This is a genomic window from Peribacillus sp. FSL P2-0133 (assembly GCF_037975445.1).
Lineage (GTDB): Bacteria > Bacillota > Bacilli > Bacillales > DSM-1321 > Peribacillus > Peribacillus simplex_E.
The window spans coordinates 5586607-5644277 of sequence record NZ_CP150254.1 but is presented as its reverse complement, the minus strand read 5'-3'; the positions used below and the strand labels follow the sequence as shown (position 1 = coordinate 5644277).

Annotated in this window: 57 protein-coding genes (2 of these 57 only partly in view); 56 read left to right on the top strand and 1 reads right to left on the bottom strand. The window is 42.6% G+C overall.

The window, feature by feature from the left end; genetic code table 11:
• From MKY17_RS27295 to MKY17_RS27250, 10 genes are all read left to right on the top strand, one after another.
• On the top strand, nucleotides 1-1869 hold the 3' portion of the coding sequence (locus MKY17_RS27295; RefSeq protein ID WP_144549593.1) for a (Fe-S)-binding protein. 261 nt of this gene lie to the left of the window's left edge; only the last 1869 of its 2130 coding nucleotides appear in the window; its start codon lies off the left edge, out of view; its stop codon occupies nucleotides 1867-1869.
• Between the two features lie 201 nt (nucleotides 1870-2070).
• Entirely contained in the window at nucleotides 2071-3261 is a 1191-nt protein-coding gene (locus MKY17_RS27290) for an acetyl-CoA C-acetyltransferase (protein ID WP_339201154.1), read from the top strand.
• A gap of 31 nt (nucleotides 3262-3292) precedes the next feature.
• Nucleotides 3293-4144: a 3-hydroxybutyryl-CoA dehydrogenase gene (locus tag MKY17_RS27285; RefSeq protein WP_144549273.1), complete on the top strand. Its 852-nt coding sequence runs from the start codon at nucleotides 3293-3295 to the stop codon at nucleotides 4142-4144.
• A gap of 35 nt (nucleotides 4145-4179) precedes the next feature.
• A complete protein-coding gene (locus MKY17_RS27280) occupies nucleotides 4180-5316 on the top strand; it encodes an acyl-CoA dehydrogenase (protein WP_098370210.1) in 1137 nt (378 codons plus the stop codon).
• Nucleotides 5317-5342: 26 nt separating this feature from the next.
• Nucleotides 5343-6482, top strand: coding sequence for an acyl-CoA dehydrogenase (locus MKY17_RS27275; protein WP_098370209.1), 1140 nt, complete (start codon nucleotides 5343-5345; stop codon nucleotides 6480-6482).
• Nucleotides 6483-6593: 111 nt separating this feature from the next.
• Nucleotides 6594-7226: a TetR/AcrR family transcriptional regulator gene (locus MKY17_RS27270; protein ID WP_098370208.1), complete on the top strand. Its 633-nt coding sequence runs from the start codon at nucleotides 6594-6596 to the stop codon at nucleotides 7224-7226.
• Nucleotides 7227-7256: 30 nt separating this feature from the next.
• On the top strand, nucleotides 7257-10523 hold the full coding sequence (icmF, locus tag MKY17_RS27265) for a fused isobutyryl-CoA mutase/GTPase IcmF (RefSeq protein ID WP_141992318.1): 3267 nt from the start codon (nucleotides 7257-7259) through the stop codon (nucleotides 10521-10523).
• Between the two features lie 137 nt (nucleotides 10524-10660).
• A complete protein-coding gene (locus tag MKY17_RS27260) occupies nucleotides 10661-10822 on the top strand; it encodes a hypothetical protein (RefSeq protein WP_155726484.1) in 162 nt (53 codons plus the stop codon).
• Between the two features lie 212 nt (nucleotides 10823-11034).
• Nucleotides 11035-11616, top strand: a complete 582-nt coding sequence (gene rpoE, locus MKY17_RS27255; RefSeq protein WP_098370206.1) for a DNA-directed RNA polymerase subunit delta — start codon at nucleotides 11035-11037, stop codon at nucleotides 11614-11616.
• Nucleotides 11617-12027: 411 nt separating this feature from the next.
• Nucleotides 12028-13635 carry a CTP synthase gene (locus tag MKY17_RS27250; RefSeq protein WP_098370205.1) on the top strand — a complete coding sequence of 536 codons (1608 nt, stop codon included), beginning with the start codon at nucleotides 12028-12030 and terminating at the stop codon, nucleotides 13633-13635.
• A gap of 48 nt (nucleotides 13636-13683) precedes the next feature.
• Here MKY17_RS27250 and MKY17_RS27245 read toward each other — a convergent pair whose 3' ends face one another.
• Entirely contained in the window at nucleotides 13684-14214 is a 531-nt protein-coding gene (locus tag MKY17_RS27245; protein WP_098370204.1) for a DUF2529 domain-containing protein, read from the bottom strand.
• Between the two features lie 314 nt (nucleotides 14215-14528).
• Between MKY17_RS27245 and MKY17_RS27240 the strand changes: the two genes are divergently transcribed.
• From MKY17_RS27240 to spoIID, 46 genes are all read left to right on the top strand, one after another.
• Nucleotides 14529-14900, top strand: a complete 372-nt coding sequence (locus MKY17_RS27240; protein WP_034315860.1) for a response regulator — start codon at nucleotides 14529-14531, stop codon at nucleotides 14898-14900.
• Between the two features lie 248 nt (nucleotides 14901-15148).
• Nucleotides 15149-16006: a class II fructose-bisphosphate aldolase gene (locus MKY17_RS27235; RefSeq protein WP_098370203.1), complete on the top strand. Its 858-nt coding sequence runs from the start codon at nucleotides 15149-15151 to the stop codon at nucleotides 16004-16006.
• Between the two features lie 188 nt (nucleotides 16007-16194).
• Nucleotides 16195-16845, top strand: coding sequence for a fructose-6-phosphate aldolase (fsa, locus tag MKY17_RS27230; protein WP_098370202.1), 651 nt, complete (start codon nucleotides 16195-16197; stop codon nucleotides 16843-16845).
• Nucleotides 16846-17053: 208 nt separating this feature from the next.
• The gene (locus MKY17_RS27225; RefSeq protein WP_098370201.1) at nucleotides 17054-18337 is read left to right on the top strand and encodes a UDP-N-acetylglucosamine 1-carboxyvinyltransferase; all 1284 of its coding nucleotides are present in this window, start codon (nucleotides 17054-17056) and stop codon (nucleotides 18335-18337) included.
• Nucleotides 18338-18436: 99 nt separating this feature from the next.
• Nucleotides 18437-19399 carry a class II fructose-bisphosphatase gene (gene glpX / locus MKY17_RS27220; RefSeq protein ID WP_098370200.1) on the top strand — a complete coding sequence of 321 codons (963 nt, stop codon included), beginning with the start codon at nucleotides 18437-18439 and terminating at the stop codon, nucleotides 19397-19399.
• Between the two features lie 318 nt (nucleotides 19400-19717).
• On the top strand, nucleotides 19718-21007 hold the full coding sequence (gene rho, locus MKY17_RS27215; RefSeq protein ID WP_034315849.1) for a transcription termination factor Rho: 1290 nt from the start codon (nucleotides 19718-19720) through the stop codon (nucleotides 21005-21007).
• 149 nt (nucleotides 21008-21156) lie between these two features.
• Entirely contained in the window at nucleotides 21157-21357 is a 201-nt protein-coding gene (gene rpmE, locus MKY17_RS27210; RefSeq protein ID WP_034315847.1) for a 50S ribosomal protein L31, read from the top strand.
• A gap of 138 nt (nucleotides 21358-21495) precedes the next feature.
• Nucleotides 21496-22101 carry a thymidine kinase gene (locus MKY17_RS27205; protein ID WP_034315845.1) on the top strand — a complete coding sequence of 202 codons (606 nt, stop codon included), beginning with the start codon at nucleotides 21496-21498 and terminating at the stop codon, nucleotides 22099-22101.
• Between the two features lie 200 nt (nucleotides 22102-22301).
• Nucleotides 22302-22757 (top strand): hypothetical protein, encoded by a 456-nt coding sequence (locus MKY17_RS27200; protein WP_098370199.1) that lies wholly within the window; start codon nucleotides 22302-22304, stop codon nucleotides 22755-22757.
• A 161-nt stretch (nucleotides 22758-22918) separates the two neighbouring features.
• Nucleotides 22919-23989: a peptide chain release factor 1 gene (prfA, locus tag MKY17_RS27195; protein ID WP_141992316.1), complete on the top strand. Its 1071-nt coding sequence runs from the start codon at nucleotides 22919-22921 to the stop codon at nucleotides 23987-23989.
• The gene (gene prmC, locus MKY17_RS27190; RefSeq protein WP_286176915.1) at nucleotides 23982-24851 is read left to right on the top strand and encodes a peptide chain release factor N(5)-glutamine methyltransferase; all 870 of its coding nucleotides are present in this window, start codon (nucleotides 23982-23984) and stop codon (nucleotides 24849-24851) included. The genes prfA and prmC overlap by 8 nt, the downstream gene beginning before the upstream one ends.
• Nucleotides 24852-25003: 152 nt before the next feature.
• On the top strand, nucleotides 25004-25954 hold the full coding sequence (gene spoIIR / locus MKY17_RS27185) for a stage II sporulation protein R (RefSeq protein WP_339201148.1): 951 nt from the start codon (nucleotides 25004-25006) through the stop codon (nucleotides 25952-25954).
• A 289-nt stretch (nucleotides 25955-26243) separates the two neighbouring features.
• On the top strand, nucleotides 26244-27293 hold the full coding sequence (locus MKY17_RS27180; RefSeq protein ID WP_098370196.1) for an L-threonylcarbamoyladenylate synthase: 1050 nt from the start codon (nucleotides 26244-26246) through the stop codon (nucleotides 27291-27293).
• A gap of 74 nt (nucleotides 27294-27367) precedes the next feature.
• Nucleotides 27368-27934 (top strand): manganese efflux pump MntP family protein, encoded by a 567-nt coding sequence (locus MKY17_RS27175; RefSeq protein WP_098370195.1) that lies wholly within the window; start codon nucleotides 27368-27370, stop codon nucleotides 27932-27934.
• 144 nt (nucleotides 27935-28078) lie between these two features.
• Entirely contained in the window at nucleotides 28079-28522 is a 444-nt protein-coding gene (locus MKY17_RS27170) for a low molecular weight protein arginine phosphatase (RefSeq protein WP_098370194.1), read from the top strand.
• Nucleotides 28523-28536: 14 nt separating this feature from the next.
• The gene (locus MKY17_RS27165) at nucleotides 28537-28659 is read left to right on the top strand and encodes a hypothetical protein (protein ID WP_260397941.1); all 123 of its coding nucleotides are present in this window, start codon (nucleotides 28537-28539) and stop codon (nucleotides 28657-28659) included.
• A 240-nt stretch (nucleotides 28660-28899) separates the two neighbouring features.
• A complete protein-coding gene (gene rpiB, locus MKY17_RS27160; RefSeq protein ID WP_034315832.1) occupies nucleotides 28900-29346 on the top strand; it encodes a ribose 5-phosphate isomerase B in 447 nt (148 codons plus the stop codon).
• Between the two features lie 71 nt (nucleotides 29347-29417).
• Complete coding sequence (locus MKY17_RS27155) at nucleotides 29418-30011, top strand: TIGR01440 family protein (RefSeq protein ID WP_098370193.1); 594 nt, start codon at nucleotides 29418-29420, stop codon at nucleotides 30009-30011.
• A 361-nt stretch (nucleotides 30012-30372) separates the two neighbouring features.
• Nucleotides 30373-31614 carry a serine hydroxymethyltransferase gene (gene glyA / locus MKY17_RS27150; protein ID WP_098370192.1) on the top strand — a complete coding sequence of 414 codons (1242 nt, stop codon included), beginning with the start codon at nucleotides 30373-30375 and terminating at the stop codon, nucleotides 31612-31614.
• Between the two features lie 234 nt (nucleotides 31615-31848).
• Complete coding sequence (gene upp, locus MKY17_RS27145; RefSeq protein ID WP_034315825.1) at nucleotides 31849-32478, top strand: uracil phosphoribosyltransferase; 630 nt, start codon at nucleotides 31849-31851, stop codon at nucleotides 32476-32478.
• A gap of 23 nt (nucleotides 32479-32501) precedes the next feature.
• A complete protein-coding gene (gene wecB, locus MKY17_RS27140; protein WP_339201144.1) occupies nucleotides 32502-33644 on the top strand; it encodes a UDP-N-acetylglucosamine 2-epimerase (non-hydrolyzing) in 1143 nt (380 codons plus the stop codon).
• Nucleotides 33645-33727: 83 nt separating this feature from the next.
• Entirely contained in the window at nucleotides 33728-35956 is a 2229-nt protein-coding gene (locus MKY17_RS27135; RefSeq protein WP_339201143.1) for a S8 family serine peptidase, read from the top strand.
• A gap of 285 nt (nucleotides 35957-36241) precedes the next feature.
• The gene (locus MKY17_RS27130) at nucleotides 36242-36610 is read left to right on the top strand and encodes an ATP synthase subunit I (RefSeq protein WP_063234155.1); all 369 of its coding nucleotides are present in this window, start codon (nucleotides 36242-36244) and stop codon (nucleotides 36608-36610) included.
• A 22-nt stretch (nucleotides 36611-36632) separates the two neighbouring features.
• Entirely contained in the window at nucleotides 36633-37349 is a 717-nt protein-coding gene (atpB, locus tag MKY17_RS27125; RefSeq protein WP_076368353.1) for a F0F1 ATP synthase subunit A, read from the top strand.
• Nucleotides 37350-37421: 72 nt separating this feature from the next.
• Nucleotides 37422-37646, top strand: coding sequence for a F0F1 ATP synthase subunit C (gene atpE / locus MKY17_RS27120; RefSeq protein ID WP_034315818.1), 225 nt, complete (start codon nucleotides 37422-37424; stop codon nucleotides 37644-37646).
• Between the two features lie 150 nt (nucleotides 37647-37796).
• On the top strand, nucleotides 37797-38315 hold the full coding sequence (gene atpF / locus MKY17_RS27115) for a F0F1 ATP synthase subunit B (RefSeq protein WP_098370190.1): 519 nt from the start codon (nucleotides 37797-37799) through the stop codon (nucleotides 38313-38315).
• Nucleotides 38312-38848, top strand: a complete 537-nt coding sequence (locus MKY17_RS27110) for a F0F1 ATP synthase subunit delta (protein WP_098370189.1) — start codon at nucleotides 38312-38314, stop codon at nucleotides 38846-38848. Before atpF ends, MKY17_RS27110 begins: the two co-directional genes overlap by 4 nt.
• Nucleotides 38849-38872: 24 nt before the next feature.
• Nucleotides 38873-40381 (top strand): F0F1 ATP synthase subunit alpha, encoded by a 1509-nt coding sequence (gene atpA, locus MKY17_RS27105; RefSeq protein WP_034315812.1) that lies wholly within the window; start codon nucleotides 38873-38875, stop codon nucleotides 40379-40381.
• Nucleotides 40382-40418: 37 nt separating this feature from the next.
• Nucleotides 40419-41279: a F0F1 ATP synthase subunit gamma gene (locus tag MKY17_RS27100; protein ID WP_098370188.1), complete on the top strand. Its 861-nt coding sequence runs from the start codon at nucleotides 40419-40421 to the stop codon at nucleotides 41277-41279.
• 88 nt (nucleotides 41280-41367) lie between these two features.
• Nucleotides 41368-42765, top strand: a complete 1398-nt coding sequence (gene atpD / locus MKY17_RS27095) for a F0F1 ATP synthase subunit beta (protein WP_034315806.1) — start codon at nucleotides 41368-41370, stop codon at nucleotides 42763-42765.
• 25 nt (nucleotides 42766-42790) lie between these two features.
• A complete protein-coding gene (locus MKY17_RS27090) occupies nucleotides 42791-43192 on the top strand; it encodes a F0F1 ATP synthase subunit epsilon (RefSeq protein ID WP_034315803.1) in 402 nt (133 codons plus the stop codon).
• A 341-nt stretch (nucleotides 43193-43533) separates the two neighbouring features.
• Nucleotides 43534-43908 carry an NADH-quinone oxidoreductase subunit A gene (locus tag MKY17_RS27085; protein WP_076368347.1) on the top strand — a complete coding sequence of 125 codons (375 nt, stop codon included), beginning with the start codon at nucleotides 43534-43536 and terminating at the stop codon, nucleotides 43906-43908.
• Between the two features lie 26 nt (nucleotides 43909-43934).
• Nucleotides 43935-44411, top strand: a complete 477-nt coding sequence (locus MKY17_RS27080; protein WP_170946902.1) for an NADH-quinone oxidoreductase subunit B — start codon at nucleotides 43935-43937, stop codon at nucleotides 44409-44411.
• Nucleotides 44412-45671 (top strand): NADH-quinone oxidoreductase subunit C, encoded by a 1260-nt coding sequence (locus tag MKY17_RS27075; protein ID WP_339201139.1) that lies wholly within the window; start codon nucleotides 44412-44414, stop codon nucleotides 45669-45671.
• Nucleotides 45672-45676: 5 nt separating this feature from the next.
• The gene (locus tag MKY17_RS27070) at nucleotides 45677-46774 is read left to right on the top strand and encodes an NADH-quinone oxidoreductase subunit D (RefSeq protein ID WP_098371645.1); all 1098 of its coding nucleotides are present in this window, start codon (nucleotides 45677-45679) and stop codon (nucleotides 46772-46774) included.
• Nucleotides 46775-47782 (top strand): NADH-quinone oxidoreductase subunit NuoH, encoded by a 1008-nt coding sequence (gene nuoH / locus MKY17_RS27065; RefSeq protein WP_098371644.1) that lies wholly within the window; start codon nucleotides 46775-46777, stop codon nucleotides 47780-47782.
• Nucleotides 47783-47815: 33 nt separating this feature from the next.
• Complete coding sequence (gene nuoI / locus MKY17_RS27060; protein WP_048685828.1) at nucleotides 47816-48235, top strand: NADH-quinone oxidoreductase subunit NuoI; 420 nt, start codon at nucleotides 47816-47818, stop codon at nucleotides 48233-48235.
• Nucleotides 48232-48750 (top strand): NADH-quinone oxidoreductase subunit J, encoded by a 519-nt coding sequence (locus tag MKY17_RS27055; RefSeq protein WP_076368342.1) that lies wholly within the window; start codon nucleotides 48232-48234, stop codon nucleotides 48748-48750. The genes nuoI and MKY17_RS27055 overlap by 4 nt, the downstream gene beginning before the upstream one ends.
• Nucleotides 48747-49061 (top strand): NADH-quinone oxidoreductase subunit NuoK, encoded by a 315-nt coding sequence (gene nuoK / locus MKY17_RS27050; RefSeq protein ID WP_098371643.1) that lies wholly within the window; start codon nucleotides 48747-48749, stop codon nucleotides 49059-49061. The genes MKY17_RS27055 and nuoK overlap by 4 nt, the downstream gene beginning before the upstream one ends.
• Nucleotides 49062-49095: 34 nt before the next feature.
• Entirely contained in the window at nucleotides 49096-50967 is a 1872-nt protein-coding gene (gene nuoL, locus MKY17_RS27045) for an NADH-quinone oxidoreductase subunit L (protein WP_339201136.1), read from the top strand.
• Nucleotides 50964-52487 carry an NADH-quinone oxidoreductase subunit M gene (locus MKY17_RS27040; RefSeq protein ID WP_098371641.1) on the top strand — a complete coding sequence of 508 codons (1524 nt, stop codon included), beginning with the start codon at nucleotides 50964-50966 and terminating at the stop codon, nucleotides 52485-52487. The genes nuoL and MKY17_RS27040 overlap by 4 nt, the downstream gene beginning before the upstream one ends.
• A gap of 3 nt (nucleotides 52488-52490) precedes the next feature.
• Nucleotides 52491-54017 (top strand): NADH-quinone oxidoreductase subunit NuoN, encoded by a 1527-nt coding sequence (gene nuoN, locus MKY17_RS27035; RefSeq protein ID WP_098371640.1) that lies wholly within the window; start codon nucleotides 52491-52493, stop codon nucleotides 54015-54017.
• Between the two features lie 149 nt (nucleotides 54018-54166).
• Nucleotides 54167-54409: a DUF1146 family protein gene (locus MKY17_RS27030; RefSeq protein ID WP_034315776.1), complete on the top strand. Its 243-nt coding sequence runs from the start codon at nucleotides 54167-54169 to the stop codon at nucleotides 54407-54409.
• Nucleotides 54410-54569: 160 nt separating this feature from the next.
• Nucleotides 54570-55319, top strand: coding sequence for a YwmB family TATA-box binding protein (locus MKY17_RS27025; protein WP_098371639.1), 750 nt, complete (start codon nucleotides 54570-54572; stop codon nucleotides 55317-55319).
• 32 nt (nucleotides 55320-55351) lie between these two features.
• Complete coding sequence (gene murA / locus MKY17_RS27020) at nucleotides 55352-56653, top strand: UDP-N-acetylglucosamine 1-carboxyvinyltransferase (RefSeq protein ID WP_098371638.1); 1302 nt, start codon at nucleotides 55352-55354, stop codon at nucleotides 56651-56653.
• A 204-nt stretch (nucleotides 56654-56857) separates the two neighbouring features.
• On the top strand, nucleotides 56858-57671 hold the 5' portion of the coding sequence (spoIID, locus tag MKY17_RS27015; RefSeq protein WP_260397942.1) for a stage II sporulation protein D. The gene runs 224 nt beyond the window's last position; 814 of the gene's 1038 nt are visible here — the first part of the coding sequence; its start codon is at nucleotides 56858-56860; its stop codon lies beyond the right edge, outside the window.

Below are 57671 nucleotides of genomic sequence, written 5' to 3'. Positions count from 1 at the left end.
CTTGACTTTTTCGTTAAAGGCTTAAGACCGGGGTGGCACTTACCGTTTGGCCCTGTTTATCCGGCCTTTACTTTCTTCCAGGAGATTGTGACGCTTACCGTTCTTGTTGCAATTCTATGGGCGGCATACCGCCGTTATGTCGAAAAGCTCGTTCGCTTGAAAAGGGATTTCAAAGCAGGTTTGGTTGTCATCTTCATCACCGGTATCATGATCACCGTATTACTGGGGAATGGAATGGGGATGATCTGGCATGGACACGATGCGACTTGGTCAGAGCCTGTCGCATCAAGCATCGCTTTCCTATTCGGCTGGATGGGGACAACAGCGGCGACAGTCGTTTTTTATGTAGCTTGGTGGCTGCATTTACTGATCATATTATCTTTCCTTGTTTATATCCCGCAATCTAAGCATGCTCACTTGATTGCCGGTCCGATAAATGTATTCCTGAATCGACTGGACAATCCGGGGAAATTGAAACCGGTTGATTTGGAAGAAGAGGTTTTCGACAAAGAAGGCAATCAATATTACGGTGCCAAATATATCGAAGATTTGACGCAGTACCAAATGGTGGACCTCTATGCCTGTGTGGAGTGCGGGCGCTGTACGAATATGTGCCCGGCTACAGGTACCGGTAAAATGCTGTCACCGATGGATATCATAATCAAGATGCGTGACCATTTAACAAATACAGGCGCTGCCGTTACAACGAAGCAGCCATGGGTGCCATCTTTTGTTTTTGGAAATACGAAGGGAAATAAGATAGCTTTGGCTGGTGCCGCGCAGGGGGCGCAGGAATCTGCTGCAGCAACCGAGGCTTACAGTCCGAGCCTGATTGGCGAAGTCATTACGGAAGAAGAACTTTGGGCTTGTACCACATGCCGGAATTGTGAAGATCAATGCCCGGTAATGAATGAACATGTCGACAAAATCATCGATATGCGCCGTTATCTAGTGTTGACAGAGGGCAGACTTGATCCTGATGCGCAACGTGCCATGACGAATATTGAGCGTCAAGGAAACCCGTGGGGACTGAACCGTAAAGAGAGGGAAGATTGGCGAAGCCTTCGGGAAGATGTCAGTGTCCCTACCGTAAAGGAATTAAAAAAGGCAGACGAAGAATTCGAGTATTTATTCTGGGTAGGTTCAATGGGATCGTACGATAACCGTAGCCAGAAGATTGCCCTTTCCTTTGCTAAATTATTGAATGAAGCGGGCATCAAATTTGCAATTCTCGGAAATAAGGAGAAAAACTCAGGGGATACTCCCCGTCGATTGGGTAATGAGTTTGTCTTTCAGGAGCTTGCAATGAAAAATATAGAAGAGTTCCAGAAGAATGAAATTAAGAAAATCGTGACGATCGATCCGCATGCATACAATATCTTTAAGAATGAATATCCGGATTTTGGCTTGGAAGCGGAAGTGTATCACCATACTGAACTGTTAGCCAAACTTGTCAGTGAAGGCAGGTTGGTGCCTCAGTACCCGGTGAATGAGACGATTACATTTCACGATTCCTGTTACTTGGGAAGGTACAATGAAGTTTACAGCCCGCCGCGTGAAATCTTGCAATCCATTGATGGTGTGAAACTTATTGAGATGGAGCGTAACCGAGAGAAGGGTATGTGCTGTGGAGCTGGAGGCGGCTTGATGTGGATGGAAGAGGAAACAGGAAACCGCATTAATGTGGCCCGTACCGAACAAGCGCTAGCCGTCAGTCCAACAGTGATCAGTTCAGGGTGTCCTTATTGCCTGACCATGCTATCTGATGGGACGAAAGCAAAAGAAGTTGAGGAAAATGTTAAAACGTATGATGTAGCTGAACTACTAGAAAAAGCGGTCATTGGTGAAAATAAATCGATTGCCTCTTAATTTATAATGGAATTGCCTGCTTCTTCCAAATGGGTTGGATCAAATGGAAGCAGGCAATATTTTCAAATATTTATAAACTAAATATTTTCATTTTTGAGAAAAATGTGTAATATAATATATTATTAAGCGCTTACAACACTATTTTTTTAACTCCAAATTGAGCGAGCGTTCAATCAATGTTACTTATAGGGGGAAATAATGATGGCGAAAACAGTGATTATTAGCGGTGTGAGAACACCTTTTGGTAAATTTGGCGGTGGCCTTAGCAGTTTGACGGCATCACAACTTGGTGGATTAGCAATCAAAGAGGCACTTGTTCGGGCAGGGATTGTAGGCAGCCAAGTAGACGAGGTCATCATGGGGAATGTGCTTCAAGCAGGACAAGGCCAAATACCGTCCCGCCAGGCAGCCCGTCATGCTGGATTGCCTTGGGAAGTGAAAACGGAAACCATTAATAAAGTATGCGCATCAGGACTTCGCAGTGTCACATTGGCTGATCAGATCATTCGCTTAGGTGAAGAGGAAATCATTGTTGCCGGCGGAATGGAATCGATGAGCAATGCGCCTTATATCCTTCAGAAAGCAAGGTGGGGCCTAAGGATGGGTGATGGGGAACTGAAGGATACTATGATTTCGGATGGACTTAGCTGCAGTTTTACGGGCGTCCATATGGGGACTTACGGAAACAGTACTGCCGATGATCTTGAAATCACCCGTGAGGAACAAGATAGCTGGGCTTACGAGAGTCATCAAAAGGCGATAAAGGCAATCGATGGCGGTATTCTTGCAGAAGAAATCATTTCCGTACAGGTGCCGGTACGAAAAGGCGAACCAATTACCATCGAACATGATGAAGCGCCAAGAAAAGATACATCTGCCGGTAAGTTAGCTAAATTAGGTCCAGCTTTCAATAATGAGGGGACCATTACGGCAGGTAATGCACCAGGTGTCAATGATGGGGCAGGTGCACTCGTACTGATGAGTGAGGAACGTGCGGAAAAAGAAGGGAAAACGCCTTTTGCCTATATTTTAGCTCATGCAGAAGTGGCAGTGGAAGCAAAGGACTTCCCTAAAACGCCAGGTTTGGTCATAAATGAACTCCTGAAGAAGACAGGTAAATCGATAGAGGAAATTGATTTGTTTGAAGTGAACGAAGCATTTGCAGCGGTTGCACTGGCCAGTGGGAAAATTGCCAACATCGCGCCGGGAAAAGTGAATGTAAACGGAGGGGCTGTAGCATTAGGTCACCCAATCGGGGCAAGTGGTGCCCGCATCATCATTACGCTGATGCATGAACTGAAACGCCGCGGAGGGGGATTGGGCATCGCAGCGATCTGCAGTGGCGGCGGTCAGGGAGATGCCATTTTAATTGAAGTGCCTAAGCAAGGATAATAGTTTCATAGATAAATGAGGGGGGATTTTCATGGGCATTCAAAAGGTGATGGTCATTGGTGCGGGACAGATGGGATCTGGCATTGCCCAGGTCTGTGCAATGAGCGGTTATGAAGTTCTTTTACACGATTTAAAAGATGAATATGTAGAAAAGGGGTTAGGGACAATTACCAAGAACCTTTCCCGGCAGGTTGAAAAAGGGAAAATGGAATCCGGGGAGAAAGATGCAATCCTTTCCCGGTTGACTCCATCGACTAATTTGAAAAATGCGGCTGCGGTAGATTTAGTGATTGAAGCTGCGGTGGAAAACATGGAAATAAAAACAAAAATATTCGCCGAGTTGGATGAAATCACACCGCAACACGTCATTCTTGCATCCAATACTTCTTCGCTTCCGATTACCGAGATAGCCGCTGCCACGAAAAGGCCGGAAAAGGTAATTGGCATGCACTTTATGAACCCCGTTCCGGTCATGAAGCTGGTTGAGATCATTCGAGGCCTTGCTACATCGGATGAAGTTTATAAAGAAGTTGAAAAGATGGCTGAATCCTTGAACAAGGTACCGGTGGAAGTCAATGATTTTCCAGGTTTTGTAGCTAATCGGATTTTAATGCCGATGATCAATGAGGCCATCTATACACTATATGAGGGCGTCGCTACTAAAGAGGCGATCGACGACGTAATGAAAATGGGAATGAACCACCCGATGGGCCCGCTTACGCTAGCTGACTTCATTGGGCTAGACACATGCTTGTATATAATGGAAACCCTTCACCAAGGGCTGGGAGACGATAAATACCGACCGTGTCCGCTGTTAAGGAAATATGTAAAAGCTGGGTGGCTAGGCAAGAAATCAGAACGTGGCTTTTACGAATATAACTAATCATGGAAAGATGTGCAGCTATGGAGGGATGAAGGATGGATTTCAAGTTTACAGAAGAACAGGAAATGATGCGGAAAATGGTAAGCGCTTTTGCGGAGAATGAGATCACTCCTCATATCGAGGCAATGGAAACAGGCGTGTTTCCAAAAGCGATTCTGAAAAAAATGGGTGAGCTTGGTTTGATGGGAATTCCGATTTCAGAAGAATACGGTGGCGCGGGTATGGATTTCATGTCTTATATCATTGCCATCAATGAGATTTCCAAAGTAAGTCCCACTCTCGGTGTCATACTGTCCGTTCATACTTCTGTTGGAACAAATCCAATCGTTTATTTTGGAACGGAAGAGCAGAAGCGAAAGTATGTGCCTAAGTTAGCCGCTGGTAAATATTTAGGCGCCTTTTGCTTGACTGAGCAAAGCTCAGGTTCCGATGCTGCGAGTTTGAAATCGAAGGCAGTGGCAGTCAAGGAAGGCGGAGAATATCGAATAAATGGGTCCAAGGTTTTTATCACCAATGGCGGGGAAGCGGATGTGTTTATTGTTTTTGCTTCAACCGACCCTCAGAAGGGAAGCAAGGGAATCTCCGCTTTTGTCGTAGAAAAAGGGACGCCAGGCTTAATCATCGGTAAAGATGAACGTAAAATGGGCCTTCATGGCTCAAGCACCGTGCAGGTAACGTTCGAGGATATGAAAGTCCCTACAGCCAATCTCCTTGGCAAAGAAGGTGAAGGCTTTAAGATCGCAATGGCCAACTTGGACGCTGGAAGGATCGGGATTGCCGCTCAAGCGCTGGGAATTGCTGAGGGTGCCATGGAACATGCTGTCCAATATGCAAAAGGCAGGGTGCAATTCGGCAAACCTATTGCGCAACAACAAGGAATTGGTTTCAAACTGGCCGAAATGGCAACGGGCATAGAAGCTTCAAGGCTACTGGTCTATCGGGCGGCTTATTTACGCTCGCAGGGATTGAATTGCGGTAAAGAGGCGGCAATGGCTAAGCTATTCGCTTCGAGGACGGCTGTCGATGTGGCGATTGAAGCAGTCCAAGTGTTCGGAGGCTATGGATATACAACGGAATATCCGGTCGAACGCTATTTCAGGGATGCAAAGGTAACTGAAATTTATGAGGGTACCAGCGAAATACAGAGAATGGTCATCAGTAAGAATCTATAATTACGAAAAATTTGGAGGGCATATTCATGCAATTTAAACTAACGGAAGAACATGAAATGATCAGGAAAATGGTGCGCGACTTTGCCCAGAATGAGGTGGCTCCGACTGCTGCCGAGAGGGATGAAGAAGAACGATTTGACCGTGAGATCTTCGATAAAATGGCTGAGCTTGGATTGACTGGGATTCCGTGGCCTGAGGAATACGGCGGAATTGGCAGTGATTACTTAGCATATTGCATAGCGATTGAGGAACTTTCCCGCGTTTGCGCATCCACTGGGGTGACTTTATCAGCCCATACTTCGCTCGCAGGATGGCCAATATATAAATTTGGGTCTGAAGAACAAAAGCAAAAATACCTTCGCCCGATGGCACAGGGTGAAAAAATCGGTGCATACGGACTGACTGAACCTAGCTCAGGCTCAGACGCAGGCGGGATGAGAACGACTGCAAAGCTTGTAGGTGATGAATATGTTATCAGCGGTTCAAAAATCTTCATTACGAACGGCGGGATTGCGGATACATATGTCGTCTTTGCATTGACGGACCCTGAATCGAAACAAAAAGGAACGAGTGCTTTTATCATTGAAAAGGACTTCCCAGGCTTCAGTGTTGGTAAAAAAGAGAAGAAGCTTGGAATCCGTTCATCACCGACCACGGAAATCATCTTTGATGAGTGTCGGGTGCCTAAAGAAAATCTCCTTGGTAAAGAAGGGGAAGGCTTTAAAATTGCGATGATGACGCTTGATGGCGGCCGTAATGGAATTGCAGCCCAGGCTGTAGGCATAGCCCAAGGTGCGTTGGATGCCGCGGTTGGTTATGCAAAAGAGCGCGTCCAATTCGGCAAGCCAATTTCTGCACAGCAAGGAATCGGTTTTAAATTGGCGGATATGGCAACGGGTGTTGAGGCTTCAAGGCTATTAACCTATCAGGCTGCGTGGTTGGAATCAGTGGGCCTACCTTATGGAAAAGAGTCGGCGATGTCCAAACTTTTTGCTGGGGATACAGCAATGAAAGTGACGACGGAGGCCGTGCAAGTTTTCGGGGGTTATGGATATACAAAGGATTATCCAGTGGAGCGGTATATGCGCGATGCGAAAATAACCCAGATTTACGAAGGTACACAGGAAATTCAAAAACTGGTCATCTCACGAATGGTTACTAAATAAGGTTGAAACTGAGGTTTTCCGATGAGGCACTGCCTTTACCGGAATTCCCTTTTCAATTTCTTCAGAATGTCTTTGATAATTGAATAATGGGCTTTCAAAAGGGGTTTGGAAATGGAAAAAAGAGAGGTTCTTGCATCTGTAAAGGATGAGCGGCTGGTTGAAAAAAGGCGTACACAAATGATTAAAGGAGCGGTTACCCTTTTTAAGGAAAAGGGATTTCACCGTACGACTACCAGGGAAATTGCCAAAGCTGCAGGCTTTAGTATTGGCACGTTATACGAGTATATCCGAACCAAGGAAGATATATTATATCTCGTTTGTGACTTTATCTATGATGAAGTCCAGGAAAAGCTTCAGAAAGAAATAGAACAGAGTGATGGGACACTTGAAAGTTTGAAGCTGACGATCGCCTATTTTTATAAAGTGATGGATGATATGCAGGACGAAGTGTTGGTCATGTATCAGGAAGTGAAGGCCCTGACGAAAGATGCTTTACCATATGTTCTGAACAAAGAAATTCGGATGGTTGGCATGTTCGAAAAAGTGATAACGAAATGTGTCGAGAATGGGGAGCTCTCGTTAACGGAAAAACAAATAAGCCTTGTTTCACATAACATTTTCGTTCAGGGACAGATGTGGAGTTTTAGAAGATGGGCTTTGCATAAACAGTATACGCTTCAAGAGTATGTTGAACTGCAGACGCAATTATTGATTCAAAATGTATCGGGTTCCAAAAAGCACTGATATAAATAAGTTTCAATAAGGAGGAGCTATATGAGTACAGTTGAGGTGTATAAACCGAAGAACCATATTAGATTCGTCACAGCTTCGAGTTTATTTGATGGACATGACGCATCCATCAATATAATGAGGAGAATCCTTCAGTCCAGCGGGGCAGAAGTTATTCACCTAGGTCATAATCGTTCGGTAGAAGAGATCGTGAATGCGGCCATCCAGGAAGATGTTCAAGGCATAGCCATGTCATCTTACCAAGGCGGACATGTGGAATATTTTAAATATATGTATGACCTGCTGAAGGAAAAGGGAGCCGAGCACATTCGGATTTTTGCCGGCGGCGGCGGGGTCATCATCCCAAGGGAAATTAAAGAACTGCATGATTATGGGATTGCCCGTATCTTTTCGCCTGATGAAGGGCGGGAATATGGGCTTCAAGGAATGATAAACGTATTGATGGAGGAGTGTGATTTCTCGACAGTCAAACCATCTTTACAGGAACGTTTTAATGAATTGATTGCCGGGGGAACAAATGCCATTGCCCAATTTATTACCTTTGCCGAAAATAGACTCGATGTTTCACAGGAATCAGCGGCAGCGGTGGAGAGTCTTTTTGAGCAGATCAAGACTTCCGAAAAGAAGGTTCCCGTTCTAGGAATTACAGGGACTGGCGGCGCTGGAAAAAGTTCATTGACTGATGAATTGATACGAAGGTTCATTAACGAAATTCCAGACGAGAGAGTCGCCATTCTATCTGTAGACCCGACCAAACAGAAAACGGGCGGTGCCCTGCTTGGTGACAGGATCAGAATGAACTCGATCTTTTCAGAGCGTGTTTATATGAGGAGCCTAGCCACGCGCCATTCAAAAAGTGAGTTGTCTTTGGCGATAAAAGATGCCATTTCAGTCGTGAAGGCAGCTGGCTTTGATTTAATCATCGTTGAAACGAGCGGAATTGGTCAGGGAGATGCAGAAATTGCCGAAATATGCGATGTATCCATGTATGTAATGACGAGTGAATTCGGTGCTCCTTCGCAACTTGAAAAAATCGATATGATTGATTATGCAGACTTGATTGTCATTAACAAATACGAGCGCAAAGGCTCCGAGGATGCAAAAAACCAAGTTCAAAAGCAATACCAAAGAAGCCGTACACTTTTTGATCAAGATCCATCAGAAATGCCAGTATACGGTACGATCGCTTCCCAATTTAATGACCCAGGCACCAATGCATTATTCGCTGCACTGATTGAAAAGCTTAATGAAAAATCAGGGACGGTTTGGAGTACGGCCTTTTCGAAAGAAGCGGATGTTTACAAGCAAAATGTCATCATTCCTACTGACCGTCGGTATTATTTACGTGAAATCAGTGATACGGTCAGATCGTATCATAAGCGTGCGGCTGAACAAGTACGTATTGCCCGGAGGCTTTTCCAGCTTGAAGGAGCAATTGATGCAATTAAGGAAAATGATAACAACGACGATATGGTGGCTTCTTTAGAAAAACTGAAAAAGGAAACCGCTTTGAATTTATCACCTGAATCTAAAAAAATCCTTTCTGGATGGATGGATTTAAAAGAAAAGTATGCAGGGGAGCAGTTTGTAACGAAAGTCAGGGATAAAGAAATCGTCACAAAGCTGAAAACCAAAAGTTTATCAGGTTTAATGATTCCGAGAGTATCACTGCCTAAATATGTGGATTATGGTGAGATCTTAGGATGGGTATTCCGTGAAAACGTTCCGGGCTTCTTTCCTTACACAGCTGGAGTCTTTCCATTCAAGCGTGAAGGGGAAGACCCGAAGCGGCAATTTGCCGGTGAAGGATCGCCCGACCGAACCAACAGGCGTTTTCATTATTTGTCAAAGGATGATACTGCTAAACGGCTTAGTACGGCTTTCGATTCTGTAACTTTATATGGTGAGGACCCTGATCACCGGCCTGATATCTATGGAAAGGTAGGGGAAAGCGGAGTCAGCATCTGTACGTTGGATGACATGAAAAAGCTGTATGCAGGCTTTGACCTTTGCCACCCCTCAACATCTGTTTCCATGACCATCAATGGACCGGCACCAATCATTTTGGCCATGTATATGAATACTGCAGTCGATCAGCAGATTCAACGGAAAGAAGAAGAGTTAGGCCGTCCCCTTACTGATGCCGAAGCTGAAGAAGTGCAGGCTTATACCCTTCAAACGGTACGCGGAACTGTTCAAGCGGATATTCTGAAAGAGGACCAAGGCCAGAATACATGCATCTTCTCTACGGAGTTTGCTTTAAGGTTAATGGGGGACATTCAAGCATATTTCATCGATCGCAAAGTCAGGAACTACTACTCTGTATCCATTTCCGGCTATCACATTGCAGAAGCGGGTGCCAATCCCATTTCGCAGCTGGCTTTTACATTAGCGAATGGCTTTACTTACATCGAATATTATTTAAGTCGCGGAATGAATATTGATGACTTTGCTCCGAATTTGTCGTTCTTCTTCTCAAATGGGCTCGACCCGGAATATACGGTTATCGGGAGGGTGGCAAGAAGGATTTGGGCGACTGTCATGAGGGATAAATATGGTGCGAATGACCGTAGCCAGAAGCTCAAATACCATATACAGACTTCTGGGCGCTCCCTTCATGCGCAAGAAATTGATTTTAATGATATCAGAACGACGCTTCAGGCTTTAATGGCACTGCAGGACAACTGTAACTCCCTGCATACTAATGCGTACGATGAAGCCATTACGACGCCTACCGAAGAATCCGTGCGCCGGGCAATGGCCATACAAATGATCATTACAAAGGAGCATGGTCTCTCAAAAAATGAAAACCCGATGCAAGGTGCCTTCATCGTAGAGGAATTGACGGATCTGGTTGAAGAGGCCGTACTGCAAGAATTCGATCGCATCAACGATCGAGGCGGTGTCCTGGGTGCAATGGAGACGCAGTATCAGCGCGGGAAAATCCAGGATGAATCGATGCATTACGAAATGAAAAAGCATACGGGAGAATTGCCGATCATTGGTGTCAATACGTATTTGAATCCTAATCCTCCTTCCGAAGAAGCGGTGAACAGCATGGAAATTGCCCGTGCAACGAAGGAAGAAAAGGAAGGGCAAATCATGAATCTCCGGGCATTCCAGGAAAGAAATAAAGAGTTCACGGATGAGGCGCTAACTAAACTGAAATTGGCAGCCATGAATGGGGAAAATATCTTTGCCGAACTCATGAACTGTGTGAGAGTGGCCAGTCTGGGGCAGATAACGAGGGCGCTATATGATGTAGGAGGTCAATATCGAAGGAATATGTAAACCAAGAAGGGGCTCCGAACGTTTAGGGGCCTCTTTTTTTAATAATTCCCCTCTTTTTTAACAAAATGAAGATTTTACCTTATAATTATTTGGAAAAGGGGCAAAAATGAAGAATCAGCCCTATTGGAGTTGAGAAAATGAACCTGAAAATGATTGGATTAATCATAGGTTACATTCTTGCCATCATTTTTTTATTTGAGCTGTATGAGCATCAATTGGGTGCCATTTCTTTTTTTATCCTGACGGTTGTCTTTTTTACGGCAGCATATCGTCAGAAATCCAAAAAGAAAAAGGAATGATATTTACCTTTTGGTTTCCTGTGAATGATAGACAATAAGGTAAATGTGTGAAAGTATCATATAGAACTAGCATAAACCCATTTAGATTGTTTATAATGGAGTATATGTCTAGCAGGAATTGTCGTTATTTTATCGAACTACTGTTTTAGATTATTTTTTTATGTGAAAAAACACGGAATTCAGTGTTTGAATAGAGAAGGGAAGTGCGGAATTTGAGTTTAAAACAATACTCAAAAGAGCAATTGTTGGAAATGTCCTTAATAGAGATGGCATATGATTTGTTAGTGGAAAGAAATGAACCGATTCCATTTAAAGACTTAATAAGTGAATTAGCTTCGCTGCACCATTTATCTAAAGCGGAAGTGGAAAAGAAAATTGCACAATTCTATACGGATTTAAATGTGGATGGCCGTTTCACTTCACTTGGAGACAATCGCTGGGGATTGAAAACATGGTACCCGGTTGACCAAATCGAAGAAGAAGTCGTACATGTTGTAAAACCTAAAAAGAAAAAGAAAGCCAAAAAGGCAGCTGTCGTTATCGACGATTTCGATGAACTTGAAGACGAAGACCTTGACTTTGAAGAAGATATCGATGATCTGGACGAGGATGAAGATGACGACGATGATGATATTCTAGGTTCTCCAGTCATCGACGAAGTGCTTTTGGATGATGACGTGGATGATGACGACGATCTGGAAGAAGAAATAATCGAAGATGATGCATTTGTCCTTGAAGATGATGAGGACGAAGATGAAGACGAAGATGACTTGAATGAAGAGGATGAGAAATAAATAATCGCCCTTGACTTTTTGAGGCGAAATTTGTAGAATCATTTTTGGGCTCCTTAAAAAAGGACACAATGATTAAATTATATCGCTCCCTTACTTTTATTGTAAGCGGAGCGTTTTTGTTTTTAATGATGGAATGAATAAATGACATCATTTTTTTATTTTTAAAAATGATTTCTCGTAGAATTGTAAAAACTATAGAGAACATATTTATGTTTACGTCATTTAAGGAAATTTATTCTTGTTCATGTATCCTGCATGACTCTCACTAAAGACCTTTAAGTGATTAATGGTTTGTACTGGTTTACGGTTTTTAGCTTTTAACCGCTCATGTGGCGGAAGATTCGATTCAGGTTCCGATTTAATGATGTGAAGAACAGAATTGGAAGAAAACATTCTATAGGAGGATATAAGATGACAAAATATATTTTTGTGACAGGTGGAGTAGTTTCTTCCTTGGGAAAAGGGATAACGGCCGCTTCTTTAGGTAGATTATTAAAAAATAGGGGATTGAATGTTACGATCCAGAAGTTTGACCCTTATATCAACTTGGATCCTGGTACGATGAGTCCATATCAACATGGTGAAGTGTTTGTAACGGATGATGGTGCTGAAACGGATTTGGATTTAGGGCACTATGAGCGTTTCATTGATATCAACCTTGGAAAACACAGCAATGTGACTACAGGCAGAATTTATTCAACCGTCCTGAGGAAAGAACGCCGTGGCGATTATCTAGGTGGAACGGTTCAAGTCATTCCCCATATCACGAATGAAATTAAAGAACGCGTTTTCCGTTCAGGTAATGAAACGAATGCCGATATAGTCATCACTGAAATTGGCGGTACTGTAGGGGATATCGAGTCTCTTCCATTCCTTGAAGCGATTCGCCAAATCAAGAGTGATATCGGCATCAATAATGTTATGTATATCCATTGTACACTGGTTCCTTACATCAAAGCTGCTGGTGAAATGAAAACAAAACCGACACAGCATAGTGTAAAAGAATTACGCAGTCTTGGCATTCAGCCAAATATCATCGTTGCACGTACAGAAAGCCCGATTTCACAAGATATGAAGGATAAAATCGCTTTATTCTGCGATATCGATAAAAATTCTGTTATCGAATGTCTTGATGCGGATACACTTTACTCCATTCCTCTTGCGCTTCAAGCACAAAATATGGACCAAATCGTTTGTGATCACTTGCAATTGGACTGTGGCGAAGCGAATATGGAAGATTGGAAGGAACTAGTCAAAAAGGTTACTTCTTTATCGAAGAAAACGAAAATCGCGTTAGTCGGAAAATATGTTGAATTGCAAGATGCTTACCTTTCTGTAGTGGAAGCACTTAAGCATGCTGGTTACGCATTTGATGCAGATGTTGAAATCGACTGGGTGAATTCCGAAGACGTAACTAAAGAAAATGTTGCTGAACTTCTTCAAGATGCAGATGGAATCCTTGTCCCTGGCGGATTTGGAGATCGTGGAATTGAAGGGAAAATTGCAGCGACCGAATTTGCCCGCACGACAAAAAAACCATTCTTCGGAATTTGCTTAGGCATGCAGTTGGCGTCCATTGAGTATGCACGCAACGTCCTGGGATTGCCAGAAGCACATTCAGCAGAAATTAAGGAAGATACTCCAGATCCAATCATCGATCTTCTTCCTGAGCAGAAGGATGTAGAAGATTTGGGCGGAACACTGCGTCTTGGTCTGTATCCATGTAAGCTTATCGAAGGAACTAAAGCATACGAAGCGTATAATGACGAGGTTGTTTATGAACGTCACCGTCACCGTTATGAATTCAATAACCACTATCGTCAAGCTATGGAAGAGGCAGGATTCGTGTTCTCCGGTACAAGTCCAGATGGTCGTCTAGTTGAAATCGTTGAACTAAAAGATCATCCTTGGTTTGTGGCTTCTCAATTCCATCCGGAATTCACGTCGCGTCCTAACCGTCCGCAGCCGCTATTCCGTGACTTTGTCGGTATGTCATTAAAGTACGGTAAAAATCTTTAATAAAAAAAACAGCCCATGAGGCTGTTTTTTTTGTTTAGGATGAAGATATCATTCTTCATCTTCATATTCTTTTATGATTTCTTCAAGAGTGAATTTAATCCCATAATAAGCGAAAAGAGCGGCAATGAGGGTAGGGTACCCATATCGATTTCCAGTTTCATCGGGAATCAATCCCCGTTGGATACGTAAATCAATATGAACGTCAGCCAACTCCAAAAGAGAATCTTCTTCAGAAGGGACGGATGTAGAAACTGCAACAAATGGTATATCTTTTTCCTTGAGTTGTTTTGCCAGCATCAATGCCTCTGAATCGTCCGAATGGCGGCTGAATATAAGAAATCGATCTTCTCTGGAAAAAGTTTCTCCTGATTCATATCTTTTTGCCTTAGGAAAGGGTTCTGCCCCATTCAAAGCCTCGGCAGTGACGCCCTGCATTTCACCAAAACCGTGAATGAACACAGAACCGTCCCCAACCGCAGCCTGAGCGAGCAAGCGTCCGGCATCCTCCATTTCAAAGGCCTCATTTTCAATCATTTTTTTAAATAAACCGCTTATCTGTGTCGAGAAAATTTTTAACATGATCAGGGACTCCTTTAAAAAATAATATACTTATTATAAAGGACTTTCCTATGCATTGACAGGTTTCAGGGCTTTTGATCCAAAGGGCTGAATTTACTAAATCGGTCGAAAAAACAAAAAAATTAAAATTCCTTTTAGCCATATAGCAGGAATTTTGTTACAATTATCGAATATGAACATAGAAATCATGAAGGAATAAATGCGTTGGACCTAAAGTGATTTAACGCAATCTATGTAACTACCCTTTTTCGGGTAATATGGCCGAATAGGCTAATATATTTTATTGATGAATCGGGAAGCGGAGAGGTGATAAAATGCCAGGGAAAATATTGATTGTTGATGATCAATTCGGGATTCGTATTTTATTGAACGAGGTTTTACATAAAGAAGGGTATGAAACATTTCAAGCGGCTAATGGCATTCAAGCCTTGGAAGTGCTAAATAATCATTCACCTGATCTTGTATTGCTGGATATGAAGATTCCGGGAATGGATGGCATTGAGATCTTGAAAAGGATGAAAGTCGTCGATCCGGACATCCGGGTCATAATCATGACGGCATATGGTGAACTTGATATGATTCAGGAAGCAAAGGATTTAGGGGCAATGACACACTTTGCAAAGCCGTTTGATATTGATGATATTAGAAAGGCCGTTCGAGAATACTTACCGATTCAATCAAGTTAACGGTCTTGAAAATTTAATATTATTGACGGGGTAATTGCTGCGGCTATCTTTTTTTAGATGAGCCGTGTTTTTTTGGAATAAAATTTGAGGCATGGAATAGTGCTAATTGTTGCTGTTTTTTTGATGTATTGATATGCTAAAAGAGGAGAGATATTCTGATTTATAAGCGTATGCTACTTTGGTTTTAGGGAATATCTAGAAAGAATTAACTTTAAAAATCATAACATCCACTAGTAGGAGGAAATCAAATGCCTTTAGTTTCTATGAAAGATATGCTGAATAAAGCCCTTGATGAAAAATATGCAGTAGGTCAATTCAATATCAATAACCTTGAATGGACTCAAGCCATTTTAGCTGCTGCAGAACAAGAAAAATCTCCAGTCATCCTTGGAGTTTCCGAAGGTGCTGCCCGTCATATGGGTGGTTTTAAAACGACTGTCATGATGGTTCAAGGATTGTTGGAAGACATGAAAATCACTGTTCCTGTGGCGATTCACCTTGACCATGGTTCAAGTTTTGATAAATGTAAGGAAGCTATCGAAGCCGGATTCACTTCAGTAATGATCGATGCTTCACATCATCCGATCGAAGAAAATATCGAAACAACCAAGAAGGTTGTCGAATTCGCTCACGCACGGAATGTTTCGGTTGAAGCGGAAGTGGGCACGGTTGGCGGACAAGAAGATGATGTAATCGCTGATGGAGTCGTATATGCAGACCCTCAAGAATGTGAACAGTTAGTTAAAGAAACGAATGTCGACTGTTTTGCTCCAGCTTTGGGATCCGTTCACGGACCATACAAAGGTGAACCTAACCTAGGCTATAAAGAAATGGAAGAAGTACGGGATTTAACGAACAAACCTCTTGTTCTTCATGGCGGTACAGGCATACCTACGAAAGATATCCAAAAAGCGATTTCTCTTGGAACATCAAAAATCAATGTGAATACGGAAAATCAAATTGTGTTCACAAAAGCGGTTCGTGAAATTTTGAATAACGATTCCGAAGTGTACGACCCTCGTAAATACATGGTACCTGGCCGTGAAGCGATTAAAGAAACTGTAATCGGCAAAATACGTGAATTCGGTTCAAACGGCAAAGCATAATTTAGAAACGTAACATAAGGGTTCCATCCCTTTAAATGTAGGATGATAAAGGCAATATTCCCATTGGGGGGCTCCCCCCTAATGGTTTCTTTTAGATGCAGGGCTGAATCCGGGCTCCATTTTTAGAACAATTAGAATTCAGAGGCATATAGGGAAGTAAAAAATCGATTACATACGGAGGATATTTTATGAAATTCTTTATAGATACAGCAAACATGGAAGAAATCAAACAAGCGCACGAACTTGGCGTTTTAGCAGGTGTTACGACTAACCCATCCCTTGTTGCAAGAGAAAAGGGCGTTTCTTTCCATGACCGGCTAAAAGAAATCACAAGCCTTGTTAAGGAATCCGTTTCTGCTGAAGTCATTGCGCTTGATTTTGAAGGAATGATGGCTGAAGCCAAGGAACTCGTTGCTATTGCACCTAATATCACGATTAAAGTGCCAATGACCCCAGACGGCCTGAAGGCTGTTTCAGCACTTACAAAACAAGGTGTCAAAACTAATGTCACGCTTATTTTCAGTGCCAACCAAGCTTTATTGGCAGCTAGGGCAGGAGCAACTTATGTATCGCCATTTTTAGGACGCTTGGACGACATCGGCCAAAATGGTTTGGATTTAATTTCGGATATTGCTGACATATTTGCGATCCATGATATCAACGCTGAGATCATTGCAGCTTCCATCCGCCATCCGATGCATATTACAGAAGCGGCTCTTAAAGGGGCACATATTGCAACGATCCCTTATAAAGTTTTATTGCAATTATTCCACCACCCATTAACGGATAAAGGGATTGAAGCTTTCTTGAATGATTGGAATTCACGCACTGAAGCATAATGCCTTGCCGCTAAGTCGCTATAGATTGCACCCTTTTAACAAAATTAACATAAATTAGAAATTTTTATCTTTTTTTTACATGAATTTTCTACTTTTGTGTAAACTAAAGAACTAGATAGTAAATGTTGTCGGATTATGCAATTTTCCTGTGGTAAAATATTACTTTTGAAAGTAGCTTCTAAGTGCTTAGCGTGGAAGGGAGTTTATTATGGAAAAACTTAAAATTGCCGGTGGCTATCCTTTAAAGGGAAGCATTCGTGTCAGCGGAGCAAAAAATAGTGCGGTTGCCCTTATTCCGGCAACAATTTTAGCGGACTCTCCCGTAACGATTGAAGGCCTGCCTGATATCTCGGATGTACAGATGCTGAAAGCGTTAATGGAGGAAATTGGCGGTGAGGTATCCTTTGATGAAGGAGAAATGACAGTCAACCCAAGCAGGATGATTTCAATGCCTCTTCCCAATGGAAGGGTCAAGAAGTTACGTGCCTCTTATTATTTGATGGGGGCAATGCTTGGTAAATTCAAAAAGGCAGTAATCGGCTTGCCTGGAGGCTGCCATTTAGGACCCCGTCCGATAGATCAGCATATTAAGGGGTTCGAAGCACTAGGCGCTCAAGTGACGAATGAACAAGGAGCCATTTACCTTAGGGCGGACGAGCTTCGGGGAGCACGCATATATTTGGATGTCGTTAGTGTTGGAGCAACGATCAACATAATGCTTGCCGCCGTTTTGGCCAAAGGCCGCACTGTGATTGAAAATGCTGCGAAAGAACCGGAAATCATTGATGTTGCTACACTGTTGACCAATATGGGAGCGAAAATAAAGGGTGCAGGAACGGATATCATTCGTATTGATGGTGTGGAAAGTTTGCATGGGTGCAAGCATACGATCATACCGGATCGGATTGAAGCCGGTACTTTCATGATTTTAGCCGCTGCTGTTGGTGAAGGGATTCTGATCGATAATGTCATTCCCCAGCATTTGGAGTCATTGACTGCTAAATTAAGGGAAATGGGGATTAATATTGAAGCGGGTGATGACCAGATATTTGTCTCACCGGGAGAAAAATATAAACCCGTTGATATCAAGACATTGGTTTACCCTGGATTCCCAACAGATCTTCAGCAACCTTTCACTTCCCTTTTAACAAAAGCAAGCGGTTCTAGCATGGTGACCGATACGATATACGGGGCACGATTTAAGCATATTGATGAACTGCGACGCATGAATGCGAAGATCAAAGTCGAGGGCAGAGCAGGCGTCGTCGATGGTCCTGTCCAACTTCATGGGGCAAAAGTGAAGGCAAGCGATTTACGTGCTGGAGCGGCTCTTGTAATTGCCGGATTAATGGCTGAAGGGATTACGGAAGTGACCGGGCTTGAACATATAGATCGCGGATATAGCCATCTTGTTGAAAAACTTTCGGGTTTGGGAGCGACGATTTGGCGTGAAGAAATGACGCAAGAAGAAGTGGAGCAGCTTAAAAGCTGATCCCTTTTCTTGTTACCTCATTGTGTTACTATATATGATATAATGTGTTATACTAATATATAAATAAATCATGCTAGTGTACATGAGGGGGAACCGGAAATGGAAAGAAGTTTATCGATGGAGCTTGTCCGCGTAACAGAGGCGGCGGCACTGAATTCAGCTCGTTGGATGGGAAGAGGAAAGAAAGACGAAGCAGATGATGCAGCAACAACTGCAATGCGGGATGTTTTCAATACTATTCCCATGCAAGGAACGGTTGTAATCGGTGAAGGGGAAATGGATGAAGCGCCAATGCTTTATATTGGCGAAAAACTTGGTACTGGTCTTGGGCCGCTAGTGGATGTTGCTGTTGATCCTTTGGAAGGAACGAACATCGTTGCATCTGGCGGCTGGAATGCATTGGCTGTATTGGCGATAGCCGATAAGGGGAACTTGCTGCATGCCCCGGATATGTATATGGATAAAATAGCTGTCGGACCCGAGGCTGTTGGTCAGATTGATATCAATGCTTCCGTATTGGACAACCTGAAAGCGGTAGCCAAGGCAAAGAATAAAGATATCCAAGACGTGGTTGCAACAGTATTGAACCGTGATCGTCATTCGAAGATCATTCATGAACTTCGTGAGGCGGGGGCACGTATCAAGTTGATCAACGATGGAGATGTAGCGGGAGCCATAAATACGGCCTTCGATCTTACCGGTGTTGATATCTTATTCGGATCTGGCGGGGCTCCAGAGGGAGTTATTGCAGCCGTTGCCTTGAAATGCCTTGGAGGGGAAATTCAGGGTAAGCTCGTTCCTCATAGTGATGAAGAAGTGGAACGCTGTGGAAAAATGGGCCTTAATTTAGGAAAAGTCCTCAGAATGGAAGACCTTGTTCGCGGAGATGACGCAATTTTTGCTGCAACAGGTGTGACTGATGGAGAACTTTTACGCGGTGTACAATTTAAAGGGCATTACGGTGAAACACAATCCGTGGTCATGCGTGCTAAATCTGGTACCGTTCGATTCATTGACGGGCGTCACAGTCTTAAGATTAAACCGAATGGTTTGATTGACTGATAGCGTTTTTTAGAAAAATCACTTTTAAAAAGCGAGCGGTTTCATCGCTCGCTTTCTCTTTAAAAAAATTTAAGTTGAATAATTAAAATAAAAAAAGTAAAATAAAGCTTGGTCTACTATTAATAATTTAAAATCTGCCCTTTCACTCCAAACTTCAAGAAGCCTTCAAATAATTTTCTTCTTTACATGTAAAAATGTATCATCCTTTCTAAGAAAACTCTGGTCGGGTACATGGATTGCGGTTTTTCTTCCATCTAACAAACCATTTCTTTTTCAGTATGGGTGAAAACGTTTAATTAATAAAAGTGTGGTGTCATAATGAATTTAACTATTTCTAATTTAGAAAACATGAAACTAAAGGATCTATATGAGCACGCCCGTGAATATAAAGTTTCCTATTACAGCAAACTTTCAAAAAAGGAACTTATTTTCGCTATCCTGAAAGCACAAGCTGAGCAGGATGGTCTCCTATTCATGGAGGGCGTTTTAGAGATCATACCTTCAGAGGGCTTCGGTTTCCTGCGTCCAATTAATTATTCTCCAAGCTCGGAGGATATTTATATTTCTGCTTCACAGATCCGCAGATTCGATTTGCGAAATGGAGATAAAGTGTCCGGTAAGGTAAGGCCTCCAAAAGAAAACGAGCGCTATTATGGATTGCTGCATGTTGAAGCAGTCAATGGCGATAATCCGGAATCAGCTAAAGAGCGTGTCCACTTTCCAGGTTTAACACCGCTGTATCCAAACAGGCAAATTAAACTGGAAACGACACCGAAGAACTTATCGACCAGGATTATGGATGTCCTGGCACCGGTCGGTTTTGGGCAGCGTGGTCTGATAGTCGCACCGCCAAAAGCCGGTAAAACGATGCTCATCAAGGAAATTGCCAATGCGATAACCACAAACCATCCCGAATCGGAATTGATTGTACTGTTGATCGATGAACGCCCGGAAGAAGTGACAGACATTGAACGTTCAGTCGCAGGAGACGTGGTAAGTTCAACTTTCGATGAAGTGCCGGAAAACCATATCAAGGTGGCTGAGCTGGTGTTAGAACGAGCCATGCGCCTTGTGGAGCATAAACGGGATGTCATCATTTTAATGGACAGCATCACTCGACTTGCCCGTGCTTACAACCTTGTCATTCCGCCGAGCGGGCGTACACTATCAGGGGGTATTGACCCTGCTGCATTCCACCGTCCAAAACGCTTTTTCGGTGCGGCGAGGAATATCGAGGAAGGCGGCAGCCTGACGATCCTTGCTACAGCATTGGTAGATACGGGTTCAAGAATGGACGATGTCATTTATGAAGAATTTAAAGGTACGGGCAATATGGAGCTGCATTTAGATCGTGCCCTTGCCGAAAGACGCATCTTCCCGGCTATCGATATTCGTCGCTCAGGCACTCGTAAAGAAGAATTGTTAATTCCGAAAGATCGCCTGGATAAACTATGGGCCATTAGGAAAACGATGTCAGATTCACCTGATTTCTCGGAGAAATTCCTTCGCCGTCTAAAACAGACAAAAGGTAATGAAGAATTTTTCAGTAAGCTGGATGAAGAGATGTCAGAAATGAAAAAGGGGCCAGCGAGCGTAAAACGTTCTTAAACCCTGTAAGAAACAAACAGTTGCACAACTAGTCTTAAGTTGTTATAATGAGTTCATGTGTTTTTACAATAAATGTGAGGGTGCTTTTCCCTCAACTTGAAGTATATAACTCTGTTTCGAATGATTCAGGGCATAAGGAGCTGAAAAGAATGAAAACTGGAATTCATCCAAATTATAAGCTTTCAAAAGTAATTTGCTCTTGCGGAAACACTTTTGAAACTGGTTCAGTTAAAGAAGAGATCAAAGTTGAGACTTGTTCAGAGTGCCATCCATTCTATACTGGTCGTCAAAAATTCGCTGAAGCTGGCGGACGTGTTGATCGTTTCAACAAAAAATACGGTATTAAATAAGCCGGACTTTTTAAAAAACAGGCAAGTATTTTTCTTGCCTGTTTTTTCTTTTCCATAAACAAGTAAGAATTTTTATAAAGCCGGGTCGACTTCAATTATGGCCAAGGGATCGACAGGTGGAAGGGAGTAGCTGTTTCCATGTATGTAATGAAACAAACAGGCTGGATCGAGCTAATTTGCGGAAGCATGTTTTCAGGTAAATCTGAGGAATTGATTAAACGAGTCAGCCGTGCTCAATTTGCTAAAGAGCAAATAGCTGTATTTAAACCAGCTATTGATAATCGCTATGCGGAAGAGGCTGTCGTATCACATAATGGCTCTTCTGTGATGGCAAAACCGATTGCCCATTCAACGGATATTTTTAAGTATTTGGACAAGCCCCTGGATATCATTGCAATAGATGAAGTGCAATTTTTTGATCATGAAATTATCGGGGTTGCCCAGCATCTTGCGGACAGCGGTTATCGAGTGATCATGGCTGGACTCGATCAAGATTTCAGAGGTGAACCATTCGGTCCTATGCCTGTTCTATTATCGCTTGCAGAATCGGTGACTAAGCTGCAGGCTGTGTGTGAAGTGTGCGGATCACCTGCCAGCAGGACACAGCGATTGATAGATGGGGAGCCGGCCTCCTATGATGAGCCGATCATCCTTGTGGGTGCATCGGAATCATACGAGCCCCGCTGCCGCCATCATCACGAAGTTCCGGGTAAGCAGGCTGTTGGGATCAAAGAACATATTTGAATGATGGTGCCCTATGATCCAATGAGATCGTAGGGTGCTTTTTTTATGAAGAAATGGTTGGGAATAATTATAAGTGGTGGTAAAACTGCTGTGGTTCATGACCAATACATGGAAGGGAAATAGAAGATAACTATTGCCCCATTTTGGGCAGGCTAACGGGGAAATGTTCTTCTTAACCAGTCAAAATGGAGGGAAAAAATATGAAATCGAAACTGCTTATTATGACGGCCTTTCTGCTTGCTGTACTAACGGCATGCGGCCAAAATGACAATGCAATAAATAATGATTCGGAATATGGGGATCAATCCCGTGATGGCAGGGATCTTGTTGGCAAGGGTTTAAATCAAGTATCCAATAAAGATTGGGACAATGAAACGGAACGGCCATCAGATCAGCTCCTCAACACACCGCATCATACATCCAATAATTCTCCATCCATGGGGCAGCAAATTGATGAAATCCGCGGAGTCATTGATTCTGAAACTAATTATGAGGCGGGCTCCGTTTGGTTTAATGGAAATACCATTCATGTTACGGTCCATGATAAAGGCCAAATCAAGACGGAAAAAAAGAGAAAAGAGGAAATGCAGCGAATACAAGGTATGATAAACAGGGTTGTGCCTCAATATAATTTAGATGTCAAATTAAAGAAATAACGACATTTTTGAATCCTCTTTGACGTTGATTATTCACCTATACTATAATTAACCTAGAAGTGAACTGAGCTGGGGCACTGAGCTACTTATTTATAGTTAGAAAAGATGGATTACTTCCAAATCGTTACAGATGTTTTTGGAAAATTTATGAGGTGAATAATTTGTTTGATCGTTTACAAGCAGTAGAAGATAGATATGAAAGATTGAATGAACTATTAAGTGACCCGGAGATCATTAATGACTCTAAGAAGCTAAGGGAATATTCTAAGGAGCAATCCAGCATTCAAGAGACCGCATCGACTTATAAAGAATATAAAGCGGTTCGTGAGCAACTCCAGGAAGCGAAGGCGATGCTGGAGGAGAAACTTGATGCGGATATGCGTGAAATGGTAAAAGAAGAGATCAATGAACTTGATGAGACCATAAAAGGCCTTGAGGATAAACTGAAAATATTGCTTATTCCGAAGGATCCTAACGATGATAAAAACGTGATCATGGAGATCCGCGGAGCGGCAGGCGGAGATGAGGCGGCCTTATTTGCAGGTAGTCTATACCGAATGTATAGCCGTTTTGCCGAGGTGCAGGGTTGGCGGACTGAAGTCATTGAAGCAAGTCCTACAGGGCTTGGCGGCTACAAGGAAATCATATTCATGATTAATGGCAATGGTGCTTATTCAAAATTGAAGTTCGAAAATGGAGCGCATCGCGTTCAGCGGGTACCTGAAACTGAATCAGGCGGACGGATTCATACATCTACAGCCACGGTTGCCGTTTTACCAGAAGCTGAGGAAGTGGAAGTTGAAATCCATGATAAGGATGTCCGTGTCGATACCTTTGCATCAAGCGGTCCTGGAGGGCAAAGTGTCAATACGACAATGTCAGCGGTGCGCTTGACTCATATTCCGACTAATACGGTTGTATCCTGTCAAGATGAAAAATCACAAATCAAGAACAAAGAAAAAGCAATGAAGGTTTTGCGTGCCAGGGTGTACGATAAAATCCATCGCGAAGTACAGGCGGAATATGATCAAAATAGGAAGCTTGCCGTTGGAACGGGCGATAGATCCGAAAGGATTCGCACTTATAACTTCCCGCAAAACCGCGTTACCGACCACCGTATTGGTTTAACGATTCAAAAATTGGATCAAATCATGGAAGGTAAACTGGATGAAGTCGTTGATGCATTAATCATGGAAGACCAATCTTCAAGGCTGGAAAATGCAGATGAGTAATTCTGCCGTGAAAGTGTTTGAAGCCCTTAAATGGGCTTCTTCTTTTTTAAAGGAAAATGATCGTGATGCCAATGCTGGGGAAATCCTGTTACAGCACTTTTTAAAACAAACTCGCTCCCAAATGCTGGCCAACCTTCATGATGAGCTTAGCGAAGCGGATTTTGGGCAATTTAAGGCCGCTATTGAGCTGCATGCTGAGGGAACGCCCATCCAATATATAATCGGCAGTGAAGAATTTTATGGACGGACCTTCTTTGTGAATGAAGAAGTGCTCATACCGAGACCTGAAACAGAAGAATTGATTTATTATGCTTTACGTAAAATCCCGGCCATTTTTATGGAGGGACAGAAGCTTCGTTTAGCTGATATTGGGACCGGCAGCGGCGCAATCGCCATAACGATGAAACTTGAAAAATCAAACTTGTTGGTGACGGCCACGGACATAGCGGAACCATCGCTTGAGGTGGCGCGGAAAAATGCCGAATCACTTGGTGCCGAAGTGGAGTTCATGCAAGGTGATTTGCTTTTGCCTTTCATAAACATAAACCAGAAGGTGGACGTCCTTTTATCGAATCCCCCATATATACCAGATGATGATCATGAATCCATGTCAGTAGTCGTGACAGGTCATGAACCGCATCGTGCATTATTTGCCGGTATCGATGGGCTGGATTTTTACCGCCGCTTTATGGAGCAGTTACCTCTGATCATGGAGGTGCCTGGGCTGATCGGTTTTGAAGTGGGCACTGGACAGGGTGAGGCGGTTGCCGATTTATTGAAGCGAACCTTTCCTGCCGCAGAAGTATCCATTGTAAATGATATTAATGAGAAAGATCGAATGGTCTTCGCTGTATTAAATTGATCCGTCTCTCCTTTTGAGACGGATATTTTTTTATGGAAACCACCCTCATTATCCTTTGGAATCTATATTTCCAGCAATCAACTTTTTTTATTTTTACTAGTTTAAGATAGCTGGAAAATGGTGAGACTAATTCATGTGAGGGGGCGAAGGCGATGAAAACTAAACATTTAGCCATTATTTATCTATTAATCTTAACTATAGGAACGATCGTAAGTATATATATGCCTAAAGCGGAGGTGGTCGGTGCAGAAGCTACGAAGGTGATTCCGGATGAGGCGATTCGTCTGCGGATACTTGCTAATAGTGATGCAGAAAAGGATCAAGCGGTTAAACGGCTGATTAGGGATGAGGTAAATGAAGATATCACAAAATGGGTCCAAGAACTTACTTCTTTGGATGAAGCGAGGGATGTGATCACCTCTCATCTTCCGGATATCCAAGCGACGGCTGAGGCAGTTATAAAGGAACAGGGTATGGAGCAGTCAGTTAAAGTCGATTTTGGACAAGCGGAATTTCCGACAAAACTCTACGGGCAGTATTTATATCCGGCAGGGGATTATGAAGCGGTGATTATCACGCTTGGGGAGGGGGAAGGCGCAAATTGGTGGTGTGTTCTATTTCCCCCATTATGTTTCCTGGATTTTTCAAATGGGACGGCTGTAAGTCAAAGTCCGATTGTCGAGGAAGAGGATGAAGGATCCTTGAGTTCGGAAGGGAAGGCGTATGCTGCAACAAATGAAGAGGGTGCAGAGGAAGAAGTTGAAGAAGAAGTGCTGGTTAATAAGGAAAAAGGGCCCGAGGAAGTAGTTGAAGAGAAGGTAGTGGAGGAGAGCGTAAAAGAAGTACCGGAAGAAACGGTAAAAGAAGAGGTTACAGAGCCGGAAGTAAAGGAAGAAGTGACAGAAGCAAAAGATAAGGAACAAGTGACAGAAGCAATAGATAAGGAAGAAGTGAAGGAGGAAGCCATTGATGGGAATGTTGAAGAAAAACAGGTTGAACTTGCGGCATCCAATAAACAAGGTCAACAATTATATGAAGGGGAAAAGGAGCCTGAGGTGGAAGTGAAGTCTCTGTTTGCAGAAATCTTCAATGATCTATTTTAAAAAGGGGGCAGATGCCCTCTTTTTTTAAAATCAGATAATTTTGTAAACATATCCACAGGGTTATTAACAAAAAATCAAAAAAGTCTGTCATTAATCATTAATATCCACAAACTTATCCACGGATTCGATGTGGTTATCCCCAATTTGTGGATAACACTTGAATTATGTGTATAGTTCTTTTATACTTTCAAAGTATCTTTAAGTGAATTTATTACAATAATTTGAGAGAATCGTTCATATAAAAGCAATTATATAAAATAAGAAACGTTAAAAGGCGATGGTGTTCAAGATGAAAACGAAAATTTGGTCAGTGGATAAAAATGTGGATAATTTACAAAGTTATCCCCAGATTATACAATCAGCTGAATTGTTAAAGGCAAATCAAGTGGTTGCTTTTCCTACAGAGACCGTTTATGGACTGGGGGCGAATGCCAAAAATGATGAGGCAGTCAAAAAAGTGTTTGAGGCGAAGGGGCGTCCGAGTGATAATCCTTTAATCGTTCACATAGCCTCCGATGACCAGTTGTCAGGTATTGTAGAAGAGATTCCGGAACAGGCCAGGAAGCTAATGGCAGAATTTTGGCCGGGTCCTTTGACTTTGATCATGAAACGAAAACCGGGCCAGCTATCAAACCTTGTGACAGCTGGATTGGACACGGTGGCTGTCAGGATGCCAGATCATCAGGTTGCCCTAGGCCTTATTCGTGCAAGTGATTTGCCCATTGCGGCTCCAAGTGCAAATACTTCCGGGAAACCAAGCCCTACGTCAGCAAAACATGTTGAAGATGACTTAATGGGCCGGATTGCAGGCATAGTCGATGGCGGGACTACGGGTGTGGGCGTAGAATCCACAGTACTTGACTGTACTGTGGAAGTACCTGTTATTTTAAGGCCTGGCGGGGTGACCCTGGAACAGCTGGAAGCGGTAATAGGGGAAGTCAGGCAAGATGTCGCATTGAAGAATCAGGAAACGGCGCCAAAAGCCCCAGGCATGAAGTATACCCACTATGCTCCGAAGGCCCCTCTATATTTAGTCAAGGGTAATCAAGTTTTCCTTCAGAAGCTTGTGGATGAAAAAAGAACTGACGGGTTAAAGGTGGGCATCATAACGGCTTATGAACATCAACAGGATTATAAGGCGGATTATGTGGTTGTCCCAGGTTCGTTAGCGGATTTACATACTGTTGCGACAGGCTTATATGATGCTTTAAGACAGTTTGACGATCTGGAGGTCGATGTCATTTTTAGTGAAATGTTTCCTGACCATGGAATAGGAGCTGCGGTCATGAACCGGCTTGAGAAGGCTGCAGGCCATCAAATCATCAAGGAACATGTGTAATAAGGACTGATTTATCCTTCTATTTCTTTTCGGACATGCATAACATGTAGTAGGCACGTCCGAGGGGGATTTGAATGAATACATTTGCTGGAGAAATCATCACCTTATTGCTAATGGCATTCGCATTGGGAATGGATGCCTTTTCAGTCGGCCTTGGAATGGGAATGTTTAAGCTAAGGTTGAGGCAAATACTTTTTATAGGACTGACAGTAGGTATTTTTCATATTTGGATGCCCTTGCTTGGGATGGGGGCAGGCCGTTTCATTTCAGAAAAATTCGGGACCTTTGCTACATACGCTGGCGGTCTATTGTTGATCATTCTTGGTATACAGATGTTTATCCCTGGTAAAAAGGATGGAGCTGGTGTCAGGGAAAATAAGATGCTGGCTCCTGTCGGGAAAGGTCTATTCATATTTGCTTTAGGGGTAAGCCTGGATAGCTTCTCGGTAGGATTGACACTGGGAATTTACGGTGCAAAAACGATTTTAACCGTTCTTTGTTTTGGGTTTGCTGCCACTCTATTAACGTGGGCTGGGCTTTTACTGGGTAGAAAAATGCAGGGCTTGCTTGGCGTGTATAGTGAGATTCTTGGCGGAAGCATCCTGTGTGCGTTTGGATTGAAATTATTATTCTCTTTTTGATCCGCTTGAATTCATATCGTTCCTTCCTCAACTGTTCCGATTACTGGGGCGGTTTTTATTTTTCATCGGACATAATGACGGTGATTTTTTTGACTATATTAAACGGGCGATAGCTTATAATGAATAAAAAAGGAGGCGTTAAAAATGATCCGAGTATTATTTGTATGTACAGGTAACACATGCAGAAGCCCGATGGCAGAAGCGATATTGAAAAATAAGAATATTGCGGGTGTTGAAGTGAAGTCTGCAGGCGTGTATGCTTCATCAGGCCAGGATGCTTCGCTGCATGCTAAAAATGTATTGGTTGAAAATGACATAGTGCATAATCATCATTCAGCGCCCTTATCCGAGAAGGAAATGGAATGGGCGACTCATATTTTCACCATGACGGAAGGGCATAAATCGGTCATTACCCGGGCATACCCCAAAATGATCGATAAGACTTTTACTTTAAAAGAATTCATTATTGAGGATAAATATGATAGAGACATAATAGATCCGTTTGGCGGTTCTGAAGGCATTTACCGTGAAACGTTCAGGGAGTTGCAGGAATTAATAGAAGAATTAGTGAAAAGGCTTAAAGGATAAACGGGGTACATAATGTGGTCGCTGCAGTAAAAGATATTACTAAGCTTGTTGCCCGTCAATGCAAAGTGCAGGAACAAGGCAGTCCCAAGAAGTGGCTGCTAATGCAGAATAAGCATCTGCTGGAGCGGAAGAAGTGACGGCTACGACAAGTGAACAAGCGCTAGTCATGGAAAATGTCGAAAAATCGGCAATGGAACTTAAAGTGCAAGCGGAAAAGGGTTAACAGGACCATTACCCGCTTTCACACTTGACATTTTACTGCAGGAAACCCGAGTTGGTTTCCTGCTTCTTTGCGGGGAAAAAGGATGGACATCCTTTATCTTTTCATAATTTTGTGACACAATAAAATCAAATGAAAAAGCTAGAGGAGGATTATGATGAAAGTTGCGATTGCTTCGGATCACGGTGGTATACATATTCGTGAAGAAATAAAGAATTTATTAAATGAGTTACAGATTCCATTTGAGGACTTTGGCTGTGAATGCAGTACGTCGGTGGATTATCCTGATTATGCTTTGCCGGTTGCTGAAAAAGTGGCGCGGGGTGAGTTCGATCGAGGCATTTTAATCTGTGGAACTGGAATTGGAATGAGCATTGCTGCCAATAAAGTTAAAGGAATACGATGTGCATTGGTTCATGATGTCTATAGTGCGAAATTGACCCGCCAGCATAATGATACCAATATGTTAGCGATGGGGGAACGCGTCATTGGCCCGGGTCTGGCCAGGGAAATTGCACAAACATGGCTGACTTCGGAATTTGAAGGCGGGCGTCATCAAAACAGGATCGGTAAGATTGCGGAGTATGAAGGTAAACATAGCTAATTCTTATGGTTTTTTTGGAGAGAACCCTTTTCTACCGATAGCAAGTTTTCTTATTGAAAGGATGCGTTTTCATGACAAGTGATGCTACATTTTCAAATGAGCTTGAGATATGGGAAAACCAGTTTCGGGAACTTTTACATGAGTTTCAAGAACAGACAGCTTTAAAAGAGAAACAGCTACTGGTGATCGGCTGCAGTACAAGTGAAGTGATCGGGAAAAGGATCGGTACTGAAGGGACGCTAGATGTTGCAGGGATGATTTTTTCCGTAGTTAGGGATTTTCAAGGGAAAACGGGTGTTCAGGTTGCATATCAATGTTGTGAACATCTAAACAGGGCCTTGGTTTTGCAAAGAGAAACCGCGGTTCGATATGATTATGAAGAAGTTTCGGTTGTACCTGTAAGAACAGCTGGGGGATCGATGGCGACGTACGCCTACCAACAATGGAAAGATGCTGTCGTCGTCGAACATATTAAAGCAGATGCGGGGATAGACATTGGGGACACCTTCATTGGCATGCATCTGAAGCATGTGGCGGTTCCAATTCGCTCTGCCATTAAAGAAATAGGACATGCACATGTGACCATGGCAAAAACGCGTCCGAAACTGATTGGCGGGGAGCGGGCCGTTTATCAGGACATTTCTGATAACAAAAGTTGTACTTAATGGGTAAGTGGGACAGCATTTCTCGGATGGGGAATGCTGTTTTTTAATTGAATGCGAGCGTTATCGTAAAGCTCTTCGCAAAAAAACATTACTTTATAGTGCTAATAGAATGGTGATTTTGCTTATGAAATATAGGGTGAAAGAGCTATTTAGCATAATTTCGATGTTAAATACGAACGTTTTTAAATAAAAAAACATTTAACGTTCGATAAAATTAGACTATCACTTCTAAATTAGACATGTTAAAATGGAGTAGAATTTTCTAATAACTATTGGTAAGGCTTTTTCATGCTTTTTTGAAGGCATGTTGCACATAAATACTAAAAAGCGAATCACGCACAATTTGAGGAGGAATTACGGAATGAATCGTTTAGCAAAGCAAGATGAGCAAGTGTTTAACGCAATTCAACTGGAATTAGGGCGTCAAAGAAGTAAGATTGAGCTTATTGCTTCTGAAAACTTCGTGAGTGAAGCTGTCATGGAAGCACAAGGTTCGGTCTTGACTAATAAGTATGCAGAAGGATACCCTGGAAAACGTTACTATGGCGGATGTGAGTATGTAGACATCGTTGAAGATCTAGCACGTGAGCGTGCGAAAGAAATTTTCGGAGGAGAGTATGTGAACGTACAGCCTCACTCTGGAGCTCAAGCCAATATGGCCGTTTACTTTACTGTTCTTCAAACTGGAGACACAGTGCTTGGGATGAACCTTTCGCATGGAGGTCACTTAACACATGGAAGTCCAGTTAACTTCAGTGGTGTTAACTACAATTTTGTTGAATATGGTGTAGACGAAAAAGATCACCGTATCGATTACAATGATGTATTGGAAAAAGCGCGTCAGCACAAACCGAAATTGATCGTAGCGGGTGCAAGTGCATATCCACGGGAAATTGACTTCAAGCGATTCCGTGAAATTGCAGATGAAGTCGGGGCTTATTTAATGGTTGATATGGCGCATATTGCAGGTTTAGTTGCGGCTGGATTACATCAAAGCCCGATTCCTTTTGCTGACTTTGTAACGACAACCACTCATAAAACACTTCGCGGACCACGCGGAGGGATGATCATCTGTAAAGAAGAATTCGGTAAGAAGATCGATAAATCCATCTTCCCTGGAATTCAAGGCGGTCCGTTGATGCATGTTATATCCGCTAAGGCTGTTGCATTCGGCGAAGCGCTTCAAGATGAATTTAAAGTATATGCACAACAAATCATCGATAATGCTAAACGCTTGGGCGAAGGTTTGAAGAAAGAAGGGTTCACCCTTGTTTCTGATGGAACGGACAATCACTTGATTCTTCTTGATGTGCGCTCTACTGGATTAACGGGAAAAATCGCAGAACATGTTTTGGATGAAATCGGTATTACCGTGAACAAAAATGCGATTCCTTATGACCCGGAAAAACCATTCGTAACCAGCGGTATACGTATTGGGACTGCGGCGGTGACATCACGTGGCTTCGGATTGGAAGACATGGATGAAATAGCTGCAATCATCGGACTTGTTTTGAAAAATAATGAAGACGCAGCTAAACTTGAAGAAGCAAAACAGCGTGTCGAATCATTAGCGAACAAATTTGAATTATATCCTTCATTGTAATTTCGTAGCTGCTCCCTTTTAAAGGGAGCGGTTTTTTTGTATCTTATGGAAGGCCGGTGTTAGAAGAATCCGAATAGTGAAAATAGGTCTGACATCTAAACCTTTATTGAAGATTGAACCTTTTTTCTGTAAAATAGGTTGAAGTGAATTTTAAGAGACACGAAAATTTTTCTATTCGATTAGGGAAATCATAAAAAAGCGCAAAACTAAGCAATGGAATTGGAGAGATGCTAAATGGGAAAAGTTTATGTTTTCGATCACCCGTTAATTCAACACAAATTAGCCTATATACGTGATATAAATACAGGAACAAAAGAATTCCGTGAACTAGTGGATGAAGTTGCATCATTGATGGCATTTGAAATCACGAGGGATATGCCGCTGGAAGAGGTGGAAATCCAAACGCCTGTAAGCACAGCGAAAGTGAAAATGCTTTCTGGTAAAAAAGTGGGTATCGTCCCTATTTTACGTGCAGGCATAGGGATGGTGGACGGGATCATTAAGCTGATTCCTGCTGCAAAGGTCGGACATGTTGGACTTTACCGTGATCCTGAAACATTGAAACCGGTGGAGTATTATGCGAAAATGCCAAGCGATTTGGCTGAAAGGGAATGCATTGTCGTTGACCCGATGTTAGCCACTGGCGGATCAGCCATCGAAGCGATCCATTCCATTAAAAAGCGCGGTGCAGTCAATATTAAATTCATGTGTTTGATTGCAGCTCCAGAGGGTGTAGAAGCATTAAAAGAAGCCCATCCTGATGTTGATATTTATATTGCGGGTCTTGACGAAAAACTGAATGAACACGGGTATATCGTTCCAGGTCTTGGAGACGCGGGAGATCGTTTATTCGGCACAAAATAAGGAGAGAAACTGAGGTGTCACGAATGAATAAACCGATAAAAGTCATGACCATTTTCGGGACGAGACCAGAAGCTGTCAAAATGGCGCCCTTAGTACTCGAATTTCAAAAACACCCAGAATATTTCAAGCCGATCGTTGCTGTTACGGCTCAGCATCGCCAAATGTTAGATCAAGTTCTCGAACTATTTTCGATACAGCCGGACTATGACTTGGACATAATGAAGGAAAGGCAAACGCTTGCTGACATTACAACAAGAGCATTAAATGGTCTTGATTCAGTAATGAAGGAAGCCAAACCTGATATTGTTCTTGTACACGGTGATACAACCACAACGTTTGTCGCAAGTCTGGCAGCTTTTTATAATCAAATTGTCATTGGGCATGTAGAAGCAGGGCTGCGCACATGGAATAAGTATTCCCCCTATCCGGAAGAGATGAATCGGCAGCTTACAGGTACTATGGCAGATTTGCATTTTGCGCCGACTTCGAAAGCGGAGGAGAATCTGCTGAACGAAAACAAGAAGGATAATATCTTCGTAACGGGAAATACGGCAACCGATGCTTTAAAAACTACTGTACGTTCCACGTATTCCCATCCAGTTTTAAATGGACTTGGAGAAGACAGGCTCATTTTGCTTACAGCCCATCGCAGGGAAAACCTTGGCGAACCCATGAGGAATATCTTCAGGGCCGTGAAGAAAATCATTGCTGAGCATGATGACGTTCAAGTGGTATATCCTGTCCATTTAAATCCGCTTGTTCAGGAATTGGCAAATGAAATTCTCGGGGACGATCCGCGGGTTCATTTGATTGAACCGCTGGATGTATTGGATTTCCATAACTTCGCTTCAAGAGCCTATCTTATTTTGACAGATTCTGGAGGAATCCAGGAAGAGGCACCGTCACTTGGTGTACCTGTCCTAGTTTTAAGGGATACGACCGAACGTCCTGAGGGGATTGCTGCTGGAACCTTAAGATTGGCGGGTACTGATGAACAAAACATATATAATTTGGCACATGAATTGCTCACCGATCAAGACGTGCACGAAAAAATGTCCAAAGCTTCAAATCCATATGGGGATGGAAATGCTTCGGTCCGCATTGCTGAAGCCATCCGTTACTATTTTAAGCAAGCAGACATGCCACCAACTAGATTTGACTCATAAAAAAGGAAAAGCCATGCGCTTTTCCTTTTTTTATTTGCATACTCCAAGGTTGTTGAGAAAAGATAACAGCTAAGGGGATGATTATGTTGGGAAAGAAAACGTTCATAGTGTTTGTTTTCCTTTTTATATTTATTTATCAAAATGAAAAGGGATTGGCATCCGTCATTCTGCCGCCATTACCAAAACTATCTGAATCTAAGGAAGTAACGGTTGTTGTCACGATGGATAAGGTGTTTCAACGAAAAAAAATCGAAAAACTGCTTGAGAAATATCCATCTCTTCAATTACGGAATGTTTATTCAGTTGCCCTGAAAGGATTTTCCGTTCAGGGGAAAATGAATGAGATAGAACAACTTAAAAAGGAGGATGCAATTCAGGCTGTAACGGAAGTAACCGTTTATCAAGCGGTGTTGGATAAAAGTGTCCCATACATAGGAGGAGGAAGGGTCAGGGGTTTCTTTGATAAGGAGAATCACCGGATCACCGGGAAAGGGGTAAAAGTAGGAATCATAGATACTGGAATCGATTATACACATCCAGATTTGCAACGTGCTTATAAAGGAGGGAAGGATCTGGTAGATGGTGATGAAGATCCGATGGAAACCAAAAATCAAGGCGACCTGGATACATTACATGGGACTCATGTGGCAGGCATCATTGCAGCCAATGGAAAAATGAAAGGCGTCGCACCAGAAGCGGAGATATATGCATATCGAGCTTTGGGACCAGGTGGTGCAGGAGATACAGACCAAGTCTTGATGGCTATTGAGTCAGCCATGAAGGATAGGGTGGATGTATTGAACCTCTCTCTTGGCAATAACATCAATGGCCCTGATTTACCTATCTCCCTTGCGTTGAATAAAGCTGTGGAAAGCGGCATCGTTGCCGTGACATCCAACGGGAATTCCGGTCCTGCTGTATGGACCGTAGGCTCACCCGGAACAGCGGAAAAAGCGATTTCCGTTGGGGCATCGACTCCTCCCTTAAGGGTTCCGTATATGATTTACGGACTTGGATCGAAAAAGCATCAATCGCATTTAACCGTGTTTCAAAGTTCTAAAAAATGGAACCTGACGTTTTCCGAGGATGTCATATTTGGGGGTCTGGGTAATGAAAAGGACCTGAAACATGTTCGGGATAAGATTGTGTTGATGGAACGTGGCACACTTACCTTCCAGCAGAAAGTATCCAATGCAGAGAAGGCAGGTGCAAAGGGGGTAATTGTTTATAATAATACAAGCGGGACCTTTACTGGAAGCTTGGAAAAAGAAATGAACATCCCAGCTGCTTCTATTAATAGAAGAGATGGATTACAGCTAAAGCAAATCTTGGAGCAAGGGCAGAGCAAAACCGTTCAATTTGTTTATAAGAACGAGCAGGATAAGCTCGCAGATTTTAGCTCCAGGGGACCGGTAACCGTATCATGGGGAATAAAGCCTGACGTATTGGCACCGGGAGTGGAAATTGAAAGTACCATCCCTAAAGGATATATGTCCCTGGATGGAACAAGTATGTCCGCACCGCATGTTGCAGGAGCATGCGCCTTAATCCTGCAAAAACACCCCGAATGGAACCCGGAGCAAGTGAAATCTGCATTGATGAGCACTTCCAAACCATTGAGGAAATCTACGAATCAATTGTATCACACATATGAACAGGGGGCTGGACGCATCCGGGTCGACGAAGCATTAAAAGCGGACACGCTCTTGAGTCCAAGCTCATTGTCTTTTGGGATGTATACGAAAAAAGAAGGAATTGAAGAACATCATGAAACGATAGTCATAGAAAATACCGGAACGGAAATGAGGAAGTACTCTTTCATGGTTCCATTGAATGAGACGGGACTTACTTGGGAATTGCCGAAATCCCTTACTTTGAATCCGAAGGAAAAAAAACGGATAAAAGTGGGGCTGCAGGTCAACCCAGCCAAGCTTAAAAAAGGAGTCTTTGATGGATACCTCATTATAATGGAAGGAACCAAAAGAATATCCCTTCCTTATTTATATGTAAAGGAAGAGCCTGATTACCCAAGGATAATGGGATTTGATTTTGGCCAAGGGGACCAGAAAGGCACATATCGATACGAAATGTACCTTCCGCGCGGGGCTGAAGAATTCGGTATTGCCCTTTATGAGGAAGATAGCTTGAAATTCGCTGGATACTTGGATTGGTCCAAATCGGCACCTTCCGGTTTGATCAAAAAAGATGTATTGAAAAAGAACTTGCCGCCTAAGGGAGTGTATAAAGCGATAATCTTTGCGAGAAAGGGTGGAAGGGAAGATCGGATAGAAAAGACGTTACTTATTGAGTGAATAGAGGATAATAAGTAAAATAAAATGGATGTCAATAGTATAAAAAAGATAATTTGTGAACAATTCGTTAATAATTACAAACCTGTGACAAATTTCACTAACCACTCATTGACATTGATTCTTGCCTATTGTATGCTAACTAAGGATGTAAAATGAGAGGGGTTTCATACGTTAATAACGTGTCAAATAGAAGCTAGTTTTTGACCTTCTATTTGGACTTGTTACGGGCAAATTCCCTAGCTAAACACAGATACTACAATATTTCTAGGGAGATTACATGACAAAATGCTAGAATTGGAAAAAATGTTCAATAGGCAGCTAAAATACATGTTGTATTTAATGGGTATTTATGTACTCGGGGTGGGCTTCACTTCACATGATTCAGTCTTCCAAGGATTATTGCTTGGAACAGCCTTCAGCCTATTTATATTCTGGTCAATGGTCAAAAAGAACAAAAAGTTCGCTCAAGAGGTTGCCGAAGGTAAGAAAACGCGCTCCCTTGGTAGTTTAACTAGAATGTCTGTAGCGGGTTTAGCTGCAATTATTGCATTGAGATATCCTGACGAGTTTCAAGTGGTCTGCGTGGTAGTGGGATTAATGACAGTTTACTTTGTCATTATGATAGATTATTTTATGCAAAACATACGTAGGTAGTAAAGAAGAGAGGTGAATACTGTTGAATCATGAAGCTCCTATGTGGGAATTTATGGATACTGGAATACATTTCAACTTGGCTAATGTTCTTATGATGACTATCGCAAGTCTCATTGTCTTCATTATTGCTGTAGCAGCAACTCGAAAACTTGCGATGAAGCCAACAGGAATCCAAAACTTTATCGAATGGGTTATGGATTTTGTGAAAAATATCATCAACAGCAATATGGATTGGCGTACGGGTGGTCAGTTCCTTATGTTGGGAATGACATTAATATTGTACGTATTTGTTTCAAACATGTTAGGATTGCCGTTCTCGATTGTAATAGGGCATGAACTTTGGTGGAAATCACCTACATCAGATCCAGCAATAACTTTAACCTTGGCAGTTATGGTAATGGGTTTAACTCATTATTATGGTATCAAGATGAGAGGCATGAAAAATTATGCCAAAACTTATGTCCAACCAATGGGTTTCTTGTTTCCGTTAAAGATTATTGAGGAGTTCGCTAATACGTTAACTCTAGGATTGCGGCTTTACGGGAATATTTATGCGGGTGAGTTACTATTAACTTTACTTGCTGGACTAGGAACAAGTGGTGTTGTGGGTGCAGCCACTGCTGCATTACCAATGTTAGCTTGGGAAGGATTTAGTATCTTTGTCGGCTCCATTCAAGCTTTTATCTTTACTATGTTAACGATGGTTTATCTTTCCCATAAAGTAAGTGACGACCATTAATTATAAATATTGTTCATTTTGAACATTATATTGATGAAAAAATAAAACAACATTTCAAGGAGGAAATTTATCATGACAGGTTCTTTAGGTCTTATAGCTGCTGCTATCGCAGTTGGATTAGGTGCACTAGGTGCGGGTATTGGTAATGGTCTTATCGTAGGGCGTACAATTGAAGGAATGGCTCGTCAGCCAGAAGCTCGTGGTATGCTTCAAACTACAATGTTCGTTGGTATTGCGTTAGTTGAGGCACTTCCAATCATCGCTGTAGTTATCGCGTTTATTGTAATGGGTAAATAAGGTAACTTGAAAAAGTTCAATAATGGCGAAGATGATCCAAGGAGACCCTTCGCCATTGCTCTGTGTTAAAGTGAACAATTATGACAGTGATACTGTCAATCGAAAATACAGAACTTCAATAGTGAATCTCATGAAGGGAGTGAACCGAGCGTGTTAACAAGCAATTATGTTCTTGGTCAAGCAGCCCACTTTAATGGTGGGGATATCATATACCAGCTTGTAATCTTTATTATTTTGTTAGCGTTGCTTAAGAAGTTTGCATGGGGTCCTTTAATGGGCATCATGAAAGAACGTGAAGAGCATGTTGCGAATGAAATTGAAGCAGCTGAAGTTAGTAGAAAAGAAGCACTGAAATATTTAGAAGAACAGCGTGAAATCGTAAAACAATCTCGCACTGAAGCGGGACAACTTATAGAGAATGCTAAGCAACAAGGCGAAGCACAGCGCGAAGATATTATTAATCAAGCGCGTGCAGAGGCTGAACGTGTTAAAGAATCAGCAAAACGTGAAATCGTTCAAGAGAGAGAAAAAGCAGTTGCCGCCTTACGCGAGCAAGTAGCTTCATTATCTGTTATGATCGCCTCTAAGGTGATTGAGAAAGAACTTTCATCAGCTGATCAAGAAAAACTAATCAATGAATATATTCAAGAGGCAGGAGAAGGTAAATGAGCGATATAACTGTAGCAGGACGTTATGCTGTAGCTCTTTTCCAAATTGCGAAAGAGCAAAATCTCATTAACCAACTTGAAGAAGAGCTTCGCATAGTGAATGACGTTTTCACAAATGATAAAGAGCTATTAAACTTCTTGGCTCATCCTAAAATGACTAGCGATGCAAAAAATACATTGCTTGCAAATGCATTTGCAAGTCTTTCGTCTTCCGTTCAAAATACTGTAATGTTAATGGTGGAGCGTCATCGTACAGGTGAAGTGACTGCTATGGCACAAGAGTTCATTGAACTTGCGAATGAAGAAAATTCAGTTGCGGACGCGACTGTTTATACAGTTAATCCTTTAACTGAAGCTGAAGCGGAAGCTGTGTCTTCAGCTTTTGCTGCAAAAATCGGCAAACGTAATTTGCGTATCACTAATGTTACGGATAGCAGTATTCTTGGCGGCATCAAACTTCAAATCGGTAACCGTATTTATGACGGAACGATAAGCGGGAAGCTTGATCGCCTTAGCAAACAACTATTAGGTTAATATTCACAGATAGGGGTGAAATTCATGAGCATCAAAGCTGAAGAAATCAGTGCGCTGATTAAAAAGCAGATTGAAAACTATCAGTCGGAAATTAAAGTAAGCGATGTAGGTACAGTAATCACTGTTGGTGATGGTATCGCTCGCGTTCATGGTTTAGATAATGCAATGGCTGGGGAGCTCTTAGAATTTTCTAATGGTTCAATGGGATTGGCACAAAACCTTGAGCAAAATAACGTAGGTGTTGTTATTCTTGGACCATTCAGAGACATTCAAGAAGGCAGTGAAGTACGCCGTACTGGCCGTATCATGGAAGTGCCAGTTGGAGAAGAATTAATCGGACGTGTCGTGAATCCGCTAGGACAACCATTAGATGGTCTTGGCCCAATCGCTACAACAAAAACTCGTCCAATCGAAAGCCCTGCTACAGGTGTTATGGACCGTAAATCTGTTCATGAGCCATTACAAACAGGGATTAAAGCAATCGATGCTCTAGTACCAATCGGACGCGGACAACGTGAGTTAATCATTGGTGACCGTCAAACTGGTAAAACATCAGTTGCGATTGATACAATCCTTAACCAAGCTGACCAAGACATGATCTGTATTTATGTTGCTATTGGTCAAAAAGAATCAACAGTTCGTGGAACAGTTGAGACACTACGTAAAAATGGTGCACTAGATTACACAATTGTTGTATCTGCATCAGCTTCTCAACCAGCACCACTTTTATACCTAGCTCCATATGCTGGTGTGACTATGGGTGAAGAGTTCATGTTCGCTGGCAAGCACGTTTTAGTGGTATATGATGATCTTTCTAAACAAGCATCAGCATACCGTGAACTTTCCTTGCTTCTTCGCCGTCCTCCAGGTCGTGAAGCATTCCCTGGGGATGTATTCTACTTGCACTCCCGCTTACTTGAGCGTGCAGCTAAATTGAATGACACTTTAGGTGCCGGTTCAATTACTGCGCTTCCATTTGTTGAAACACAAGCAGGCGATATCTCTGCTTACATTCCAACAAACGTTATTTCCATCACAGATGGACAAATCTTCTTACAATCTGATTTGTTCTTCTCAGGTGTACGTCCTGCGATTAACGCTGGTCTTTCCGTATCCCGTGTTGGTGGATCTGCACAAATTAAAGCGATGAAAAAAGTTGCTGGTACATTACGTCTAGACTTAGCTTCTTATCGTGAATTGGAAGCATTCTCCCAATTCGGTTCTGATCTTGATGCTGCTACTCAAGCAAAACTTAACCGTGGTGCTCGTACAGTTGAAGTTCTTAAGCAAGATCTAAATAAACCAATTAAAGTTGAAAAACAAGTCATGATTTTCTATGCATTGACTAAAGGTCATCTAGATGATATTCCAGTATCGGATATCCTTCGTTTTGAAGAAGAATACTATGTGTTCCTAGATCGTTCTCATCCAGAATTATTAGATCACATTCGCACAACTAAAGGTCTTCCTGAAGACGCTGCTATCGTTGCTGCAATTAACGAGTTCAAAAAGAACTTCGTTATTTCTGAATAATAAGGTCTAACTAATTTATAAAGGGTGGTGAGAATGAATGGCCTCTTTACGCGATATTAAGTCTCGGATTACTTCAACGAAAAAGACGAGTCAAATTACAAAAGCGATGCAGATGGTATCTGCTTCTAAAATGAACCGTGCTGAAGCTAATGCTAAAGCATATGTTCCATATATGGAAAAAATTCAAGAAGTAGTATCAAGTATTGCGAACGGAAGTACGGGTGCATCTCATCCAATGCTTGTCTCACGTCCAGTGAAGAAAACCGGTTACCTGGTAATCACATCGGACCGCGGATTGGCAGGTGCATACAACAGTAGCATCCTTCGCCACGTTCATAAAACTATTCTTGAACGCCATAAATCCAATGATGAGTTCGTCATTATCGCAATCGGAAGGGTTGGCCGTGATTTCTTTGTCAGCCGTAATATGCACGTAGAGCTTGAAGTAACTGGGGTTCCCGATCAGCCGTCTTTCGCTGACATTAGCTCCCTTGCTAAATCAACAGTGAATTTGTATCTAAATGAACTGTGTGATGAGCTTTATATGTACTATAACCATTATGTCAGCCCAATCCAGCAGGATGTAACGGAAACGCAAGTCCTTCCTTTAGCTGACTTTGATACTTCCAATGCAGCATTGACTTCTTATGAATTTGAACCGAATGCAGAAGAAATTCTTGAGGTATTACTACCTCAGTACGCAGAAAGTTTAATTTATGGTGCTTTGTTAGATGGTAAAGCAAGTGAGCACTCTGCACGTATGACTGCAATGAAAAATGCAACCGATAATGCGAAAGAATTGATCGACTCGCTTTCATTGCAATATAACCGTGCACGTCAGGCCGCAATTACTCAAGAAATCACGGAAATTGTTGGCGGTGCAGCAGCTTTAGAATAAAATCATTAACGGGGACGGTCGGCCCGAACGAAGCTTGGCCGTTCCATAATCTCGATAGTCGTTATAAGCAACGTTAGGAGGGAAAACGATGAATATAGGACGCGTTACTCAAGTTATGGGTCCGGTTGTTGACGTGAAATTCGAAGACGGACAACTTCCTAAGATCTATAACGCGTTAAGAATCGAAAATACAGCGTCTGGTACAGGACTAACTCTTGAAGTGGCCCTTCAACTAGGTGATAATACAGTTCGTACTGTAGCAATGTCTTCCACTGATGGTTTAACTCGTGGTGCAGAGACTGTTGATACAGGAGCTCCAATTTCCGTTCCTGTAGGTGAAGTAACTCTAGGCCGCGTTTTCAACGTATTAGGGGAAAACATTGACCTATTTGAACCACTTACAGCAGAGGTGCGTCGTGATCCAATTCACAGACAAGCACCAACTTTTGAGGACTTATCAACAACAGTTGAAATTCTTGAAACTGGTATTAAAGTAGTAGATTTACTTGCACCTTACATCAAAGGTGGTAAAATCGGTCTCTTCGGTGGTGCTGGTGTTGGTAAAACTGTACTTATCCAAGAACTTATTAATAACATCGCACAAGAGCACGGCGGTATTTCAGTATTCGCTGGTGTAGGTGAGCGTACTCGTGAAGGAAATGACCTTTTCTACGAGATGACTGATTCTGGTGTTATTAAGAAAACAGCGATGGTATTCGGACAAATGAACGAGCCACCAGGTGCACGTATGCGTGTAGCTCTAAGTGGTTTGACAATGGCTGAATATTTCCGTGACGAACAAGGACAAGACGTTCTTTTCTTCATCGATAACATCTTCCGTTTCACTCAAGCAGGTTCAGAGGTTTCTGCCCTTCTAGGCCGTATGCCTTCAGCGGTAGGTTACCAACCAACCCTTGCTACAGAAATGGGTCAATTACAAGAACGTATCACATCAACTAATAAAGGTTCTGTTACATCTATTCAAGCGATCTATGTACCTGCCGATGACTATACGGATCCGGCTCCAGCTACAACTTTCGCTCACTTAGATGCAACAACTAACCTTGAGCGTAAACTTTCTGAAATGGGTATCTACCCAGCAGTTGATCCATTGGCTTCTTCTTCTCGTGCTCTTAGCCCAGAAATCGTTGGAGCTGAGCACTATAAAGTAGCTCGTCAAGTTCAATCAACTTTACAGAAATATAAAGAACTTCAAGATATTATTGCGATCTTGGGTATGGACGAGTTAAGCGAAGACGAAAAAGTAATCGTGCAACGTGCTCGTAGAATTCAAAACTTCTTGTCACAAAACTTCCACGTGGCTGAACAATTTACTGGTCAAAAAGGATCTTATGTACCAGTTAAAGAAACAGTCCAAGGATTCAAAGATATCCTAGCTGGAAAATATGACGAACTTCCTGAAGATGCTTTCCGTCTAGTTGGCCGCATCGAAGAAGTTGTTGCTAAAGCAAAAGAAATGGCTTAATTAAAGGGACCTAGGAGGGAATGAAATGAAGACCATTAAAGTCAATGTTGTTACTCCCGATGGCCCAGTATATGATGCAGAAGTTGAAATGGTAAGCACTAAAGCTAAAAGCGGTGAGCTGGGAATCATGGCTGGACACGTTCCAACTGTAGCCCCGCTTACCATTGGTGCTGTCCGTCTTAAAAATGGAAGCAACACAGACTATGTAGCTGTAAATGGTGGCTTCTTGGAAGTTCGCCCTGATGTGGTAACCATTTTGGCTCAATCTGCTGAAAGAGCTGAAACTATCGATCTTGCACGTGCTCAAGCAGCAAAAGCCCGTGCTGAACAAAGATTGCAGAACAATGATGGATCAAATGATGCCAAAAGAGCTGATTTAGCGCTTAAACGTGCCATCAACCGAATCCAAATTGCAGAAATGCGATAACTTTAATTTATGAAAACACCTGATCAAACCATTCGTGGTAAGATCAGGTGTTTTTTTATCCAGAAGGTTTTTGAGGATTATTGATATTTAATATCGGAATTAGGAAAAAAAGGTCGAATTATAGAGTAAAGTATTTTCCATTTTAAACCTTAACTCGTCGACATGATTTTATCCTAATGTTATAATGTATACGCTTACATTTATTGCTTCATACCCCCTCCTTTCACGTTGCTTCTAAAAGAATGTTACCCTGCATAATATTTAAAACGGTATCCAAAAAGAAGACAAGCAAATTTGAATTGTACCCATTTAACATGAATTATCCATAAAGGGAGATGAACATGGGACAGCTGCATATTTACCAAAATAATTATTTAATTGTATTTGTTTTCCTTTGTCTTGGCATTTTATTACCTGTGATCGCTTTATTTCTTGGTAGACTGCTAAGGCCGTATAAACCGACAGATATGAAATATACGACTTATGAAAGTGGAATCGAACCTTTTCAGGATTCAAGGGTTCAATTCAATGTCAGGTATTATCTATTCGGATTGATGTTCGTCATATTTGACGTAGAAACGGTTTTTCTTTATCCATGGGCGGTTGCCTATGATGAACTCGGACTGTTTGCATTGATTGAAATGCTGTTTTTTGTCCTGATCCTAATGCTTGGGCTAATCTACGCTTGGAAAAAGAAGGTGTTAAAGTGGAATTGAAGTTGGATGAACTTACCCCTAAAGAAATGGAAGAAATGCGCCATAGTATTTTTTTATCCACACTTGAGCAAATAAAAGGCTGGGCTAGAAGTAACTCACTCTGGCCAATGACTTTCGGTTTGGCATGTTGTGCAATTGAAATGATGGGTGTCGGTTCCTCTCATTATGATTTGGACCGATTTGGTTCATTTTTTCGGACATCACCCAGACAATCAGATGTCATGATTGTTTCAGGAACGGTAACGAAAAAAATGGCTCCAATAATAAGCAGATTATACGAACAAATGCCAGAACCGAAATGGGTTATTGCGATGGGATCCTGTGCAACTGCTGGCGGGCCTTATGTTCACTCTTACTCAGTGGTCAAGGGGGTAGATCAAATTGTACCTGTCGATGTATATATACCGGGTTGTCCCCCAAACCCAGCTGCACTTATTTATGGGATCAATAAATTAAAAGAAAAAATCCGTTACGAGGCGAAAACCGGAAAGCGGGTGATATAGATGAGTGAAAAGGAGGACTTAGCAAAACAAAAAGCGGAGGCAGCAGCCAAGGCGAAGGCAGCCGCAATGGCCAGAAAACAGGAAAAAGCAGAAGCGGTGGAAAAGCCGGAAGGCGAAGTGGATATAGCGAAACAAAAAGCGGAGGCAGCAGCCAAGGCGAAGGCAGCCGCAATGGCCAGAAAACAGGAAAAAGCAGAAGCGGTGGAAAAGCCGGAAGGCGAAATGGATATAGCGAAACAAAAAGCGGAGGCAGCAGCCAAGGCGAAGGCAGCCGCATTAGCCAGAAAACAGGAAAAAGAAGAAGCGGCGGAAAAGCCGGAAGGCGAAACGGATATAGCCAAGCAAAAAGCGGCGGCCGCGGCCAAGGCGAAGGCTGAAGCACTGGCCCGAAAACAGGCGAAAGCTGAAAGTGCGGAAAAGCCGGAAGGCGAAATGGATATAGCAAAGCAAAAAGCGGAGGCAGCAGCCAAGGCGAAGGCAGCGGCATTAGCCCGAAAACAGGCAAAAGAAGAAGCAACGGAAAAGCCGGAAGGCGAAATGGATAAAGCGAAACAAAAAGCGGCGGCCGCGGCCAAGGCGAAGGCAGCTGCATTGGCCCGAAAACAGGCGAAAGCTGAAAGTGCGGAAAAGCTGGAAGGCGAAATGGATATAGCAAAGCAAAAAGCAGCGGCCGCGGCCAAGGCGAAGGCAGCCACCGCTGCCAAAGCGAAAGCGGCTGCTGCTGCGAAGAGCAGGACTGCTGTAAAGGAAAGCGAGGAAGTTAACACCCCTAGCGAACTTTCCCCAAATCAGTCGAAACTGGATCAAATCGTTTCTGCTATTGAGAGCCATGTAGGACAAGGGGCATTATTAGAGCACTATATTAATAGATTATCAAAAGATGTACCCACTTTAGTGGCTAATCCGGATACATATTTCTCAATAGCAAAATTTCTGCGGTACGATGAACAGCTTAACTTTTCGTATTTATCGGAACTTCATGGTACGGACTTTGAAACCCATATGGAAATCTATGTACATTTACATTCATTCAAAATGAACCAATCAGTTGCCTTGAAAGTGAAACTTGATAGGGATTCTCCCGTTATTACATCATTGGTCCCATTATGGTCAGGAGCAAATTGGCCAGAATGTGAGGCGTATGATTTATTAGGTATTAACTTTTATGAACACCCTGATTTAAAGCGGATTTTACTTGGTGAAGAATGGAAAGGGTATCCCCTTAGAAAAGATTATCAGCCTTATGATGTGGAGGTGTAAGCCCAATGTTAAGGACGGAAGAAATGCTTCTCAATGTCGGGCCGCAGCATCCGAGTACACATGGTGTTTTTCGGCTTGTCATCAAGATTGACGGTGAAATTATAAAAGAGGCAACACCTGTCATTGGGTATTTGCATCGCGGTACGGAAAAACTAGCGGAAAATCTGCAATATACACAAATAATCCCATATACCGACCGGCTCGATTATCTAGCGGCAATGACAAACAATTATGTGCTTTGCCATGCTGTTGAGACAATGATGGGGGTGGAGATCCCCGAAAGGGCAGAATATTTGCGGGTTATCGCAATGGAATTGGGCAGAGTGGCAAGCCACCTTGTCTGGTGGGGTACATACTTGCTGGATATAGGTGCGACGAGCCCTTTCCTATACGCATTTCGAGAACGTGAAATGATCGTTAATTTATTGACTGAATTGTCAGGGGCGCGCCTTACATTCAATTATATGCGTGTCGGAGGCGTGAAATGGGATGCTCCTGAAGACTGGATTGCGAAGGTTGCCGAGTTTGTCCCTTATATGAGGGAGCAGCTTGCCGGTTACCATGAGCTTGTGACAGGGAATGAAATCTTTGTTAATCGGGTTAAAGGGGTAGGCATCTATACGAAGGAAGAAGCTCTGCAGTATTCGCTTAGCGGTGCCAACTTAAGGTGTACAGGTGTGGAATGGGATTTGCGAAAAAATGAGCCATATTCCATTTACGACAGGTTCACATTTGATGTTCCTACAAGGGAAGAGGGTGATGCCTTTTCACGCTATCACTGTAGAATGGAAGAAATCGAAGAATCACTGAAAATCATCGAGCAGGCGGTTGAGCAATTTCCAGAAGGGCCGATCCTTGCTAAGGTCCCTAAAATAATAAAGGTTCCTAAGGGTGAAGCATTTGTCCGAATTGAATCGCCAAGAGGGGAAATAGGCTGTTATATCGCGAGTGAAGGGAAAAAGGAGCCATACCGTTTGAAATTTCGCAGACCTTCATTTTATAATCTGCAAATTCTTCCGAAATTATTGGAAGGGGAAAATATGGCGAACTTGATAACGATATTAGGTGCAATCGATATCGTTTTAGGGGAGGTTGATGGATAAATGATCAAGGATCTTCTCCACTCCGCTCCAAGCCTACTGAATTTTGGCATTTTTTTTGGTTTGGCAGTCCTGCTCCTGTTCGTCGTATTAGGGTTTGTAACCTATGGAATCCTTTCAGAACGAAAAATCATGGGATTCATGCAAATGCGTGTCGGCCCAAACCAAATTGGGGGGAAATGGGGTCTCTTGCAGACCGTTGCTGACGTTTTGAAACTTCTGATCAAGGAAGATACGATACCCAAAAAAGCTGATAAGCCGTTATATATTTTAGCTCCGGTAATTGCTTTTGCTCCTGCTTTCATGGTCCTTGCCACCTTGCCGTTCACCGATGCCTTTCAATTTGCGGATATAGGTGTAGGACTGCTTTATTATATTGCGATTTCCGGCATATCGACCATCGGCATCGTCACTGCGGGTTGGGCTTCCAATAATAAATATTCTTTGATTGGCGGAATGAGGGCAGCCGCGCAAATGATATCTTATGAGATCCCATTGGTGATGTCGCTAGTGGGAATCGTCCTCCTAACAGGCAGTTTAAACTTGAATGATATAGTTGCAGCCCAGGAAAAGGTTTGGTTCATTTTTCTTCAGCCGATTGCGTTTATCGTGTTTTTTATTGCAGCGGTTGCCGAGTTGAACAGGGTTCCTTTTGACCTTCCGGAAGCGGAATCCGAACTTGTTGCAGGCTATCATGTTGAATACTCTGGATTTCGATGGGCCTTCTTTATGTTATCCGAATATGTGTATATGTTTGCAATGGCAACGCTAACCACTGTATTATTTTTAGGAGGATGGAATTCTATTCCGTTTTTGGATTTTATTCCGGCAGCCATCTGGTTCGGTTTGAAGTTCAGTGCCGTATTCTATGTATTGGTCTGGATTCGTGTAACCTTTCCTCGTATAAGGGCCGATCAATTGATGGAATTCGGATGGAAAGTGCTGCTTCCGGTTGCATTAGCAAATATATTTTTGACGGCACTAATAAAAGAATTGATTAACCTTTTTTAGAAACATAAGCTGGTCGGAAAGCGAGGGATTTATATGCTTGGTTTAGCAAAAGGTTTAACCTATACATTAAAGAACTTGACGAGGAAAAAAGTGACCTATGACTACCCGAATGAGCCGCTTCCGCTCCCTGACCGATTCCGCGGAATCCAAAAATTCTATCCTGAAAAGTGTATTGTATGCAATCAATGCGTGACGATTTGTCCAACGGATTGTATTCAATTAACTGGTAAGAAACATCCGGACCCATCGAAAAAAGGGAAAATCATCGATACGTATGACATCAATTTCGAGATTTGCATTTTATGTGATTTATGTACGGAGGTCTGCCCTACAGAAGCGATCGTGATGACGAATCAATTTGAGCTGGCAGAGTATAGCCGTGATCATCTATTTAAAAATCTGGAGTGGCTGGATGAAAATGATGAAAATATCCGGAAGGTGAATAAAGTATGAGTTTGTCGGGTGAATTAATTGCCTTTATTGGTTTGGCACTCGTCGCGATATTAGGCGGGGTGCTGCTGATTACCTTAACAAAAGTGGTGCACATGGTAATTGCACTTGTTTTTACTTTCTTGGGCATTGCAGGCATTTATATGTTGCTTTCGGCTGAGTTTGTCGCCATTGTCCAAATCCTTATTTATTCAGGGGCAATCACGATCGTGATGCTATTCGGGATTATGCTGACAAAGCACCAGGAAAATGATGCACCTGCTAAAGGGGGCTGGGGGAAATTTTCCTTGCTCGCAGCGATTGCTGGATTCGCCGTGGCGGTTTATCTGGGGATTTATAATCTGGATATACCTGTACAGCCAACGGCCTTGCATGAGGAAAATACAAAGCAAATAGGAATCGAACTTTTTTCAAAATATGTGATTCCATTTGAAGTGATGTCGGTACTCCTGCTTGTTGCTTTAGTCGGTGCCATCGTATTGGCTAAAAAAGATGATGAGGAGGGAGATCGATCATGACGGGAGTTCCCTTGTCGGCTTACCTTGTATTGGCACTCGTTTTATTTTGTATAGGGCTGTATGGTGCCTTGACGAAAAGAAATGCGGTCATTGTTTTGATTTCAATCGAGCTGATGCTGAACGCCGCGAATATCAATTTAGTCGCCTTCAGTAAATTCGGGGTAACGCCATCCATTACGGGTCAAGTTTTTTCCTTATTCACGATTACGATTGCTGCGGCCGAGGCAGCTGTAGGGCTGGCTATACTAATGTCCCTTTATCGCAATCGGAAGACGGTCAATGTCGATGAAATGGAAATAATGAAGAATTGAAGGTTTATATAAATGAAGAAGGGGATTTGATACGATGATGGAGCACGCATGGCTCATACCGATCTTTCCACTCGTCACGTTTCTGGTTCTGCTTCTATCAGGCGGGCGGTTGCGGGAACGAGGGGCTTTTATAGGAATAATATGTACATTGGCTTCGTTTGTTTTATCGTTGCTTGTCCTGATAGAACGATTTAAAGAACCTACTTATAATATATCGATAGATTGGCTTTCCTTCGGAGGGACACAACTTACAGCCGGATTCGAAATCAATCAGCTTAATGCCTTGATGCTTGTGATCGTTTCCCTTGTCAGCCTGCTTGTCCAGATATATTCGAAGGGGTATATGAAGGGTGAAGTGCGATTCTCCATTTTTTATGCTTATCTGGGCTTCTTCACCTTTGCCATGCTTGGTCTAGTCATGGCACCTAATTTATTACAGCTTTATATCTTCTGGGAATTGGTCGGGGTGGGTTCTTTCCTGCTCATCGGGTTTTACTTTTATAAACTGGAAGCTAAGGCTGCAGCGAAGAAGGCATTCATCATGACCAGGATTGGGGATGTAGGGCTCTTAATCGGCATCATTCTTCTATTCTGGGAAACAGGCAGCTTTGAATATGGAGAGATCTTTCAAGCCGTTCAATCGGGCATGATATCAAGTGGAAAACTGACTTTAATCGCTATTTTGATTTTTATCGGTGCGGTTGGGAAGTCTGGACAATTTCCGCTTCACACATGGCTTCCGGATGCAATGGAAGGCCCGACTCCGGTTTCCGCATTGATACACGCAGCAACCATGGTTGCTGCAGGGGTTTACCTGGTGGCGGCCATGTTTCCGTTATTTATGGCTAGTTCTGCTGCGATGCAGGTCGTAGCAATAACAGGTGGAATTACAGCCATATTTGCCGCAAGCATTGCCATAGTGCAAAAGGATGTTAAGCGTGTATTGGCCTATTCGACAATCTCTCAGCTCGGTTTTATGATGCTTGCTTTGGGTACTTCGGGATATGTGGCCGGGGTGTTTCATTTAATGACCCATGCCTTTTTTAAAGCATTGCTGTTTTTGGCGGCAGGCAGTGTTATTCACGCTATACATACACAGGATATGGAAAAGATGGGCGGTCTATGGGGTAAGTTGAATTGGACTGGGCCGCTGTTCTTGACTGGCACTTTGGCGATATCGGGGTTTCCGTTGCTCTCGGGTTTTTTCAGTAAAGATGAAATTCTGATGGCTGCCTGGGAGAATGGTAGTTATATATTGTTTGGTCTAGCGGTGGTTACCTCCTTTTTAACTGCGTTTTATATGTTCCGGCTGTTTTTCATGATATTTGCAGGCGACTCGCGCAGTCAAGTAAAACAGGTCAAGGAATCACCTTCCATCATGTTAATTCCGATGCTCGCATTGGCGTTGCTTGCTGTAATCGGTGGGTATTTCCAAACACCGTGGTTTGGAACTTTCCTTGGGGAGTGGCTTGTGGAGGGAAATGAAACTCTTCTAGGCGCCAGCCATAGTGAGGGGCCCGTTTGGATCATGTTGATGGCCGTGCTTGTATCGCTGGCCGGGATATACCTTGCTTATATGATATACGCTAAAAAGAAGTTACCTCGGGAATGGCTTGTCAAAGAAAACTCCGGGGTATATAGGGTTTTGGAAAATAAGTATTATATAGATGAGATTTACCACCTTACTGCAGGTTATGCAATCAAAGGCTTTAGTATATTCCTATCTTATATTGAAAGGTTCATTATCGGTGGCCTGGTTTCCACTGTAACAAGTTCAATAGAAGGATTGGGGAAAATAGGGTCTAAACTGCAAACGGGACAGGTACAGCAATATGGCATGATAGCCTTTCTGGGACTTGCGGTACTGTTGGTGATTTTTGCAGTGACTGGGGGGTATCTAAGATGAATGTCTATTTGCTCTCGCTTTTAGTGTTTTCACCGCTGCTGGGCATAGTGATGGTTGCCCTTATGCCGAAAAAAGAGGAAAGGACGATTAAACAATTTGGCTTTTTCGGAACACTGCCTCCCCTTTTCCTCTCGTTCTTTCTATGCAGCCAATATTATTCGGGTGTGGCCCTATCCTTATTTGACATTAAGTTGAATTGGATCAGGTTTGGGAACTTGGAGATGTATGATCCCAAGCTCTTCACGGTTGACTTTGAGTTGGGGCTGGATGGATTAAGCCTCATCTTCATATTACTGACAACAATCATTTCATCACTGGCCGCAATCGCGTCCATTTATATAAAAAAAGATTGGAAAGGGTATTATTTGTTATTTTTGATCCTGGAGATCGGGATGCTCGGTGTCTTCACGGCAGAAAATTTGATCCTTTTTTTCATCTTTTTTGAAATGACATTGATTCCTGCTTTCTTTTTAATTGGTAGATGGGGCTTTCTGGAGAGGGAGAAAGCTTCTTATAGTTTTCTGATTTATAATGGCATTGGTTCGGCTGTTTTATTGGTGGCCATTTTGATTTTGTTTGCCAGGACAGGTACGACTAACATTGCGGCATTGACACAGATGATGACAATGGGCGGTGTTTCGCTTTTTGCACCCATATCCGGTTCGATGAAATATGGTTTATGTCTCGCCTTTCTCGTTGCATTTGCGATAAAGCTGCCCGTCTTTCCCCTTCACAGCTGGATGGTGCGGGTCCATGCAGAAGCACCTCCATCCATAGTCATGATACATGCGGGTGTCCTATTGAAAATAGGGGCATATGGAATCATCCGGTTTGGAATGGGGATATTTCCTGAACAATATAAAAGCTTGGCCTTTACCATTGTCCTGTTTGGGGTCCTCAGTTTTTTATATGGTGCATTTCTAGCGTTGGTACAAACGGATTTCAAGCTCGTTTTAGCTTACTCGTCAATCTCACATATGGGTATAGTCATGATGGGGCTGGGAGCCTTGAATGAAGCGGGCATTCAGGGAGCTATTTTTCAAGTCATCTCACACGGGCTAATTGCCGCTTTGTTGTTTTTCCTGGTGGGAGTGTTGTATGAGCGGACGGGAACCACGATGCTTCCTAAGCTTGGGGGATTGGCCAAGTCGATGCCGATTTTTTCAGGATTTATGTTAGCTAGCGGGCTGGCTTCACTCGGTTTGCCCGGCATGTCCGGCTTCATCAGTGAATTCATGGTATTTCTTGGCTTATTCAAAAGTCAGCCGTTGCTTGCGGCAATAGGTGTGATAGGGCTGGTATTAACCGCTGTTTATGTACTGAGGGCGGTCATGCTGATGACTTTTGGAAAAAATGATAGCTTGATAGAAGCAGAGAAACGGGACCTTAGGGGCTGGGAGTTTTTGCCGGCATTGGTTCTTCTCGGTTTGATAATAACTGTCGGGGTATACCCAAATTTGTTAGGCGGGCCTCTTCAAGGAACGATTGAAGCCATGATGCTAGCTCTAGGGGGGCGATGAAGGATGGATTGGAACACGATGCTTTCTTATGATTGGGGAGCGATGATGCCGGAATTCATCATCCTTGGAACGGCCATGTTTCTTTCGATATTGGATCTATTCTGGCCGAAGCACTTTGATCGGAGAAAACTGGCATGGCTCGCGTTAACCGGAATCATTTTGGCATGTTTGTCACTAATTAGCCTGCTATCCTTTGAGACGGTCAGTATCTTATCCGATACGTTTCGTTTAGATTCATTTGCAAAAGCTTTTAAGCTGCTGCTTTTATTCGGAGCGGCCCTAATCATCCTTCTGGCTGAAGGATATGAACCGCAAGAGGGGCTGCGGGAGCACCGGGGGGAATTTTATTACCTGTTCCTGACCGCTTTGCTTGGAGCGATGGTCATGTCCTCAAGCGGTGATTTGATAACGCTGTTCGTTGGACTGGAACTTCTTTCACTTTCATCTTATATATTGGTCGGAATACGCAAGCATGATCGAAAGTCCAACGAAGCGTCCATGAAGTATGTGATAAACGGAGGCATTTCCACAGCGATCACTTTATTTGGAATGAGCTATTTATATGGAGTGACCGGTTCCGTCAATCTAGGCGAAATGAGCCGGACGATGGCTGCAATGACGGACGGCCAGCTGCAATACATTATGGGACTCGCTTTCTTCATGGTATTTGTCGGTGTATCCTTCAAGATAGCTGCCGCCCCATTTCATATGTGGGCGCCGGATGTCTATGAGGGGGCACCGACACCGGTCACAGCCTTCTTGAGTGTAATTTCGAAAATGGCGGGTTTCATCATCATCCTGCGCATTTTTCTCTCGTTATTCCTAACAGCTTCGGGTGATACGTTCGGAGCGCTCGACTTTTTGGAAAAGAATAATATCTATATAGCTTCATTGGCGGGGCTGACGATCATCATTGGAAATGTGGTTGCGTTAAGGCAGCAAAATTTAAAACGATTGTTCGCCTATTCAAGCATCGCCCATGCGGGTTACCTGCTTGTAGCAGTGGCAACATTGGGCGGGGGATATTTCTTGCTGGATACTGTTTGGTTTTATCTAATGGCTTATGTATTGATGAATATAGGTGTATTTGCAGTCATTCAGCTGCTCTCCAGTCAAAGTGGGTCAGAAGATATTAGCATTCTTGCAGGGCTGGGGAGGAAATCACCGTATCTTGCCATGGCATTCACCGTATTTATCCTGGCGCTTGCTGGAATTCCCGGGACGACAGGTTTCATTGGCAAACTCAATATTTTTCTAGGAACATTCATAACGGAGCCTGGACATTTTGTCCTTGCGGGAATCATGATTGCAGGAACCATTGTTTCCTATGTGTATTATTTCGGATTATTGGTGCAGGTCTTTTTCCGACCCATTCATTCGGAGAAGGTCATTAAAATTCGTCCGGGTCTTTACGCCGTGTTGATCATTTGCGTGATAGGCACCATTCTTTTCGGGGTGGCGCCAAATATTGCCTTTGATTTTATTCATGATCAATTTGGCGAATTTACAGACTTTATTTCGAGTAAATGATATAATGCCTGTATCAGAGGCTTGTTCCATTGGATCAAGCCTCTATTTACAGTTTTAAAAAGATATTTTGCAATTCTTCCTTTTAAATTCCAAATATGCAGGAGTTTTGTGTTAGAATAGACTTTGGGTGTCTTTTAGGAGGTATGTACATGTTTTCAGCAATGGGACAGCAGGCTTTAACAGGGATTATTGCACACTTGTTTTTCATCGCAGTTACCTGGTGGGCTTTACAGGCATTACATTTTGATAAAATGTTAAGATCCAATTCGGTCATCAAGGCCAGGGTTTTATATATTTTATTAACTGTTGCCATCGGTTCAGTTGTAAGTAATTTCTTCCTCGACTACCTGGGATTTGCAAACCAACTTCCGTATATGTTTAGTAATGACTGATAAGCTGTGAGAGTTTTCTTATAGCAAAATATGATTCTACTCTCTTGTATTCGCTTTTGCTTCCTGCCAGTTTAAGGGGAAGTTGTCACCAATTGTCGGAAAACTTGAAGTATGATCTCTCTCCTTATGGAAAGAATGTGTAAAAGGGGAGGGATTTAACATGTTTAATTTAAACAAAAAAATGTTAACATACATAGTATTTCTCGGTTTGACGGTGATTTTAATTGGGAATAGTACGATTGTGGCAGAAAGTAAACCAGATATAGTTAAAATGGTGGGACTGTTACAAAAAGATGAAGATTTGGACATAGGGGATTGGTCTGTACTCACTAGAGAAATAAATAAAGAGATTACAACTAAACAAGAGTTTGAAAGCGAAGTTACAGCTTTAAAACGAAAATACCCTCAATTTCAATGGCACCGGAAAGATGATGCTTCCGGCTGGAAGGCTGAGGCGTTAACTTACAATGTCGATTCAGGTCTGACCGAGTCTATCAAAATAATGACAACGGAAGAGAAATTTGATAAAGTTACCTATGTTATTTACGAAGTGGAGGGGAAAGAGTGGAAGGAAGCCAATGCGGCATTTTTTACTGCTACGTTCCAAAACAGGGTGAATGACCTATTTATAGGAACTCCTTCAATTTTTTCTTGTATTAAAGGGTCTATCAATGATAATATGGATTCGGTTTTAAACTCTAAAACTGAAGACCTGTTAGATATGTTCCAAGCAAGGGAAATTGAGAGTGTGCATGAAACAAACTTTACATCTATATCTGCGCATTCAACTTTGTTTAAACAACCATTGACAAAAGAAAAATTAAATTTGCAGTTTGGGCTACGGACAGAAGGATTGGGTGACCGAACGAACTTTGTAGTTGGCACACCAATCATAACGTTTGAATATTAATATAGAGAAAATGGACGCGGAGGGGAATACTTTTGGAAAAAATCATCGTCCGCGGCGGAAAAAGGCTTAGCGGGACAGTTAAAGTAGAAGGTGCTAAAAACGCCGTTTTGCCAGTTATCGCTGCAACATTATTAGCAAGTGATGGGAAAAGTATCATTAAAGATGTTCCTACGCTCTCCGATGTATATACAATCAATGAAGTATTGCGCAACTTAAATGCAGATGTTGCCTTTCATGACAATCAAGTAACTGTAGATGCATCAAGAGAGTTATTAGAAGAAGCACCATTTGAATATGTACGTAAAATGAGAGCTTCCGTTTTAGTGATGGGCTCATTACTAGCAAGGAATGGCCGGGCCCGCGTTGCTCTTCCTGGTGGCTGTGCCATCGGATCACGTCCTATCGACCAGCATTTAAAGGGTTTTGAAGCGATGGGAGCAAAAGTGAAGGTCGGCAATGGTTTCATTGATGCCGAGGTAGAAGGCAGACTTAAGGGTGCAAGAGTGTATCTTGACTTCCCGAGTGTGGGTGCCACTGAAAACATCATGATGGCAGCAACACTTGCTGAAGGTATAACTATTCTTGAAAATGTGGCCAAAGAGCCTGAAATTGTAGATCTTGCGAATCTCCTTAATAAAATGGGTGCCAAAGTCAGAGGTGCCGGTACTGGTACGATGAGAATCGAAGGTGTCGATAAATTATATGGCACTGAACATACGATTATACCTGACCGTATCGAAGCTGGTACATTCATGACTGCGGCCGCTCTTACTGGCGGCAATGTTCTTGTTCAAGGAGCTGTACCTGAACACCTTACTTCCCTTATAGCTAAAATGGAGGAAATGGGCGTTGAAATTCTTGAAGAAGAAGATGGATTACGCGTTATCGGTCCAAAAACCTTGAAGGCCATTGATATCAAAACAATGCCGCATCCTGGTTTCCCGACTGATATGCAATCGCAAATGATGGCATTATTACTGCGTGCTGAAGGAACAAGTATGATTACGGAGACCGTTTTCGAAAACCGTTTTATGCATGTTGAGGAATTCCGTCGCATGAATGCCAATATTAAAATAGAAGGTCGTTCCGTTATCGTTAATGGACCAACTAACATTCAAGGTGCTGAAGTAGCTGCAACAGATTTACGTGCCGCAGCAGCGCTCATCCTGACTGGATTGGTTGCAGATGGCATTACACGTGTTACAGAACTGAAGCATCTTGACAGAGGGTACGTGAATTTCCATGGTAAATTGGCATCCCTAGGTGCAGATGTGGAACGTATTAACGAAGATGTACCTGCTGAAACAAAAAAAATTGCAGATTTAAACGCATAAATAGCTTATAGAACCATTCACGTTCGAGTCATTGAACTGTGAATGGTTTTTTTTGTCTTGATCGGGATTCATCGACTACAGTTAAATAGATGTCGTTTTTCTATTCATAAAAGCTTGTCCTTCGACATACATTTGTTATGTAAAGATACCTGCTGGATACGATTATATACGGCAGAGAAAACAAGTGTAGGGAGGCTCAGGAATTTGAAAGCAATCAAACCGATGATCGTACTATTCATAGCAGTAGCATTCGTAATTATCATGATTCCGGCAGTGCTTGTGCTTCCATTTTCAAATGATAAGACAAGTGGGCAGTTGACCGAACAATTAGAAAAGAAAGTGAAGAATGAGGGTAAAGAGGTAGCAGCAAATGAAATGAGTTCCGTAGAAGTTGCCGTTTACCGAACATCTGCAAAAAAGATTGAAAAACTGCCGATTGAATCGTACTTGACTGGTGTGGTTGCAGCTGAAATGCCAGCGGATTTTGAAGAAGAAGCGCTGAAGGCTCAAGCATTGACAGCGAGAACTTACATTGTCAATCAGCTTATAAGTGAAAGTCGATTGGGCTTGCCGGATGGTGCCGATGTAAGCGATACGGTCATGCACCAAGTTTATAAGAATAATGATGAGCTGAAAAAACAGTGGGGCTCTGATTATAAATCGAAGATGCAAAAAATTAACAAGGCTATAAAAGAAACTGCGGGTCAAATTTTAACCTATGAAGGAAAACCGATTACTGCCACTTTTTTTTCGACCAGTAATGGCTACACGGAGAATTCCGAGGACTATTGGCAAGCTGATTATCCCTATTTAAAAAGTGTATCCAGTCCGTGGGATAAAGAAGAATCACCAAAATTTTATAATAAAGTTGTAGTGGATACTGCCGATTTTGAAAAAAAACTGGGTGTAAGTCTTTCTTCGGGAACATCAATAGGGACTGTCATTGAAAGAACATCAGGTAATCGCGTAGGTGTAGTGGAAATCGCAGGAAAGAAAATGACAGGAAAACAGATTCGTG

Coding starts and splice junctions, on each gene's coding strand:
- MKY17_RS27290 (WP_339201154.1), top strand. CDS start 2,071: ATGGCGAAAACAGTGATTATTAGCGGTGTGAGAACACCTTTTGGTAAA.
- MKY17_RS27285 (WP_144549273.1), top strand. CDS start 3,293: ATGGGCATTCAAAAGGTGATGGTCATTGGTGCGGGACAGATGGGATCT.
- MKY17_RS27280 (WP_098370210.1), top strand. CDS start 4,180: ATGGATTTCAAGTTTACAGAAGAACAGGAAATGATGCGGAAAATGGTA.
- MKY17_RS27275 (WP_098370209.1), top strand. CDS start 5,343: ATGCAATTTAAACTAACGGAAGAACATGAAATGATCAGGAAAATGGTG.
- MKY17_RS27270 (WP_098370208.1), top strand. CDS start 6,594: ATGGAAAAAAGAGAGGTTCTTGCATCTGTAAAGGATGAGCGGCTGGTT.
- icmF (WP_141992318.1), top strand. CDS start 7,257: ATGAGTACAGTTGAGGTGTATAAACCGAAGAACCATATTAGATTCGTC.
- MKY17_RS27260 (WP_155726484.1), top strand. CDS start 10,661: ATGAACCTGAAAATGATTGGATTAATCATAGGTTACATTCTTGCCATC.
- MKY17_RS27250 (WP_098370205.1), top strand. CDS start 12,028: ATGACAAAATATATTTTTGTGACAGGTGGAGTAGTTTCTTCCTTGGGA.
- MKY17_RS27245 (WP_098370204.1), bottom strand. CDS start 14,214: ATGTTAAAAATTTTCTCGACACAGATAAGCGGTTTATTTAAAAAAATG.
- MKY17_RS27240 (WP_034315860.1), top strand. CDS start 14,529: ATGCCAGGGAAAATATTGATTGTTGATGATCAATTCGGGATTCGTATT.
- MKY17_RS27235 (WP_098370203.1), top strand. CDS start 15,149: ATGCCTTTAGTTTCTATGAAAGATATGCTGAATAAAGCCCTTGATGAA.
- fsa (WP_098370202.1), top strand. CDS start 16,195: ATGAAATTCTTTATAGATACAGCAAACATGGAAGAAATCAAACAAGCG.
- MKY17_RS27225 (WP_098370201.1), top strand. CDS start 17,054: ATGGAAAAACTTAAAATTGCCGGTGGCTATCCTTTAAAGGGAAGCATT.
- glpX (WP_098370200.1), top strand. CDS start 18,437: ATGGAAAGAAGTTTATCGATGGAGCTTGTCCGCGTAACAGAGGCGGCG.
- rho (WP_034315849.1), top strand. CDS start 19,718: ATGAATTTAACTATTTCTAATTTAGAAAACATGAAACTAAAGGATCTA.
- rpmE (WP_034315847.1), top strand. CDS start 21,157: ATGAAAACTGGAATTCATCCAAATTATAAGCTTTCAAAAGTAATTTGC.
- MKY17_RS27205 (WP_034315845.1), top strand. CDS start 21,496: ATGTATGTAATGAAACAAACAGGCTGGATCGAGCTAATTTGCGGAAGC.
- MKY17_RS27200 (WP_098370199.1), top strand. CDS start 22,302: ATGAAATCGAAACTGCTTATTATGACGGCCTTTCTGCTTGCTGTACTA.
- prmC (WP_286176915.1), top strand. CDS start 23,982: ATGAGTAATTCTGCCGTGAAAGTGTTTGAAGCCCTTAAATGGGCTTCT.
- spoIIR (WP_339201148.1), top strand. CDS start 25,004: ATGAAAACTAAACATTTAGCCATTATTTATCTATTAATCTTAACTATA.
- MKY17_RS27180 (WP_098370196.1), top strand. CDS start 26,244: ATGAAAACGAAAATTTGGTCAGTGGATAAAAATGTGGATAATTTACAA.
- MKY17_RS27175 (WP_098370195.1), top strand. CDS start 27,368: ATGAATACATTTGCTGGAGAAATCATCACCTTATTGCTAATGGCATTC.
- MKY17_RS27170 (WP_098370194.1), top strand. CDS start 28,079: ATGATCCGAGTATTATTTGTATGTACAGGTAACACATGCAGAAGCCCG.
- rpiB (WP_034315832.1), top strand. CDS start 28,900: ATGAAAGTTGCGATTGCTTCGGATCACGGTGGTATACATATTCGTGAA.
- MKY17_RS27155 (WP_098370193.1), top strand. CDS start 29,418: ATGACAAGTGATGCTACATTTTCAAATGAGCTTGAGATATGGGAAAAC.
- glyA (WP_098370192.1), top strand. CDS start 30,373: ATGAATCGTTTAGCAAAGCAAGATGAGCAAGTGTTTAACGCAATTCAA.
- upp (WP_034315825.1), top strand. CDS start 31,849: ATGGGAAAAGTTTATGTTTTCGATCACCCGTTAATTCAACACAAATTA.
- wecB (WP_339201144.1), top strand. CDS start 32,502: ATGAATAAACCGATAAAAGTCATGACCATTTTCGGGACGAGACCAGAA.
- MKY17_RS27135 (WP_339201143.1), top strand. CDS start 33,728: ATGTTGGGAAAGAAAACGTTCATAGTGTTTGTTTTCCTTTTTATATTT.
- MKY17_RS27130 (WP_063234155.1), top strand. CDS start 36,242: ATGCTAGAATTGGAAAAAATGTTCAATAGGCAGCTAAAATACATGTTG.
- atpE (WP_034315818.1), top strand. CDS start 37,422: ATGACAGGTTCTTTAGGTCTTATAGCTGCTGCTATCGCAGTTGGATTA.
- MKY17_RS27110 (WP_098370189.1), top strand. CDS start 38,312: ATGAGCGATATAACTGTAGCAGGACGTTATGCTGTAGCTCTTTTCCAA.
- atpA (WP_034315812.1), top strand. CDS start 38,873: ATGAGCATCAAAGCTGAAGAAATCAGTGCGCTGATTAAAAAGCAGATT.
- MKY17_RS27100 (WP_098370188.1), top strand. CDS start 40,419: ATGGCCTCTTTACGCGATATTAAGTCTCGGATTACTTCAACGAAAAAG.
- atpD (WP_034315806.1), top strand. CDS start 41,368: ATGAATATAGGACGCGTTACTCAAGTTATGGGTCCGGTTGTTGACGTG.
- MKY17_RS27090 (WP_034315803.1), top strand. CDS start 42,791: ATGAAGACCATTAAAGTCAATGTTGTTACTCCCGATGGCCCAGTATAT.
- MKY17_RS27085 (WP_076368347.1), top strand. CDS start 43,534: ATGGGACAGCTGCATATTTACCAAAATAATTATTTAATTGTATTTGTT.
- MKY17_RS27080 (WP_170946902.1), top strand. CDS start 43,935: ATGGAAGAAATGCGCCATAGTATTTTTTTATCCACACTTGAGCAAATA.
- MKY17_RS27075 (WP_339201139.1), top strand. CDS start 44,412: ATGAGTGAAAAGGAGGACTTAGCAAAACAAAAAGCGGAGGCAGCAGCC.
- MKY17_RS27070 (WP_098371645.1), top strand. CDS start 45,677: ATGTTAAGGACGGAAGAAATGCTTCTCAATGTCGGGCCGCAGCATCCG.
- nuoH (WP_098371644.1), top strand. CDS start 46,775: ATGATCAAGGATCTTCTCCACTCCGCTCCAAGCCTACTGAATTTTGGC.
- nuoI (WP_048685828.1), top strand. CDS start 47,816: ATGCTTGGTTTAGCAAAAGGTTTAACCTATACATTAAAGAACTTGACG.
- MKY17_RS27055 (WP_076368342.1), top strand. CDS start 48,232: ATGAGTTTGTCGGGTGAATTAATTGCCTTTATTGGTTTGGCACTCGTC.
- nuoK (WP_098371643.1), top strand. CDS start 48,747: ATGACGGGAGTTCCCTTGTCGGCTTACCTTGTATTGGCACTCGTTTTA.
- nuoL (WP_339201136.1), top strand. CDS start 49,096: ATGATGGAGCACGCATGGCTCATACCGATCTTTCCACTCGTCACGTTT.
- MKY17_RS27040 (WP_098371641.1), top strand. CDS start 50,964: ATGAATGTCTATTTGCTCTCGCTTTTAGTGTTTTCACCGCTGCTGGGC.
- nuoN (WP_098371640.1), top strand. CDS start 52,491: ATGGATTGGAACACGATGCTTTCTTATGATTGGGGAGCGATGATGCCG.
- MKY17_RS27030 (WP_034315776.1), top strand. CDS start 54,167: ATGTTTTCAGCAATGGGACAGCAGGCTTTAACAGGGATTATTGCACAC.
- MKY17_RS27025 (WP_098371639.1), top strand. CDS start 54,570: ATGTTTAATTTAAACAAAAAAATGTTAACATACATAGTATTTCTCGGT.